A 56699-nucleotide genomic window follows, 5' to 3' on the forward strand; every position below is an offset into this window, starting at 1 on the left:
TGCTCCAACTCCTGGGCGATCCGTTTCGCATAGTCGGAGACGACGTCGGCGTCCTGGGTGGCGCTGATCGGGCAGCAGAGCTGCATGCCCTTCTTGCCGGAGGTCTTCGGGTACGCCGTCACCCCGTCGCGGGCGAGCCGGTCGCGCAGCAGGACCGCCACCCGGCAGCACTGCCGCAGGCTGGCTGGCGGCCCCGGGTCGAGGTCGACGACCATCAGGTCCGGGTGGGTGCCGATCCGCCACTGCGGGGTGTGCAGTTCGAGGGCGGCGAGGTTGGCCAGCCAGACCAGGGTGGGCAGGTCGTCGGCGACCACGTAGTCGATGGTCTCCCGACCCCTGCTCGACCCGGGTACCGGCAGCGTCTCGGTGCGTACCCAGGTGGGGGTGGCGGCGGGGGCGTTCTTCTCGAAGAACGAGCCGCCGGTGACGCCGTTGGGGAACCTGATCCGGGTCAGCGCCCGGTCGGCCAGGTGCGGCAGCAGCACCGGGGCGATCCGGGTGTAGTAGTCGATCACCTCGCCCTTGGTGAAGCCGGCCTCCGGATAGAGCACCTTGTCCAGGTTGGACAGCTCCACCGTCCGGCCGTCGACCTCGACCTTCACCCGCTCAGGCATCCTCCACCTCCCCGGGTGGCTTGTCGGGGCGCAGCCGCAGCACCCGGGGGAAGCGCAGCCGCCCGTCCGGGGTGCGCTGGCCGTACCTGACCTCCACCACGATCCGGGGGGTCACCCAGATCGCACCCCGGGCGTCCTCGCGCGGCACGTCACCGGCGAACGGCGACCCGTCGGCGCGCAGCGGTTCGAGTTCGCGCAGCAGCTCCCGTTCCAGGGCCGCGCCGATCCCACCGCCGACCCGCCCCCGGTAGGTGAGCCGCCCGTCCGGGCCGGGCACCCCGACCAGCAGCCCGCCGATCTTCCGGGCCCCGGGCCGCCAGCCGCCGATGACGAAGTCCCCGGTCACCTCCAGTTTGACCTTCACCCAGTCGGGTGAGCGCACCCCGGGCCGGTAGACCGAGTCGGCCCGCTTGGCCAGCACCCCTTCCAGGCCGTGTTCCCCGGCCGCCTGGTAGGTGGCGGCACCGTCGGTGAAGCAGGGGGGCACCGTCCACCGGGCCGCGCCGAGCCCCAGGCCGTCGAGCGCCGCCCGCCGTTCGTGGTACGGCCACCCGGTGAGGTCCTCGCCGCGCCACCGCAACAGGTCGAAGATCATGTACGTGACCGGGAGGGTCGCCGCCAGCCGGGCCGCCTTCGCCCCGTCCCGGACGTGCATCCGCTCGGCGAGGGCGGTGAACGAGGGCTGCCCGGCCGGGTCGAAGAGGACCACCTCACCGTCGAGCAGCGCGTCGTCGACCTGCTCGGCCAGCGTCACCAGCTCCGGGTACGCGGCGGTGATCTCCACGCCGGAGCGGGCGAACAGGTGCGGGTGACCCCCGGTCAGGTCGGCGAGCGCGCGGACCCCGTCCCACTTGAACTCGTACGCCCAGCCGGCACCCACCGGGAGCGGCCCGGTCGTCGCGAGCATCGGCTTCAACGGCGCGCCGGGCACCTGTCCGACTGTAGTTGCGCACCGAAGCACGTGCGGGGGCTTCGATCGTTTGCGATCCTGGTCAGGGCGGGAGAGGAGCATCGGGATGCGGGCGATCTGGAAGGGAGCCGTGTCGTTCGGGCTGGTCTCGATCGGGGTGAAGCTCTACTCGGCGACCGAGGAGAAGGACATCCGGTTCCACCAGGTGCACCGCGACGACGGCGGCCGGATCCGCTACAAGCGCACCTGCTCGGTCTGCGGCGAGGAGGTCAGCTACGACGACATCGCCAAGGGCTACGACCTGGGCGGCGGCGAGATGGTGATCCTCACCGACGCCGACTTCGCCGACCTGCCGCTGACCAGTTCCCGGGCGATCGACGTGCTGGAGTTCGTCCCCGCCGAGCAGGTCGACCCGATCCTCTACAACAAGGCGTACTTCCTGGAGCCGGAGGGGACCGCCACCAAGCCGTACGTGCTGCTGCGCGACGCGCTGGCCGACTCGGAGCGGGTGGCGATCGTCAAGGTGGCGCTGCGCCAGCGGGAACAGTTGGCCACCCTGCGGGTCCGCGACGGGGTGCTGCTGCTCAACACGATGCTCTGGCCCGACGAGGTGCGTACCCCCGACTTCGGTTTCCTCGACGAGGACCTGAAGGTCCGCCCGCCGGAGCTGGCGATGGCCGCCTCCCTGATCGACTCGATGGCCGGCGAATTCCAGCCGGACGCCTTCACCGACGACTACCGGGCGGCGTTGCAGGAGGTCATCGACGCCAAGGTGGAGGGCCGCGAGGTGGTCCAGCCGGCGGAGGAGGAGGCCGCGCCGGCCGCCGCGGTGGACCTGATGGCGGCGCTGAAGGCGTCCGTGGAGCGGGCCCGGGTGGCCCGGGGCGAGGCGCCCTCCGGCGGGGCCGGCGAGCCGACGCCGATCTCGTCGGCCCGGTCGGCCAAGCAGGCGGCGAAGACACCGGCGGCGAAGGCCGGACCGGCGAAGAAGACCACCGCCGGCAAGGCCACCGCGAAGAGGACCCCGGCGACGAAGGCGGAGCCGGCGAAGAAGACCGCCGCGAAGAAGACCACGGAGAAGAAGGCCACCAAGGCCCCGGCGAAGAAGACCGCCGAGAAGAAGGCCGCCCCGCGCCGCAGCGCCTGAGCGGCGGACCCGCGCCCCGTCCCCCGGCGCGACGGTGGGCCGTCCCGCCGGGGTCGTGCGTCGGTCAGCCCCGGCCGAGCTTCTCGGTGGGGGTGATCCGGACGATCACCCGCTCCTCGTCGGGCCGCCGGAACGGGTAGGTGTCCTGCCCGAGGTACTTCTTCGCCAGCCGGTCGATGTGCGCGTCGGCGCCCTCGGTGACGAACTCGGCGGTGCCCTTCACCCACAGGGTGCGGAAGTCGTCGGCCCGGTCGACCACGGAGACCGCGACCACCGGGTTGCGGGCGATGTTGTGGTACTTCTGCCGCCCCCTGGCGGTGTTGAACACGATGTGCTCGCCGTCGACGTCCACCCAGACCGGGGTGACGTGCGGGGTGCCGTCCGCCTCGATGGTCGCCACGTGGGCGAGCTGCGGCTCGGCGAGCAGGGCCTTGTCTTCGTCGGTGAGGATCGCCATGGTCGAGAACCTACCGCCGGACGGCCCCCGCCACCCGGGAAGACGGGCACGAACCGGGAGGCCCGACCCGATGACCGGACACGACTGGCGGGCGACGGCCCACCCTCGGCATCGATCCGGGTACCGTGTGCGCTGGCCACGGAACCGGTCGCCGGGCCGGCCACCCACATCAGCAGGGAGTCGAGGACGTGAGCGAGCGTACGGAGAACCGTTCGGCGGGCCAGGGTCAGGCCCCGGAGACGAAGGCACAGCGGCGACTCGCCGCCCAGTTGGCGGCCCAGAAGGCCGCCGAGAAGCGCAAGCGCCGGCAGGCGTGGCTGGGCGCCGTCGCCGGCGTGGCCGTCATCGCGGTGATCGTCGGGGTGTTCGTGGTGGTCCGCAACGGCGAGAAGGACGACCCGAAGCCGGCTGCGGCACCGGCCGGCTGCGCGGGTGACTTCCCCAAGCTGCCCGAGGGTGCCGACCAGGCGCTGTGCACCAAGCCGCAGGCTACCAAGGGCGAGGGCGAGCTGACCGGGCTCAAGGCCACCCCGCTGATCCGGGGCACCGGCCCGGCCGCCCAGGCCGGCCAGCAGATCACCGTGAACTACGTGGGTGTGTCGTACAAGACCGGTGAGGAGTTCGACGCCTCCTGGAAGCGGTCCGAGCCGTTCACCTTCGGCCTCGGCCAGGGCAACGTCATCCCCGGCTGGGACCAGGGCATGCAGGGTCAGACCGTGGGCAGCCGGGTCCAGCTCGACATCCCCGCCGACCTGGCGTACGGCGACAAGCCGCAGCGTCCCGGCGCGCCCGCCGGCCCGCTGCGGTTCATCGTCGACGTGCTGGCGGTGCAGTAGACCACACGGGTCTTCCGGCCGGCACCTACCGGCAGTAGGTTCGGGGTCACCGTGGGCGGCCGGTCCGCGCCACGGTGACCCCACCGACCCGGAGGTGCGCGTGCCGCCGCTGGACGATCCCGGGCGCACCGCCCGGTTGATGTGGACGCACGTCGAACCCCTGCACGCGATCACCTACTTCCATCCCCGGGCCCGCGCCGCCACCGAGGCGATCGGGCTGCGCGGCTACTGGCGGGGTTACTTCGCGGGTCGGGCCGCCCCGCTGGGGGCGGTCGACGCCGCCCCGGTGACCGCCGTCTTCTTCACCTTCGCCCCGCCGATGGTGGGCCGGGCGCTGCCGGCGGTGTGGCAGCTCGCCGCCCCCGAGGAGGCGTTGCGCGCCCGGCTCACCGGGGCTGTGCAGGCGCTCGCCGAACTCACCTACGAACTCCCCGAGGCGCACCTGGCCGAGGCGGCCGAGCTGCTGGAGGTCGCGGCGGTCGGGGCGGACACCGCCGGCCGGGTGCTCGGTGCGGCCAACGCCGCCCTGCCACGCGGCGACTACCCGCTGGCCCGGCTCTGGCAGGCGGCCACCACGCTGCGCGAGCACCGCGGTGACGGGCACGTGGCGGCCCTGGTCGCCGCCGGCCTCGACCCGGTCGAGACGTTGGCGTTCCGGGTCGCCCAGGACCGGCCGGAGGAGCACCTGCTCGGCCGGGGCTGGACCGGGCACGAGTGGGCGCAGGCGCGGGCCCGGCTGGTCGACCGGGGTTGGCTGACCGGCGAGGGCACCCCCACCGAGGTGGGGCACGCCGGGCTGCGGGCCGTGGAGGACGCGACCGACCGGGCGGCCGCCCGTCCCTGGCTGGCCCTCGGCCCGGACGGCACGCGACGGCTCCGCGAGCTGCTGGTGCCGGTCGCCCGCGCCTGCCACACGGTCATCCCCGCGGACAGCCCGATCGGGCTCCCCGCGCTCTCCTCCTGACCACCCCCGGCCCGTCGCCCGGATCGGACCATCGGTGCCGTACCGGGTAGTCGCGTCGTAGCAGGTCGTCGGTGGCCGATACACGTTGTTGACACATGTTTCATCGTCGGCGAGACTTCGTGATCGGGAGCGCTCCCACACCGGGGTGGAGTGTCGTCTCCTTCTCGCCGTGGCACTGCCACGGGAGCCTTCCACCCTCCAGGTCGGCTGCCGGCCGCCGCATGCCCTGTCGTCACCGCACGGCGGTGGCCGTCGTCGTACGAGCCTCATCGTGCGAACGCCGCAGCCTGCCCTGGTCGAGAAAGGCGGGACCGTGCGACGTACGAAATTCGACCAGTGGAGCCAGGAACTGCGCGACGTGCGCGACCCTGTCGAACTGTTCGACAGCAGCGCCCAGACGGCCGTCCTGCGACTGCTCACCATGGCGGGCAAGGTGCCCTTCCGGTCCGCCTTCGACGGACTGACCCTGCGTGAGCAGGCGATCGTCCGGCACCTGCTCGGCCGGCAGCACCTCCGGCTCACCGCACCGGGCACCGACGCCACCGCCGGCCAGTTCGTGCTGGCCCACTCGGCGCTGGGCAAGCTGACCATCCACGAACCGGCGCGCGGCGACCTGCCGGCCGAAGAGGTGGTGGCCGAACTCGCCCTGCCCGGGTGGATGGTCGAGATGATCGACGAGGAGTGGCTGCCGGCCCAGGTCGAGGAGGAGCACCAGCGCCGCGAACTCGACCAGATGCTGCACACCTGGCACGCCGACGGCAGCCTGCCGGAACGGCTGGAGGAGGTCATCGACTGGGTCGAACGGGTCGAGACCGTCCTGATCTTCGTCGAGCGCCGGGTGTTCTCCCGCTCCGACTCCGGCTCCAGCACGCTCATCCGCGACGGCGTGCTGCCCGCGTTGCGGGGCCGTCCACCGGCCGACTGGAGCCCGGAGGAGCGGCTCTTCGTCGCGTCCATCCAGTTGCTGTTCCGCACCGGCCGGGCGGTCCGGTTCGAGGAGTTCAACGGCCGCCAGCTCAACGCGGTCAGCCTCCGCAAGGTGCTGACCACCCGCTGCGCGACGTACCTGCGCGCGCTCGACGGGCAGGTCACCCGGGAGCTGAGCACCGCGACCCTGGCCGAGTTGGCCACGCTCGCCGGTGAGCTGGTCGAACTCGTCGACGGCAGCGGTCACATCCGCTACCGGCGGATCAACGGGCTGACCTACGCCAAGGACGAGTACCTGCTGCCGTGGGAGGGTGAGCAGCGCAGTCAGGTCGAGCTGCCGCCGACCCTGCGGACGTCGACCGGCGTCCGGTCAGAGCCGGTCGACGGCGAGGACGCCGCCTCCTGGGTGCGTCACGCCACCACGGCCGCCCTGCGCAACGTGCACGCGGGTGGCGACGAGCGCGAGCTGACCGGCATCCTGGAGGGCATCGTGCTGGGCGCGGTCGTCGACAGTCACGCCGACTACGGCATGTCCAGCGGCATCCGCGACCTGTCCCGCCTCGACGGTCCCGCCGGGCGGTACGACGAGGAGGTGGCGGGGCTGAAGAAACCCGACTTCTTCTGCTGCGTGCTGCCCAGCCCCCGGATGGCCGCCGACCTGCCCGCCCCCGCCGTCACCGACATCCTGTGGCAGGTGGCGCAGCGGATGATGTACAACCGCTGGCACTTCGTGCCCGGTAACTTCGACCGGGTCGAGGTGCCCCGCCAGCGGCACTACTTCTTCCCGCCGCTGGTGCCCGACATCGCCGAGTGGGGCGACCTGCGCCACGGTGGGCACAGCACCTCCCGCGTCCGCTACACCCTGCGGGCCCCCGGGGCGGCGATGTGGAAGCAGCCGTTCACGGTCGGTGGCCGGCAGTACCGGGGCGCGTTCGACATCCGGCTGGTCCGCATGGACGGGCCACCGTTCACCCTGACCGACCTGCGGACCGCCTGCCGGTACTCGGCGCTGGTGGACGTGTTCTGGCGCGAGATCGCCGGCTACGCCGACGCGCACGACGGCTGGGCCCCGGCGATCACCGCGTTCAGCGGCGACTGGTACACCAAGGAGTCGTGGCGGGACGCCGTCGAGCGGCTCGACGCGGCACAGCAGGCGGTCGGAGGGCTCGCGTGAGCGTCGACCCGCAGCAGGTCGTCGTCAACGGCGAGGACCAGTACTCCCTGTGGCCGGCGGACCGGCCGCTGCCGGGCGGCTGGACGACGGTGTTCACCGGGCCCGTCGAGGCGTGCCTGGAGCACGTCGCGGCACACTGGACCGACCTGCGGCCGGCCTCGCTGCGTACCGCCGGGGGTGCCGGCACCGGCCCCGCCATCCGGCCGGAACCGGCCACGGTGGACGCCACGTCGTCGGTCGCCACCGGCCCCCGCCGCCCGTTCGGGGACACCCCGCTGCACGTCCTCGTCGACCGGGCGCTGGCGGCCGACCCGGGGCGCGTCGCGGTGCGCTGCGCCGGGGTCGCGGTCACCGCCGGGGAGCTGCGGGACCGGGTCCGGCACGCCGCCCGCGTGCTGCGGGGCCACGGCGCCGGGCCGGAGACCCCGGTCGCGGTGCTGCTCCCCCGCTCGGTGGACGCGGTGGTGGCGATCCTCGCGGTGCTGGCGGCCGGGTCGGCGTACCTGCCGCTGTCGGTGCACGACCCGGCGGACCGGCGGGCCCGGATCCTGGCCGACGCGGGCGATCCGGTGCTGCTGACCGGCCCGGAGCACCGGGGCCTCGTGGACGCCGGCTACCCGTCGACCGTGCTCGACGTGACCGACCTGCCGGAGCCGGTCGGCGACGACGGTGACGGCGGCTGCCGGGTCGAGAACCTGGCGTTCATCATGTACACCTCCGGCACCAGCGGCGCTCCCAAGGGGGTGCTCGGCACCCACCGCCAGCTCGTCAACTACGTGCACTGGTGCGCCGAGGAGTTCGCGTTCCAGCCCGGGGAGCGGGCGGTGCTGCACGCCCCGCTGTACTTCGTCGGGTCGGTGATGACGCTGTTCACGGCGCTGGTCGCGGACTGGGAGCTGGAGGTCGCGCCCGAGCCGGTCGCGTTCGACGACCTGATCGCGTTGACCGCCGCCGCCCCGTGCGGGTTCCTGAAGCTCACCCCGTCGCACGTGCGGGCGATGACCGCCCTCGGTGGCGTCGACGACGTCGCCCGTCAGGTCATGATCGGCAGCGAGCCGCTGTACCTGACCCCCGAGTTCGACGCGTGGATCAGCGGCAGCCCCAAGTCGGGCTTCGGCAACCACTACGGCATGAGCGAGACCGTCGGCGCGACCTGGTACTGGATCGGCGCGGACCGGACGGTCGGGCGACGGCTGCCGGTCGGTGCCCCCATCCCCAACGCCGAGGTGCACATCCTCGACGAGCAGGGCCGGCCCGCGCCGCCGGGGCAGACCGGCGAGATCTGCCTGGGCGGGGCGGTGATCGGCCGGGGTTACCACGGCCAGCCGGTGCTGACCGCCCAGCGGTGGATCCCGCACCCCGGTGGCGACGGGAGGCGGCTGCTGCGCACCGGGGACCTGGGCCGGCTGGGCCCGGACGGGGTGCTTGACGTGCTCGGCCGCGCCGACCGGCAGGTGAAGATCCGGGGCCAGCGTGTCGAGCCGCCCGCCGTCGAGGACGCGCTGCGCCGCTGCCCCGGCGTCGCCGAGGCGGTGGTGATCGCCGAACCCGACGGCCACGACCTGCACCTGGTCGCCTACCTGCGGTCCGAGGACGAGCCCCGGCCGACCGAGGCACAGTTGCGCGCCCACGCCGCCGGTCTGCTGCCGGAGGCGTCCGTCCCGAGCCGGTTCCTGTACGTGGCGCAGTACCCGCTCACCCCGAACGGCAAGGTCGACACCCGCCGGCTGCCCACCACGCCGGTGGTGAGGCCCGCGCTGAGCACCGCGTACGTCGCGCCCTCGGGTGACCTGGAGACGGCGGTGGCCGGGGTGGTCGGCGCGGTGCTGCGGGTGGACCGCCTCGGTGTCGACGACGACTTCTTCGAACTCGGCGGCGACTCCTTGCAGGTGGTCGAGGTCGTCACCCGGTTGGACGAGGAGCTGGGCCTGCCGGTGGGCATCGCCGACCTGTTCGACAGGCGTACGGTGCGTGCCCTGGCCGCCGGGATGCCCGACCACCGGCCGCCGGCCCCCGTGGTCGCGGCGACGCCCACCGGTGAGCAGCCGGACCGGTCGCTGCGGGCGGACGCCGGCCAGCCGGCGGTCGGGGACGCGGCGGTGCAGGCCCGGTTCTCCGGGGCGTCCGCCGGTTCCGCGCCGCTGACCTGGGGGCAGCTGGCCATGTACCGGCCGATGCAGTGGTTCGGCGAGGCCAGCCGGGACTTCAACATCCGGCGGGTGCTGCGGCTGGCCGCCCCGGTCACCACGGAGCGGGTCACCACGGCCTGGTCGGAGCTGGTGCTGCGGCACCAGGTGCTGCGCACCCTGATGACCGAGGACGTCGACGGACCCTGCCAGCACCTGCTCGCCGACGGGTCGTACGCGCCACTGGTGCGGGACACCACCGCCGCCGAACTGCCGGCGGCGGCGGACGCCGCCGCCGCCGAACTGGCCGGCACCGCGTTCCGGCTGGACCGGGACTGGCCGGTCCGGTGGGCGCTGCTGCGCGTCGACGGCCAGGTCGAGGCCGTGGCCGTGGCCGCCTCGCACGTGTCGCTGGACGGCTGGTCGCTGGAGCTGCTGCTGGCGGAGCTGCGCACCCTGATCGAGGGCGAGCGGACCCTGCCCGCGCCGGGTTGGCAGCCGTTGGACCAGGCCGGCTACGAGGCGTCGCCGGCCGGGCAGCGCCGGGCCGACCGGTCCCTGGCGTACTGGCGGGAGCGGCTGCCCCTGGTACCGCAGCGGATCTTCGACGGGCCGGAGCAGGACGCGGGTCCGCTGCCGGTCGTCACCTGGCGGATGGAGTCCACCGCCGTGGCGGCGGCGGCCGGCGCGCTGGCCGAGCGGACGGGGGCGTCGTCGTCCACCGTGGTGCTGACCGCCGCGCTGCTGGTCCAGGCGGCGTTGACCGGTCGCGACCGGGCCGTGGTGAAGCTGATCGCGGGCAACCGGAACACCCCCCGCCAGCGGCAACTGGCCACGGGTATCGCCCAGAACGCACTGCTGGTCTTCGAGATCGGCGACGGTGACGTCGACGACGCCGTGCGGCGCTGCTACCGCGACTCGACGGAGTCCTACTTCCACGCCACCTATCCGCCGGACGCCCTGGACGAGCTGATCGCGGCCGAGGGCGCGCAGGCCGACCTGTCGGTGTACTTCAACGACGCCCGGCTGGGTCGCGACTTCGACGTGCCGGCGGAACCGCCCGACCGGGCCGCGCTGACCGCCCTGGCGGCGCAGACCACCGTGCGGCAGGTCACCGCCGTGGCCCGGCACGACATGACCTTCTTCCTGGCCATGCCCTACCTGGCCGGTGGCTGCGCGCTGCAGTTGCTGGCCGACACCCGGCGGGTGCCCGGCGCCGTCGGCGAGCGGGTGCTGCGGGGCGTCGAGTCGCTGCTGTGCGAGGCCGCGCTGCGCCCGGTGGCCCTGCGGGACGTCACCGCGCTGCTCGACCTCGGCCGCACCCGCCCCTCCGACCACCAGGAGTCCCGATGACCGACCCCTATCCGCTGCTGCACCGGCTGGCCGCCGCCGGCGACGACGCCCTCACCACCGTCGCGCTGCCGCCCGACGGCCGCTACCAGGTCGTCACCACCACCGTCGACGAGGTCACCGCCCAGATCGTGGATACCCTGCGCGACGGCTTCGCCGGCCGGGGCCCGGACGACTACCCGCTGCTGGTGCTCGGCTGGGGGCGCTGCCGGGTCGGCTCGACCGCCGTGACCAACCTGTTCGGCATGGCGCGGGCAGCGGCCTACTACCAGCCGGTCAAGACCATCGGTCGGTTCGCGCTGACCGGTGGCGAGGGTTCGCCGTGGAAGCTGCCCGACGGCGAGCCGGTGTTGTTCGCCAAGGAGATGGCCGGGCCGTACGTGCCGTTCGAGGCGCTGTTCAACCCGGCCCGCTGCCTCGTCGAGGCCGGCTGGCCGGTCGACCGGCTGCGCCTGCTGGTGCTGGACCGGCAGCCGCGCGCCTCGCTCGACTCGTGGATGGCCAAGTGGGAGGGCAAGATCGGGCGCGAGCGGGTGGTGGAGAACTTCGTGCTCAGCACGCTCAACTACGCGCGGATGCGCGCCTGGGCCGGGGCCGAGGGGCTGGCGGTGACGCACTTCCCGTACGAGTGCAGTCGCGCCCCGCAGGAGACCGTGTCCCGGTTGTTCGACCGCCTCGGCATCGGCCACCTGTACCAGCCGGAGATGCTCACCGGTTGGGGTGCCGCCGGCGACCTCAACTCCGACCAGTCGAAGATCCACAACCCGGTGGAGCCGGAGCCCTACGTCGTACCCGGTCTGCACGGCAACGCCGACGAGTACCGCTTCCGGCCCCGGTCGGTCACGGTGCTGACCGACGCGGAGCTGGCCGTGGCCGACAGCCCCGAGGTGGTGGAGTCCTACGAGGTCTCGGTGCGCTCCTGCGCGCAGGAGCTGGACCTGCCCGCGCCCCTGCGGGACGAGATCTTCGGCTGACCGCGATGACCGCCTCCCCCTCCGGCGTCGGGCAGTGGCGTGAGGCCGCCGCCGCCCGGCTGCGCATCGCCCGGCAGTGGCCCGCCGCCGGAGCCGGTTGGAGTGCCGTCGCGCTGGCGCTCAGCGTGTCCCGGGGGGTGCTGCCGGTCGTCTTCGCGATCGCCGTCAGCACCACCGTCGGCCGGATCGGCCCGGTGCTGCACGGCACCGCCCGACCGGCCGGGGTGTGGTGGCCGCTGGCCGTCGCCGGGGCGGCGCTGATCGCGGCGCAACTCGCGGAGGCGGCGCAGAAGGCCGTCGCCGAGCAGCTCAGCCGCCGCGTCGACGGGCACATGTACCGGCGGCTCATCCAGGCGTCGCTGTCGACCCGGGAGATCACCCCGCTGGAGGACCCGGCGGTGCTGGACGAGCTGGGCGAGGCCGGGCACGAGCTGCGGTTCGCGTTCCGCACCCCGGGCGCGGCCTACGCCGGGCTGATCGCGCTCGTCGGGCCGTACACCCAGGTCGCCGGGTTCACGGTGGTGGTGGCGGTGGTGCTGGGGCCGTGGGCGGCGCTGGTCATGCTGGCGGTGGTGCTGCTGTTCCGGCACGGCCAGCGTGGCGGGTTGCGCCGCTACGCCCGGGTCATCCGGGACGTGGCGGCCCTGCGCCGGGAGAGCCGCTACCTGCGGGGGCTGGCGATGGGCCCGGCCGCCGCGAAGGAGCTGCGGGTCTTCGGGCTCACCGGCTGGCTGACCGAGCGCTACCGGCAGGTCTACCGCCGGGCCCTGGCCCCCGTCTGGGCCGAGCGCCGCCGGATCTACCTGCGGCCCTACCTGGCGTACACGGCGGTGGGGCTGGTCGGTGTGGCGGCCGTGCTGGCGCTGGCCGGGGTCCGCGCCGCCGACGGGGCGTACGACCTGGCCGCGCTGGCGCTGGTGTTGCAGGCGGTGCTGGCGCTGATCCGGCTGGGCGAGTTCTACCCGGACTCCGACACCCAGACCCAGTACGGCATGAACGCCGAGACCGCCATCACCGCGTTCGAGCAGGCCATGGCCCGCTACCCGGAACCCGCCGACCGGGGCGGTGCCGGGCCGCCCCCCACCGCCGCCCCGGCCATCGACTTCACCGGGGTGCGCTTCGGCTACCCGGGCGCGGCCGCGCCGGTGGTCGACGGCCTGGACCTGCACATCCCCGCCGGACGCTGCACGGCCCTGGTCGGGGTGAACGGCGCGGGCAAGACGACCCTGGTGAAACTGCTGGCCCGGCTCTACTCGCCGGATGCCGGTGCGGTGCGCGCCGACGGCGTCGACCTCGCCGACCTGCCGGCCCGGGACTGGCAGCGGCGGATCGCCGTGGTGTTCCAGGACTTCGTCCGTTACGAGCTGTCGGTGGCCGCCAACATCGGGTTCGGCGCGGTGGAACAGCTCGACGACCGGGCCGGGATCCGCCGCGCGGCGGAGGCGGCCGGGCTGCTCGACACCCTCGACGCGTTGCCGGACGGCCTGGACACGTTGCTGTCGCGCGCGTACGACGGCGGGGTCGACCTGTCCGGTGGGCAGTGGCAGCGCATCGCCATCGCCCGTGCCCTGTTCGCGCTCTACCACGGGAGCACGGTGCTGGTGTTGGACGAGCCCACGGCGGCGCTGGACGTGCGGGCCGAGGCCGAGTTCTTCGCCCGGTTCGCCGAGCTGACCCGGGGTCGCACGACGGTGCTCATCTCGCACCGGCTGTCCAGCGTTCGGCTGGCCGACCGGATCGTCCTGCTCGACGGTGGGCGGGTCGTCGAGCAGGGCAGCCACGACGAACTGATGGCGGCGGGCGGCCGGTACGCGGCAATGTTCACCCTCCAGGCGGAGCGGTTCGCCGACGACGGGGACGACCGGGACACCGACGAGGGCGCCGGTCCGCTGGCGCAGCGGGTGGGCTGAGGCGATGATGCGGGCGATCACCGGGCTGCTGCGGCTGTCGTGGCGGCAGGACCGGCGCAAGATGGCCGTGGCGCTGGCGTTGATGCTGGGCAACGCGGTGGCGGTGCCGGCGAGCGCGGTGGCGCTCAAACACCTCACGAACGCGGCGGCGGCCGGCCGGGCCGGGGCGGCGGCCTGGGCGGGGCTGGCCGTCGCGGTGGCCGCGATCGCTGCGCTGACCTGCGCACACTTCGCGCACATCGGGTACTTCGAGGTGTCCGAGCTCAACGTGCTCAGCACCGACGAGCAGCTCATCGAGATCAGCAACGGCACCCCGTACCTGGACCACCACGAGCGGCCCGAGCACGCCGACCGGATGGCGTTGGCCCAGGACGAGCTGCAACGCATCGGCGAGGGTCTCCAGGCGCTGCTGACCGGCGGCTCGCTGGCGGTCGGCCTGCTGCTGACCACCGTGCTGCTCACCCTGACCCATCCGGCGCTGGTGCTGCTGCCGCTGCTGGCCGCGCTGCCGGTGCTGGCCGGTCGCCGGGCCCAGGCCGCCGCCGACCGGGCCCGTACGGACAGCGTCGTCGACACCCGGCAGGCCCGGCACCTGTTCGAGCTGACCACCACGGCGGCCTCGGCCAAGGAGCTGCGCCTGTTGGGCCTGGAGGGGCACCTCCAGCAGCGCTACGCCACGCACTGGCAGCGCGCCACCGCCCGCCTCTGGCGCGGCGAGCTGGCCGCCGGCCTGTGGCGCGCCGCCGGGCAGGCCGTGTTCGCCCTCGGCTACGTCGCCGCCCTGGTCCTGGTGGTCCGTGACGCCGTACGCGGCCGGGCGGACGTCGGCGACGTGGTGTTGGCGATCATGCTCGCCTCGCAGCTCAACCACCAGGTCGCCGCAGCGGTGACGATCACCCAGCAGTTGGCGCGCAGCGGCCGGTCCCTGCGCCGCCTGGACGAGGTGCGTGACCTGGTGCCCCCACCGGTCGTCGCGCCCGACGCGCCCGCCACGCCACTGCAACCACCCGCGCGCCTGCTGGAGGGCATCCGGCTGCGGCAGGTGAGCTTCACCTATCCGGGCGCGGCGAAGCCGGTGCTGCGTGACGTCGACCTGCTGCTGCCCGCCGGCAGCACGGTGGCGGTCGTGGGCGAGAACGGCGCGGGCAAGACCACGCTGGTCAAGCTGCTCAACCGGTTCTACGAACCCGACCGGGGGGCGATCCTGGTCGACGGGGTCGACCTGCGTCATCTCGACCTGGCCGCCTGGCGGGCGCGGACCACCGCCGCGTTCCAGGACTACGCGCGGCCGGAGCTGACCGCCCGGCTGGCGGTCGGCATCGGGGACCTGCCCCGGGCCACCGACGACGACGCGGTCCGCACCGGCCTGGCCCGCGCGCACAGCGACGTCGCCGACAAGCTGCCGTACGGGCTGGACACCCGGCTGGGGCGCAGTCACGCCGACGGCGGGGTGGACGCCTCCGGCGGGCAGTGGCAGCAGTTGGCGCTCGGCCGGGCGATGATGCGCGACGCCCCGCTGCTGATGGTGCTGGACGAGCCGGCGTCGGCGCTGGACGCCGAGGCCGAGCACCGGTTGTTCGCCAGGTACGCCGACGGGGCGGCCCGGGTCGCCGCCGACAGCGGCGGGGTGACGGTTTTCGTGTCGCACCGCTTCTCGACGGTCCGCACCGCCGATTTGATCATCGTGATCGGCGAGGGCGGGGTACGCGAGGTGGGCACCCACGACGAGCTGATCCGCCTCGGCGGCGTGTACGCCACCCTCTACGGCACCCAGGCCGCCGCCTACCGCTGACCGCTCTGCGCCTGTTCAGGGCCGCACGTCCGATCCGGACCGCCGCGCTGTCGCCCGACCGGTACGGTGGCGGTCCGTCGGTGGACGACCAACCCCGCCGGCCGTACGAAGATCGACCGTCGGGCGACGGCCTCCCCCTTGTCGTCCAGTTGGTAGACGTCGAGCCAGCACCAACCGTCGTAGGTGATCCAGTCCAGCACCCGGATGACCCGGCACCGGATGGGCTTGACGAACTGGACGCTGGCAGCCCGGGTCACCTCAATCAGGTCACCCGCTCGGAGTGTGGTCATCGCAGGTCCCTTACCTGCCGCCAGGCGAGAATCCGAGCACGCGAGATCGCCACACGTGGGCACCAGCCGTCCGGGCGGCAGTGACGGCAACGCTGGACAGCGTGGTCGTCAATAACGACCCAGGCCGCTTGGATCAAGAACGGCACCTCGGGCTCGGTCACGACCCACCGCCCGGCCATGGCCTTTGGTTGATCACGAGTCGGCGGGCCGACCGGTTGGGCCCGGGCAGCCAACCGAGGAATCTGCGGTGGAGGGTGCCAGCCGGAGCCCAGCCCATGTCCTGCATGGCTGACACCAGATACGCGCCCATATAGACGGCGAGGGACACCGGAGCGCGGTCGTACTCCGCGATCAACTCCCTGCGGCGGGTGGGACATGGCCAGGGCGATTCACACCCGGCACATGTCCAGACAGGCGGAACAGGTCCGTGGCTTGTCATCGGTCCACCACATCACACGATATTGTACGAGGGCAACCCCAAAGGACGTTGCACTTCCCGCTACCACCTTATGCAAGTGCGCCAGACCATAGCGTCAGCCTGTGGAGTTGCTCGGGTTGGATGAGATCCGCGACCTGCTGGGCGGGATCAGCAAGCAGCGCGCCACGATCATCGTGGGCCGCAAGGGATTCCCCGACCCCTTCGTCACCCTGAAGATGGGCCGCGTCTGGGATGGCAAGGCCGTCCGGGCGTGGATCGCCACGAACCGCCCCGGCCCCGCCGACGAGGACTGACCCCGGGGCTACGTTCGGGACATGGACCGAGGGCCAGGCGACCTGATGGGGCCCTACGAGATCGCCCAACGCCTGGGCGTCTCCCGGTCGCGGTTTCAGCAGATCGCGAACCGACGCACCTTCCCGAGGCCGTACCGGGAGCTGCGTGGCATGAAGGTGTGGTTGACCGAGGACGTCGAAGAGTGGATCAGGGAACACCGCCGCCCCACGCCGCCGGCGGACGAGGACGACCAGAGCTGACTCGCGAGGTGCCACCTCACAACGGCGAGCACTGCCGACGCCGGGCGACCAGGGTCGGGTGGCGTCGGGGAGGATGGGGCGGTGACGGTGGATGCGGTGGTGTTCGACCTGGACGGCGTGATCGTGGACTCCGAGCCGGTCTGGGAGGAGGTGCGCCGGGCGTACGTGGCGGCGCGGGGCGGCACCTGGCAGCCCGACACCCAGCGGCGGCTGATGGGGATGAGCACCGGCGAGTGGGCCGAATACCTCAGCGGTGAGCTGGGCGTCGACCGGACCGCCGAGCAGGTCGCCGCCGAGGTGGTCGAGGAGATGGCCCGGCGGTACGCGGTGCGCGTACCGCTTATCGACGACGCCGACCTGGTGGTGCGCCGGTTGGCCGCGCGGTGGCCGCTGGGGTTGGCCAGTTCCTCGCCGACCCGGCTGATCGCCGCGGCACTGACCGCTGCGGACCTCACCGCCGAGTTCCGGGTGACCCTGTCGACCGAGCGGACCGCCCGGGGCAAGCCCGCGCCCGACGTCTACCTGGCCGTCGCCGAACGGCTCGGGGTCGACCCGGCCCGGTGTGCCGCCGTGGAGGACTCCTCCAACGGGGTCCGCTCGGCCGCCGCCGCCGGGATGCGGGTGGTCGCGGTGCCGCACGGGTCGTACCCGCTGGATCCGGACGCGGCGGAACTGGCTGCGGTGGTGCTCTCCTCGGTGCACGACCTCACCCCGGAGGTGGTGGACCGGCTCGGCTGAACCGCCTCCGCGACCCGGCCGGTCCGCCTAGCGTCGGGACCATGAGAGCTGTGGTGTACCAGGGGCCGCACGAGGTGACGGTCGACGACGTCGAGGACCCGCGCATCGAGCATCCGGACGACGTGGTCGTGCAGATCACCACGACCGCGATCTGCGGATCCGACCTGCACATGTACGAGGGGCGCACGCTCGCCGAGCCGGGCATCGTCTTCGGTCACGAGAACATGGGCACCGTGGTCGAGGCCGGCACCGGGGTACGCGGGATCAGGGTCGGTGACCGGGTGTCGATGCCGTTCAACGTGGCGTGCGGGTTCTGCCGCAACTGCCGGGAGCAGAAGACCGGTTTCTGCCTCACCGTCAATCCCGGCTTCGCCGGTGGCGCGTACGGCTATGTGGCGATGGGGCCGTACCGGGGTGGGCAGGCCGAGTACCTGCGGGTGCCGTTCGCCGACTTCAACTGCCTGAAGCTGCCGCCCGGCACCGAGCACGAGAACGACTACGCGATGCTCGCCGACATCTTCCCCACCGGCTACCACGGGGTGGCGATGACCGGGCTGCGGCCGGGCGAGAACATCACCGTGATGGGTGGCGGGCCGGTCGGGCTGATGGCCGCGTACTCGGCGGTCCTGATGGGTGCCGCCGAGGTGTTCCTGGTGGACCGGGTGCCGGACCGGCTGCGGCTGGCCGAGTCGATCGGGGCGACCCCGATCGACTTCTCGGCCGGCGACCCGGTCGCCCAGATCCTCGACCGGACCGACGGGGTGGGCACCGACCACGGGGTGGACGCGGTCGGCTACCAGGCCACCGGGAAGGGCGGCGCGGAGCAGCCGGCGGCGGTGCTGAACAGCCTGGTCGAGGTGGTCCGGGCGACCGGCGCGATCGGCGTGGTCGGCCTCTACCTGGCCAACGACCCGGGTGCGCCGGACGAGCACTCCGGCAAGGGTGAGCTGCTGTTCAAGATGGGCAAGCTCTTCGAGAAGGGCCTGCGGATGGGCACCGGGCAGGCCAACGTGAAGACCTACAACGAGTACCTGCGAAATCTGATCATGGCGGGGCGGGCCACGCCGAGTTTCGTGGTGAGCAAGGAGTTGCCGTTGGACGCGGCGCCGGACGCGTACCAGCGTTTCGACCGCCGCGAGGCGGGCTACTCGAAGGTGGTGCTCAAACCGGCGGCCTGAGGAGACGGCATGCAGACGATCGTGTACGAACGCACCGGTGACCCGTCGGTGCTCCGGCTGGTCGACCGGCCGGTGCCCGAGCCGGGCCCGGGGGAGGTGCTGGTCCGGCTGGCGGTGGCCGGGGTGAACCCGACCGACTGGAAGAGCCGGCGACAGCAGCCGCTACCGGTCGGCTGGCAGACCCCGGGGCAGGACGGGGCAGGCGTGGTGGAGTCGGTCGGCGCGGGGGTCGACCAGGGTCTGACCGGGGAACGGGTGTGGGTCTGGGAGGCCGCCTGGCAGCGCCCCTGGGGTACGGCCGCCGAGTACACGGTGGTGCCGGTCCGGCAGGTGGTGCCGCTCGGGGACGCCTCCTTCGACCTCGGCGCGTGCCTGGGCATTCCGTTCCTCACCGCGCACCGCTGCCTGACCGTCGGGGAGTACATGCCGGACACCCTGCACGCCGGGGCGCTCAGTGACCACGTGGTGCTGGTGCAGGGTGGGGCGGGTGCGGTGGGCAACGCGGCGATCCAGTTGGCCCGCTGGGCCGACGCCTGCGTCATCGCGACGGTCAGCAGTCCGGAGAAGGCACAGTTGGCGGCGGCGGCCGGGGCGTCCTTCGTCATCGACTACCGGGAACAGGACGTGGTCGACGAGGTCCGCAAGATCGCCCCCGACGGGGTGCACACCATCGTCGAGGTCTCCGCCGCCCGCAACGCGGGCACCGACGTGCAGGTGCTGCGGCCCGGCGGGGCGGTCTGCGTCTACGCCGACGACGGTGGCGGCGAGGTGACCCTGCCGATCCGGCCGTTGATGGCCCCGAACGCCCGCTGGCAGTTCGTGCTGGTCTACACCGCGCCGAAGGCGGCCAAGGCGCAGGCGGTGACCGACGTGGCGGCGGCGGTCGCCCAGGGGGCGGTACGGGTGGGCGCGGAGGCCGGCCTGCCGCTGCACCGCTTTCCGTTGGCGCAGGCCGCCGACGCGCACCGGGCGGTGGAGGACGCGGTGGTGGGAAAGGTGCTGATCGACACCGCCGGGCAGTAGTTCCGAGGACATTTCGCAATCGCCCGGACAGACGCGAGTAATTCTCGCAACAATGACATGGCGGGTCACCCCGCAAGGAAGGGCGGCCCCGGCGCGGTGCGAACGCCGGGGCCGCCCCTGGGGAGGGATGTTTCAGGAGTGACGTCCCTACCCCATCGGCGACGAGTCGCCGAAAAGTGTTACGGCCCCGCCAGCTCCCGTACCTCCAGGTCGCCGGCGGCGTACCGCGAACGCACCACCTTCTTGTCGAACTTGCCGACGCTGGTCTTCGGCACCGCGTCGATGACCGCCCAGCGTTCCGGCAGCTGCCAGTGTGCCACCGAACCGGCGAGGAACGCACGGAGCTGCTCCACACTGGTCGACGCGCCCTCCCGGACCACGACGGTGGCCAGTGGACGCTCACCCCACCGCTGGTCGGGCACCCCCACCACGCAGGCCTCCTGCACGTCCGGGTGGGCCATCAACGCGTTCTCCAGCTCCACCGAGGAGATCCACTCCCCACCGGATTTGATCACGTCCTTGGCCCGGTCGGTGAGGGTGATGAACCCGTCCGGCGAGAGCGTGCCGACGTCACCCGTACGCAGCCAGCCGTCGCGGAACTTCTCGGGATCGGGGGCGTCGTCGCCGACGTACCTGGCGGTCACCCACGGCCCGCGCACCTCCAGCTCCCCCACGGACGTCCCGTCGGCGGGCAGCGGCTCGCCCAGCGGGCCGACGATCCGGGCCGCCACCCCCGCCGGCACCCGCCCCTGCGTGTAGCGGTACCGCCAGGCGTCGTCGCCGGTCACCCCGGCCGGCGCCCGGGACACCGATCCCAGCGGGGACATCTCGGTCATCCCCCAGGCGTGGATCACCTCGATGCCGTGTCGTTCGGCGAACGCGTGCATCAGCGCGGGCGGGCACGCCGAGCCGCCGACGATCACCTCCTTGAGCGACGAGGTGTCCACGTCGTTGGCGTCCAGGTGGGCCAGCAGGTCGTTCCAGATGGTCGGCACCGCACCGGCCAGGGTGGGCCGCTCGGCGGCGATCATCTCGGCGATCGGCGCGGCCTGGAGGAACCGGTCCGGCATGATCAGTGACGCGCCGGAGAGGAACGCCGCGTACGGCAGTCCCCAGGACATCGCGTGGAACATCGGCACGATGGCCAACTCCCGGTCACCCGGACCGAGCCCGAACCCCTCCGGCAGGCACACCTGCAACGAGTGCAGGTAGATCGACCGGTGCGAGTAGGCGACGCCCTTGGGGTGGCCGGTGGTGCCGGAGGTGTAGCAGAGCGCGGCGGCGTCCCGCTCGTCGACCTCGGGCCAGTCGTAGTGCTCGGGCCGGCCGGCCAGCAGCTCGTCCCAGTGGTGGAAGGTGACCCGGTCACCGGCGACCGCCCGCAGCGGCCCGGGGTCGCCCCCGCCGACCACCACCACGTGCCGCACCGTGGTCAACTCGCCGAGCACCCGGGCCAGCAGCGGGATCAACGTCGAGTCGACGAGCACCACCCGGTCCTGCGCGTGGTTGGCGATGTAGGCGACCTGGTCGGGGAAGAGCCGGATGTTCAGGGTGTGCAGCACCGCGCCCATGCTCGGCACGGCGAAGTACGCCACCAGGTGCTCGGTGTTGTTCCACATGAAGGTGGCGACCCGCTCGTCGCCGGTCACCCCGCACTCGTCGCGCAGCGCGTGGGCCAGCCGGGCCGCCGTCCACCCCACCTCGGCGTACGACATCCGGCGCGGCTCGGCCCCCGTCCAGGTGACCACCTCGGCCGTGCCGTGCACGGTGACACCGTGTTCGAGGATCCGGGCGACCTGCAGCGGGGCGTCCATCATCGTGCTACGCATGGGTGACAAGCTAGTGTCGCCGGTCACACGTTGGGAACCCCCGGAACGTCGAACCGTCCCCGGGATGCTGCGTAGATTGTCCGGGTGAGTATCTCCTGGGCCGACTCGTACGTGGGACAGCTACGCGCCCTGGCCGGTGACCGGACGCTGATGTTCGTCGGCGCCCGGGCCGTGGTGCGCGACGACGCCGGGCGGGTGCTGCTGATCCGCCGCTCGGACAACGGCCAGTGGGCGCTGCCGGCGGGCGCGATGGAACTCGGCGAGTCGATCGCCGACTGCGCGGTGCGGGAGGTACGCGAGGAGACCGGCCTGCGCGCCCTGCGGGTCAGCGCCTTCGCGCTCTACACCGGCCCGGACCGCACCCACACCAACATGTACGGCCACACCTACCAGATCTTCACCGCCGCGTTCCGGGTCGACGAGTGGGACGGCGAGCTGGCCCGGGTCACCGACGAGACGACCGACGCCGCCTTCCTGCACCCGCACGAGTTCCCCGCCCCGCTCTCCCTGTCGGTCCCGGAAACCCTCGCCGACCTCGACGTCTTCACCCAGACCAACCGCCTCATCCTCAAGTAGCACCCGGCCCCGCTGCCCCGCACCGGTTCCCCCGCTTGCCCCGGGGCCGGAGCAGAGCCGGAGCAGGGCGGGGCCGGCGGGGTTAGAGCATGGTTTGGGATTTGGCGTTGAGGTCGGCGGCGGCTTCCTCCTTGGACTCCCGGGTCAGGGGTTTGCCGCCGGGGGCGGGGGCCGTTCCGCCGAGCGGGTCGGCGCCACCGGTCGCGCCCTGCGGGCCGGCGCCCCGGAGCTGGTCGTTCGGCAGGGCCAGGGTGACCAGCACGGCCACCAGCGCGATCAGGCCGGTGGTCAGGAACACCAGGTGCAGCGCGTCGACGAAGGACGCCTGGATGGCCGCCCGGACCGGACCGGGCAGGGCCAGGATCGTCGCCGGGTCGTTGATCGAGATGTTCGTGCCGCTGCCCGCCACCGCCGCCCGCTGCTCGGGCGGGAGCTGGGCGATCGCGCCGGGCAGCCGGTCGGCCAGGCCACCGGCGAGCCGGGAGGAGAGCACCGCGCCCAGGATGGCCACCCCGAACGAGCCGCCCAGCGACCGGAAGAACGTCGCCGAGGAGGTCGCCGCGCCCAGGTTCCGTACGTCCACCGCGTTCTGCACGCCGAGGATGAGCGACTGCATGCACAGGCCCAGCCCGACGCCGATGACCACCATGTAGCCGAACGCCGCCCAGAGCGAGCTGTCCACCTGGAGCCGGGTGAACAGCAGCATGCCGGCGACCAGCACCACCGAGCCGGCCACCGGGAACCACTTGTACCTGCCGATCCGGCTCATCGCCCGGCCGGTCACGATCGAGGTGACGATGATGCCGGCCATCATCGGCAGCATCAGCAGGCCGCTGCGGGTGGGCGAGGCGCCCTTGACGATCTGCAGGTAGAGCGGGATGAAGATGATCGACCCGAACATCACCAGACCGAGCACGAAGCCGGCCGAGTTGGCCAGCGCGAACGTCGCCGAGCGGAACAGCCCGAGCGGCAGGATCGGCTCGCCGACCCGGGCCTCCTGGAGCACGAACGCCACCCCGAGCACCGCGCCCGCCACGAACAGCCCGATGATCGTCGCCGAACCCCAGGCGTACGAGTTGCCACCCCAGCTCAGCGCCAGCAGCAGCGCGCTCACCCCGGCGACCAGCAGCGCCGCGCCCAGCCAGTCCACGGTGTGCTCCCGCCGCTCGAACGGGATCAACCGCAGCACGTGGTAGCAGACCACGATCGCCAACAGCGCCAGCGGCACGTTCAGGTAGAAGATCCACCGCCAGCTCGTCTCGGCGAAGTAGCCGCCGACCAGCGGCCCGGCCACCGAGGAGACACCGAAGACCGCCCCGAACAGTCCCTGGTAGCGACCACGCTCCCGGGGCGACACCACGTCCGAGATGATGGTGAACGCCAACGTCATCAGGCCACCCGCGCCGATGCCCTGCACGCCCCGCGTGACGATCAGCTGGGTCATGTCCTGCGACAGGCCGGCCAGCAGCGAGCCGAGCAGGAACGTGCCGATCGAGAAGAGGAAGACCGGGCGGCGGCCGTACAGGTCGGCCATCTTGCCGTAGAGCGGGGTGGAGGCGGTCGAGGCGAGCAGGTAGGCGGTCACCACCCACGAGTAGTGGTCGATCCCGCCCAGCTCGCCGACGATGGTGGGCAACGCCGTACCGACGATGGTCTGGTCCAGCGCGGCCAGCAGCATGCCGGTCATCAGGCCGAACATCAACAGACGGAGCTGGCGGGCCTGGAGCACCGGCTGGCCGTGGGTCTGGGCGGTCATCCCGCCTTCTTTCCCGCTCCCCCGCGAACATGCCTACGCACCGGAGGAAACCTGCCCGGCACCCGACGGGCACGCGGGCCACCAGGGACCCGCATGCCCGTCGGGGGTACGCCTCAGCCGGCGAACCGGTCGACGATCGCGGCGCAGAACGCCGGCAGGTCGTCGGGGTTGCGGCTGCTGACCAGGTTGCCGTCGGTCACCACCTGCTCGTCGACCCAGGTCGCGCCGGCGTTGGTCAGGTCGGTACGCAGGCTCGGCCAGCTGGTGATCCGGCGGCCCGCCACCACACCCGCCTCGACCAGGGTCCACGGGCCGTGGCAGATCACCCCGACCGGCTTCCCGGCGGTGAAGAACGCCTGCACGAACCGGACCGCGTCCGGGTCGGTCCGCAGGAAGTCCGGGTTGGCCACCCCGCCGGGCAGCACCAGCGCGTCGTAGCCGTCGGCGTCCGCGTCGGCCGCCGTCACCGCCACGTCATACGTCTTGGCCTGGTCCAGGTGGTTGAAGGCCTGGATGGTGCCGGGCTTGAGCGACACCAGCTCGGCGGTCGCGCCCGCCTTCTCGACCGCCTCCCGCGGCTGCACGTACTCGACCTCCTCCACGCCGTCGGTGGCGAGGAACGCGATCCGCTTGCCCTGCAATGTCGTGGCTGCCATGTCGGTTTTCCCCTCTCCGGATACCTCTGGTCGGTTCCCGGGGCGTAGGGCCCGAAACGTGACCCTGGTCGCCGGTCGCGGCGGAGGGTTTGGCCTGGTCGGGGCGGGGGACCCCGGTGGGCATGGCAGGAGCAGCAGCGGAACAGCGCCGGCTCGCCACCGTCGTGGAGAGCTGGCGGGAACGCGCCGTCCTCGTCGTCGGCGACGCCATGCTCGACGAGTGGCGCTTCGCCGAGTCGGAGCGGCTGTGCCGGGAGGCCCCCGCGCCGATCCTCACCCTGCGCCGACGGATCACCGCCGCCGGTGGGGCCGCGAACACCGCGGTCAACATCGCCACCCTCGGCGGGCGGGCCCTGCTCGTCGCCCCGGTCGGCGCGGACGTGGCCGGCGACGAGCTGCACGACTGCCTGGACCGGGCCGGCGTCTGGGACCGTACGGTCAGTGAACCGCACCGGCCGACGCCGGTGAAACGCCGGATGCTCGCCGGCAACCAGATCCTGCTCCGCGAGGACTCCGGCGACCCGGACGACCCGCTCGACGACGACGGGGTCGGTCGGCTGCTCACCGCCCTGAGCTGCGCCACCGAGGAGCTGCGGGCGGTGGCCGGTGGGGTCGCGCCCACCCTGGTGGTCTGCGACTACGGCCTCGGCGCGCTGCCCGCCCCGGTACGCGCCTGGCTGGTCGCCCACCGGCACCGGTACGCCACCGTCGCCCTGGACGCCCACGACCTCGCCGACTGGCGGGGGCTGAACCCGACGGTGGTCACCCCCAGTTTCGCCGAGGCGACCCGGCTGCTGGCCCGCGCCGCCGCCGGCTTCGGCGCGCCGCCCGCCCCGGCCCGTACCGGCGGCACCGGCCTGCACCTGGACCACCCGCCCAACGATCCGGCGGACGGGCCGTCGGAGCTGGTCGTGGGCACCGCCCCGGGCGGCGTCGGCCGGGCACCGACGGGCCCGACCGGGGAGCCGACCCCGGGCGAGGGGCGGGTCGCGATGACCGGGGACGGGCTGAGCGTGACCGGGGCCGGGGTGACCGTCAACGCCACCGTCGGCGAGGGGGTCGACCGGGCCGGGCTGGCCCGGGCGCGGCTGGCCGAGCTGCGGGCGCACACCGGCGCGGACGTGGTCGCGGTGACCCTGGACACCGAGGGTGCCATCGTCGGCGGCCCGGACGGTGCACCCCGGCGCAGCCACAGCACCCCCGTCCCGGCCAGTCACGCCGTCGGCGCGGGGGACGCGTACCTGGCGGCGATGACCCTCGCCCTGGCCACCGGGGCACCGCTGCCGACCGCCGCCCAGCTGGCCCAGCTCGCCGCCACCATCACCGTCTCCGACACCGGCACCTGCGTGTGCCGCCGGGAGGACCTGCTCGACGCGCTCGGCGGCGCAGCCGGCGGCGGCACCCATCCGACGCTCGTCGGCACCGGGGAGCTGGACGCGATCGTCGCCGACCACCGGCGAACCGGCCGGTCCGTGGTGTTCACCAACGGCTGCTTCGACGTGCTGCACCCGGGGCACGTGCGCTACCTGGAACAGGCCCGCGCGCTCGGCGACCTGCTGGTGGTGGCGGTCAACTCCGACTCCAGCGTCCGCCGGCTCAAGGGGGCCGACCGGCCGGTCAACCCGGTGGAGGACCGGATCGCCCTGCTCGCCGCGCTGTCCTGCGTGGACCACGTGGTGGTCTTCGAGGAGGACTCGCCGGCCGACCTGATCGAGGCGGTCCGCCCCGACGTGTACGTCAAGGGCGGCGACTACCCGCCGGAGATGGTCCCCGAGGCACCCCTGGTACGCCGCCTCGGCGGTCAGGTACGCACCCTCGGCTACGTGCCGGACCGGTCCACCTCGGCGATCATCGACCGGATCCGCGCCCAGGCCGCCACCGGCCTGGCCACCACCGGCGACCCACCGGCCGACCGGCTGCGACCCGCCGCCGGAATGCCCACGGCACCCGGCCCGGAGCCGACCCCGGCCACCCCGACCCCGACCGCCGAACACCTGGGCAGGATCACGTGAACCGACCGCTGGACCTCGGCTCGGCCGGGGAGTTCCGCCGACCCCGTCGGCTCGACGTGCTGATCCCCACCCGCAACCGGCCGGCCGAACTGGCGGTCACCCTGGCCGGGCTGGCCGCCCAGGTCGAGGTCCCCGACTTCGGGGTGGTGGTCAGCGACCAGTCCGACCACGACCCGGCGTACGCGCACCCGGCGGCGGCCACCATGGTCCGGGCGTTGCGCCACCGGGGGCACCCGGTGCTGCTCACCCGGCGACTGCCCCGGCGCGGACTGGCCGAACACCGGGCGTACCTGCTGGACCGGTCGGTGGCCCGCTACGTGCTCTGCCTCGACGACGACGTCTGGCTCGAACCGGGCACCCTGGACCGGCTGGTCACCGCGATCGGGGAACTGGGCTGCGGGTTCGTCGGCAACGCGGTGCACGGCCTGTCGTACGCCGACGACGTCCGCCCCGAGACGCACCGGCACTACGAGGAGTGGGACGGCCCGGTGGTGCCGGAACGGGTCCGCCCCGACACCCCGCAGTGGCAGCGGGCCGCCATCCACCCGGCCGCGAACCTGCTGCACGTCCAGCAGAAGCTGGGGCTGCCGGCGGGGGCGTGGCGGGCGTACAAGGTCTCCTGGATCGGCGGTTGCGTGCTCTACGACCGGGCGGCGCTGGTCGACGCGGGCGGCTTCGAGTTCTGGCGGCGGGTGCCGGAGAACCACCAGGGCGAGGACGTCGCCGCCCAGCTCGCGGTGCTGGCCCGGTACGGCGGCGCGGGCGTGCTGCCCAGCGGCGCGTACCACCTGGAGTCGCCGACCACCGTGACCGACCGTGACGTCGAGGCGTGGGAGGTCGTCGCCGCCGAGACCCCGCAGCCGGCCTGAGCCCGGCCGGCCGCCGATCCACCGGGGTCGTCCCGGCCCGGGGCCCGTCGGCCGGCGGTGCGGACGACCCGGGACTGTCAGCCGGCGGCGCTGCCCGGTTCGGGGCGGAGCAGGTCGGCGGCGGCTTCGAGCACCTCGGCCACCGGCACGTCGGCGACGAACGAGTCCCGGTGCGGGCAGTTGCCGTCGCCGGGCCGGTGCGGATAGATCCCGGGCGTGCAGTCGACCCCGCAGACCGGGCAGCGCGTCGTCCAGGCGGCGATCGGGCGGTGCCGGGCGCGCAACGGCGTCGCCCCGTTGATCATGTTGCCGACCCAGTAGACGCCCACCGTCGGGGCCCCCACCGCGCCGGCCAGGTGCAACGGGCCGGTGTCGTTGGAGACCACCAGCCCGCATTCGGCGTACGCGGCGGCCAACCCGCCGAGGCTGAGCGTGCCGACCTGGGGACGGACCGGCACCCCGGCCGCCGCGACCACCTCGTCCACCACCGCCCGCTCGGTGGGGGTGCCGGTGACCAGCACCTCGTACCCGTCGTCGTGCAGCACCCGGGCCACCTCGGCGAACCGCCGCGCCGGCCAGCGCCGCCGGGTGTCGCTCGCCCCCGGGTGCAGCGCCACCCGGGGCCGCTCCGGCTCGCCCAGCACCGCCCGCGCCTGCGCCCGGTCCGCGTCGGTCACCGTGAGCGTCGGTACGACGGTGACCGCGTCCGCCCCGACCAGGCCTACCACCTCCAGGTAGCGGGTCACCTCGGGCTGGTAGTAGACGTAGCGCAGCCAGCGGTCCAGCGGTGGGGCGTCCTCGGCGCGCAACCCGGCGGTGACCCGGGCCCCCAACCGGCTCATGATCGGATTGGAGTTGGCCCCGCCGCCGTGCACCTGCAACGCCAGGTCGTAGCCCTCCCGGGCGGCGTCGGCCAGGAAGTCGTCGAGCGATCCGGGCGGTTCGTCGGGGCCGGGCTCGCGGATGCCGGGGGCCGGCGGGACGACCAGCACCCGGTCGACCGGGCCGGGCCGGTCCCGCCAGAACGCCGCGTGCCACGGCGCGCCGAACAGCACGATCTCCGCCGCCGGGTACGCGGCCCGCAGCGAGTCCAGGGCGGGCAGCAGGAAGATGAGGTCGCCGAGCGCGTTGGCCCGCAGCACGGCGATCCGGGTCACGTCGGGCACCCGCTCCCCCAGCGGGCCACCCAGGGCGGGGCTGGTCACCGGGGGCCTACGGCCGGTCGAGGGGGTCGACGGCGGTGTCCGGGTGGTGCAGTTCCCGGTCCGCCGCCGGGTCCACGCCGGTGGGCGTACCGGTGCGGGTGGGACCGGGCGGGTAGCCGGCGCGGCCGACCGTGATGGTGCGCGGCGCGGGCCGGGCCGCCCGGGGCAGGTGCACCCGGAGCAGGCCGTGGTCCATCACCGCGTCGATGGCGTCGGGGTCGACCCGGGACGGCAGGTCCACCCGGTATTCGAAGCCCCGGGTCTCGAACCCGCCGGGGATGCCCTGGTCGGCGTTGACCTCGGCCTCGGACCGGGCCCGGACGCAGAGTTCCCGGTCGTCGAGTTCGACGGCGACCTCCTCCGGCGCCACCCCGGGCAGCCGGACGACCACCTGCCAGCCGTCGGCGACCTCGGTCAGCTCGACGTCGGGCGACGCACCCCGGCCGCCGACCAGCCGGCTCAGCTCGGCGCGCAACGCCTGGAGCTCGCCCATCGGGTCCCAGCCCTGCTGGCGGCCACGCCAGCCCCGGCCCGGCTGCTCGCTCACCGCACCTCCCCCACCGGTCGGCCGGTCGCGGCGGGCCGCAGCGAGCTGGGGGCGTCCAGGCCGGCGTCGGAGTCGACACCCACCCCCAACCGGTCGACCAGTTCCCCGCCGAGCCAGGCGCTGACGCCGAGGATGGCCAGGCCGACCACCTCGATGGCGATCAGCGCGCCGCCGGCCGCCCGGGATTCGGCGTTCAACCGGACCGCCCAGACGGCGGCGAAGAGCAGGATCACCGCGACGTTCGCCGCCGCGTGGGTGAGCGCCACCCGCTTGGCCCGGGTGCCGGCCGGGATGGCCAGCAGGTCGAACGTGCCGGCCCCCGCGGCCAGCAGGCCACCGACCAGGCCGACGGTGATGTTCCAGTACGCGACCTCGGCGAGGAAGTCGGGCCCGCCGACCGTGTCCACGATGTCGAAGAGGGTGCCGGTGACCAGCAGCGCCACCGGGAACATCACCAGCATCGGGTGCACCGGGTGCCCGAGCACCTTCAGTCGGCTCTCCATGGCGGCCCTTCCACTGCGTTGTCGCGGGCGGGGGAGCCGGTACCCGCCGTCCGGGGCGGCCCCGCTCGCCACGCCCGCCTAGGCTGACGTACGGCGGCCGGTGTGCCACCGCCCGCCACCGGGACCAACGGACGGGGGAGGCGGACGTGACGGCAGAGATCACCTCGCACGAGGAGTTACGCGCGCTGCTGGGGGCACCGATGCCCCGCGCGGCGGCCAAGGAACGCACCGTGCTGCACGAGCGGGACCGGCAGTGGCTGGCCGCGTCGCCGTTCTGCCTGGTCGCCACGGCCGGCGCGGACGGCAGCTGCGACGTCTCCCCCAAGGGCGACCCGGCCGGCTTCGCGCTGGTGCTCGACGACCGGACGATCGCCCTTCCGGAGCGGCCGGGCAACCGGCGGGCCGACGGCTACCGCAACATCCTCGACAACCCGCACGTCGGGCTGATCTTCCTGATCCCCGGCCGGACGGACACCCTGCGGATCAACGGCCGGGCGAAGCTGGTGAGCGACGCGCCCTACTTCGACGACATGCTGGTCAAGGGGCACCGGCCGGTGCTCGCCGTCGAGGTGGCCGTCGAGCAGATCTTCTACCACTGCGGGAAGGCGTTCATGCGCTCCGCGCTGTGGCAGCCGGAAACCTGGCAGCCGGATGCGCTGCCGTCGCGGGCCCGGCTGGCCAAGGAGGTGGAGACGCTGACCGAGAGCCTGGCCGACCTGGAGCACTACTACGGCCCGACGTACGCGGAGAAGCTCTACCGGGGGTGACGGCCCCCGCTCGGGCGGGGGTTCAGCGTTGCCAGGGCGGCGGGACCCGGACCGAGGCCATGCCCGCCGCCGTCGCCGCCGCGACCCCCAGGTCGGTGTCCTCGAACACCAGGCACTGCTCCGGCGGTACGTCGAGCAGCCGCGCCGCCATCAGGTAGCACTCCGGGTCCGGCTTGGCCCGCGCGTAGTCCTCCGCGCAGACCAGCACGTCGAACCGGTCGAGCAGGCCGAGCGCGGTCAGCGAGGCGGTCACCGATTCCCGGGTGCTGCCGGACACCACCGCGAACGGCACCTGCCGGTGTGCCCGTTCGATGTGCGCCAGCACGCCCGGCACGGCGGTGAGCTGCGGCAGGAAGCTCTGGTAGGCGTCCTCCCGGCGACGGGCCACCACGTCGACAGGCATCGCCAGCCCGTGCCGCGCGTTGAGGTCGACGACGATGTCGGCCACCGGCCGGCCGCCCCAGGCGTAGAACAGGTCCTCCGGCAGGTCGCAGCCCCACTCGTCGAGCGCCGCCCGCCAGGCCAGGTGGTGCACCGGCATGGAGTCGACGATGGTGCCGTCGCAGTCGAACAGGTAGGCCCGGAAGTCGCCGGGCGGCAGGGGCAGCACGGGCCCAGGATAGCCACGGCGGGACCTGCCCCTTCGCCCGCGCCGGCTCCCGTCGGGCGGCGCGGTGGCCGGTCAGCGGTCCGGGTCGGTGCGGGTGATGTCACGCAGCGCGTCCTGCGGGGCGGCGCGGCGCAGGTAGTCGCGGCGCATCCGGCGACGCTCACGCCGGCACCGGCCGCACGCCCAGGGCAGCGGCCACCACCGGCCACAGAAGGCACATCTCATCGAGGGGTCCCATCCTCGTATGCGTACGGTAGCCGACTGCTGACCTTAGCCGTACCGGACAACGGGCATCGACCGGTGCCGTTGCGGTGTTGGTGCCGCGTCCCGACCCGGCGGCCAACGGCGGTGGTGGCGTGCCCCGTCCCCGGTGCTCAGCGGCAGAGGAGGTCGTCGATCTCGTCGTCGAACAGCAGTGCCGGGTCGAACCCCATGCCGGCGAAGTGGCCGGCGAGTTCGAGCGACAGGACGCCGTGCACCCGCGTCCAGAAGGCCAGCGCCTGCCGCAGCGTCGCGGCCGGTACGGTCGGGTCCGCGATCCAGCCGCGATGGTCGTCGAGGTGGGCCTCGATCCGTCGCCCCGAGGGCGGGACGTCGCGGCTGCGGTAGGCGTCGACGACGGTCGCCATGATCTCGGCCGAGATCGCGGTGGTGTCGTCGGGGGCGTGGTAGCCGGGTACGGGCGTACCCCAGATCAGCAGGTAGCGCTGCGGATCGCCGAGGGCCCAGGCGCGCACGGCACGGGCCAGCCCGGCGACGTCCGCCCCGGCGTCGGCGGCGGCCCGGAGCGTGTCGGCGAGGCTGCGGTACGCGTCGCGGATCAGTGCGGTGATCAGCTCGTCCCGGCTGGCGAAGTACCGGTAGAGCGCCGGGCCGCTCATGCCCAGGTGCTCGGCGATCGCCTTGAGCGACAGCGCCGACACCCCGGTCGTGGCGAGCTGTTCCCAGGCCCGCTGCTTGATCTCCGCCCGCACCTGGGCGCGGTACCGCTCGCGCGGACCGGTCACGTCGGCACCCATGGACCGTCCCTCCACCATCACTCTCACGTTAGTTACAGGCTATCACCATGACCATTGACCGAAACTTGCATTGGTTATAGCTTGTAACCAGAGCGACAGCAGATCGCAGAAGTGAGAGAGGTGGAGACAGATGGCATCGACCACGCACCAGCCGGTGATCGCCTGCGACGGGCAGGGTGTCGACCCGGCGGCCCGGATCCGCTACCGCGCCGAGACGCTGATCGACGCGTCGCTGCACACCGTCTGGCAGCTCCAGACCGACGTCGGGAACTGGCCCTCCTGGCAGGCGCCGGTCACCACCGTCATCCGCCTCGACGACGGCGAACTGCGCGCGGGGTCGGCGTTCCGGTGGACCACGCCCGTCCCCGAGACCCCGATGACCCCGGCCACGACCCTGACCATCACCTCGACCGTCGCGCACCTGACGCCCTACCGGTGCCTCCGCTGGGCCGGCCCGGGAGTCGGCGACGGCCTGCACATCGACAACGGCGTCCACGTCTGGACCTTCACCGAGGTCACCGGCGGGGTGCTGGTCCGCACCGAGGAGACCTGGACCGGAGCCCAGGTCGAGGCCGACGTGGCGACCTCCACCACCTACCTCGGCTACGGGTTGGATGCCTGGCTGGCCGATCTCAAGGCCGCCGCCGAACGCACCGACCGGGCCGTCCGACCCTGAACCCCGGTGGGACCACCCGCCGCCCGCCCCTCGTACCGGAAGGAACCCGCCATGCCCCCCGCACCGACGACGGTCAGCCCCCCGGGCATGCTGACCCGCTCACGCCCCCTCGTCATCAGCGCCTGGGCGACCGCCGCCCTCGTCGCCGTCCAGTTCTCCATGGTGGCCGTCATCCCGGTGGCGATCACGCTGGTCACCGTGTTCCGCCACGATGCCCTGCGCCCGCTGCGGTGGTGGGCCGGCGCGCTCGGCGCGGCCTACGGGACGGGACTGGCGCTCTGGGTGATCGGCCCGGACCGCGCCCCCAGCCTGTCGAAGAACCTCCACCCGGCGCACGAGGTCGTCATCGTCGTCCTCGGCATCGCCCTCGCAGTCGCCTACCACGCGCTACGCGGACGCCGCAGCACCCGCGAACCTGGCTACCCGGCGTGACGGACAGGATCATTGCGGGCGCTCAGAGTTCGGGGATGGTTCCGCTGCGACGGTGGACCCGGCACCCGCGCACCGCCGCTACCTAGACTGGCCGGATGAGGCAGGCGCTGAAGGATCTGACCTACTCCGAGCACTCCGAGTGGTTCGGCCTGGGCCCGCTGGCGTTCGCCGTCCTGGCGGGCATCCGCGCCATGATGGCCGACGAGCCCTTCGCCCGCTGGGCATGGATCACCATCGCCGTCCTCATGCTGATCCTCTGCGCCGTCTACGTCATCTGGACGAAGAAGAAGCGCTCCTGAGACCTGCGTGGAGGGCAGCTACAACCGTGGCCGGCCTGCGCTCATGGACGGCAACCTCGCGCCCTGCCGCAACGGGACGGAGCGCCGGGCAAGCTGATCCTGGCGGCAACGCGAAAAGGCCCCGCGACCTTGGCATTCAGCCTGGTCACGGGGCCTTTCGGTTACCCGAGCCGCCTGACGGAATCGAACCGTCGACCTACGCATTACGAGTGCGTCGCTCTAGCCGACTGAGCTAAGGCGGCAACGACCGCCAAGTGTACGGTACGACCCCCGGCGTGACCGAGGGGGTTCCCCGCCGGAGGACCCGGACATCAAGGGACATCCGTGTCGGGCGGGACGGCTAGGCTGCCCGGGTGAGCGACGACCCCGCCACCCCCGAGCGCCCCGCCACCTCCGGACGTCCCGCCGATCCGGTCGGCCCCGGAACGGACCCGGACGCCGAGCACGCCCCCGGCGAGCGGGCCGTCCGCAGACCACGCGGCACCGATCCGGTGGAGCTGGGTTTCACGCCCCGCAAACCGGTCCCCTGGCTGGCGCCGTTCCTGCTGATCAGCACCGGCATCCGTACCCTGCTGGCGATGCTGTTCGGGGCGTACCTGGACAAGCGGGAGCTGCAGAACGCGCTCGACGCCAGGATCGGCACGCAGGTCGGCCCGGACGGGGGCCTCTGGCTCGACTACGTGGCCGACCTGGGCGACGGCTTCGACGCCACGTACTCGGTGGCGTACCTGCTGGCCCAGCCGGAGCTGACCGTGGACGGGCACCGGCTGCCCCGGGCACAGACCCTGGTGATGGGCGGCGACCAGGTCTACCCCTCGGCGGCCTACGAGGCGTACGAGGACCGGTGCAAGGGGCCGTACCAGGCGGCGCTGCCGGTGGCTCCGCCGCAGCGGCCGATGCTGTTCGCCGTGCCCGGCAACCACGACTGGTACGACGGGCTGACCGCGTTCCTGCGGCTGTTCGTCCGCTCCCGGGACCGCAACTTCGGCGGCTGGGGCACGGGCCAGTCCCGGTCGTACTTCGCGGTCGAACTGCCGGCCGGATGGTGGCTGCTCGGCCTGGACGACCAGTCGGGGTCCTACCTGGACGATCCGCAGTTGTCGTACTTCGACGAGGTGGCCCGCCGGCTCGGCCCGGAATCCCGGGTGATCCTGGCGGTGCCGGCGCCGACCTGGGTGAAGTCCGTCGACCATCCCACCGCGTACGACTCGATCGACTACTTCGTCCGGACGATCATCGCGCCCACGGGCGCGCACGTGCGACTGCTGGTCTCCGGCGACCTGCACCACTACGCCCGGTACGCCGGCCCGGAACGGCAGTTGATCACCTGTGGCGGGGGTGGCGCGTACCTGTATCCGACGCACACCCTGCCCGAGCGGATCGAGGTGCCACCGAAGGACACCCTGTCCCGCCGTGCCAGCCGCACCCGGTCGTACGACCTGGTGGCCCGGTTCCCGGACGCGGCCCGCTCCCGCCGTTACGGCTGGGGGATCTTCCACCGGCTGCCCCGGCGCAACCCGGGTTTCGGGACCCTGCTCGGCACCCTGCACACGCTGCTGATGCTCGCCATGGCCGGGGTCGCGGCCAACCGGACCGGCACCGAGCAGCGACTGTTCAGCGTCCCGCTGGTGATCATGTTGGGGGTGACGCTGCTCGGCGCGGCGTTCTTCGCCCAGCCGCCCAGCGCCGGCGGGAAACGGCACGTCCGGCACTGGCTGCTCGGTATCGGTCACGGCCTGGCGCACGTGGCACTCGCGGTCGCCGGCACCTGGGCGTGGCTGCACCTGCCGTTCTACCACTGGCCGTGGCCGCTGCCGGCGGTCGCCGCCGCAGTGGTCTACGGCCCGGTGATCGGCTTGGTCGCCACCCAACTGGTAGCCGCATATCTGCTGGTGGCGGGCGCCTTCGGGGTCAACGTCAATGAACTGTTCGCCGGGCAGGGCATCGAGGATTCGAAGTCGTTCCTGCGGATGCGCATCGACCCGGACGGCACGCTTACCGTCTATCCGATCGCCGTCGACCGGGTCTGCCACGACTGGCAGCTCAACCCCGACCAGTCCCCGACGGCCTCCTGGCTGACCCCCCGCACCCCGCTGACCCCCCGCCTCGCCGAACCCCCGGTAACCCTCACCTGACTTCCCGTCCACACCCGGACCACACCCCGCCGCGCCACCACCCACACCCCGCCGCGCCGTCGCCCGTCGCCCGTCGAAGTTGACCAAGAAGTTTGCGTCACCCGCCGTGCCCACCCTGACGCAAACCTCTTGATCAACCCCGGTCGTCGGCGGGGGGCGGCGGCGCGGGCGGGGAGGTCAGGGAGTGGATCATCGATTTGAGGGCGTGGAAGGCGGCTGAGCGCTCGGGGCCGGTCATACCGGAGAGCATTCTGACCTCGACGGAACGGACCGCCGCGCTCGCCCGCTCCAGGCTGCGTCGACCGCTCGGCGTGAGTCGCGTGGGCAGCGCCTTGCCGACGGGTGCCGCCGCCGGCCTTACCACGTAGCCCTCCCGTTCCAGATTCTGGAGCAGCACGTTCATCGTCTGCCGGGTCACGAACGCGCCCCGCGCGAGTTCGGAGTTCGACATGCCCGGACGCTGCGCCAGCAGTTCGAGGCAGGCGTAGTGCGTCACACCCATCCCGAGTGGTCGCAGCACCTCCTCCATGGCCGCCCGCAGGGCGCTCGACGCCTCCTTCAGCAGGTAGCCCAGGGACGTCTCCAGGTCGATGCCGGAATCAACTTGACTCATGTCAGTATTCTGACATAGCTTGTGCATGTCAGGAACCTGACATGACCGAAGGAGCATCGCATGCCCGTCACCGGCCCCGACTTCATCTCGTTCCAGGCGCGCGACCTCGCCGCCTCGCAGGCGTTCTACGAGCGCTACCTCGGCCTCGTCCGCTCGCCGGCCGGGCCGCCGCACGCCGTCGTCTTCGCCACCACACCGATCGCGTTCGCCCTGCGCGACGTCGTCCCCGGCACCGATCTCGCCTCCGCCGCCCGGCCCGGCATCGGTGCCGCGATCTGGCTCCACACCACGGACGTACAGGCCATCCACGACGCGCTCGTCACCGACGGGCACACCATCGTCTCCGCGCCGGTCGACGGGCCCTTCGGCCGGACGTTCACCTTCGCCGACCCCGACGGCTACCAGGTCACCCTGCACGACCGCGCCTGACGGGCCGTGCCCGACACCCGTGAACCGTCGGTCAGCGCGCGGCCCCTCCGGGGCCGGCCGGGTCACGGCTCTCGTAGGCGCTCCGGGAGCCACAGACGTCCGCGCGGGAGCACATGGAGCGCGAGCCGTCAGCGTCCAGGCGGACGGTCACCGCATCCCTCGGGACGCTGTGGCCGACCACCCGGCCGTCCCCCTCGGGCGTGCTGACCCGGCTGCCGATCGCCGGGGCGGACTCGGTGAACGTGGTGTACAGCGGGTGCTCGTACTTCAGGCAGCACATCAGCCGGCCGCAGGCGCCCGAGATCCGCAGCGGGTTCAGCGGGAGGTCCTGGTCCTTGGCCATCCGGATGGTGACCGGCTCGAAGTCGTTGAGGAAGGTGGCGCAGCACAGGTCCCGGCCGCAGGAACCGATGCCACCCTGCACCCGGGCCGAATCACGGGCGGAGAGCTGCCGCAGCTCCACCCGGCAGTGCAGGGTCGCACCCAGGTCCCGGACCAGCGAGCGGAAGTCCACCCGGTGCGGGGCGGTGAAGTAGACGGTCGTCCGGTCCCCGGCCCCCTCGGCTGCGGCGAGGACGTGATCCACCGCGACCACCTTCATCGGCAGGCCGTGCTCCCGGATCAGCCGCTTCGCCGCCACCTTCGCCTCGGCCTTGCGCCGCCGCAGCAGCTCGTCGCGGCGCAGGTCGTCGTCGCCGGCCAACCCGGCAAGCTTCGGGAAGCCGTCGGTCTCCTCCGAGACCCACTGCGCCGCCCAGACGCACTCCGCCACCTCGGGACCGTCGTCGGTGGGGACGAGCACCCGGTCACCGACCTGCGGGCTGAACTCCCCCGGGTCGAGGTAGTAGAGCCGCCCGTACCGGTTGAAGCTGACCGCGCAGAGCATGCCCATGCGTTCAGCCTACGACGGATCGACGGAACCGGTCCCGGTGCGGCGGGCGGGCCCCCCGCCGGGTCGGTCGGCCCATCAGCCGATCCGCACCGGGCCGCCGTGGTACGACGGCCCGCCGGTCGGCCGCCAGGTCGACTCGGCGAGGCTGGGCGACCACTGGCGCAGCAACGTCTCCGCCCCGTCGTAGGCCACCCCGAGCACCGCGAGCACCCGGGTGGCGATCTCGGCCGCCGCAGCCGCCCCGGCGGGCCCGGCACCCGCCCCGGCGGCCACCCGGACCCGGACCGCCTCGGTGGAGCCGAGCACCTCGGCCAGCACCCGGGCCACCGCCAACCGGCTGCCCTCCACCCAGTCGGCGAGCGCGTCGGCGTAACCGGCGGTGGACTCCAGCCGGCCCACCAGGCTCTCCGGGCCCTCGTCCAGATGGCGCAGCAGGGCGGTACGGGCCTCGTCGTAGGACGCCCCGGCCGGGCCCGACCAGATGCCCGGATCGGTGAGGGCGGCGCACGCGTCGTCGTACCCCCGCACGAGACGGCGCACGGCGTGGCCGGCGGTCGCCAGCGGCGCGGGATGCAGGTCGAGGAACGCGCGCAGGGCCTCCCCCGGCAGCAGCTGCATCCGGCGCAGCAGCGGCCAGACCGGGTGCGCCTCGGGCGCGCCGGCGGCGAGCAGCGTGTCGACCCGGGCGAGCAGGTCCAGGCCGGGCTCGGCGAGCCGGTCCAGCGGGTCCATCACGCCTCCCCGGCCAGCCGGCGGCGGGCGGCCTCGTCGCTGGACGTGTAGCGGTCGGCGGCGCTGCGGACGGCCGACGCGGCGGCGGCCAGCCGGGCGGCGGCGGCACCCGCCTCGCGGGCCCGGCCGTCGGTGGCGGTCGTCCACTGCCGGTGCAGGGCCCGGCCGACCTCGCCGGGACGGCCGGCGGCGTGCGCGCCGAACGCCGGGTGCGGCGGGTCGGTGGCGGTGACCGTCCGGGACAGCGCGGCGAGGGTGGCGCTCGCCTCGTCGAGGCGGTCGGCGAGGGTACGCAGGGCGTCCATCTCACGCCCCCGCGAGCGGACGGTAGGCGGTGAACGTCTCGTTGTGCAGCTTCTCCCGGGCCCACTGGGCGGCGTCGGCGGCGGCCGTGACGGCGGCCTGCACCGAGCCGGCCACGTCCCGGGGGTGGCGGTTGTGCAGCGGCCCGAGGAAGCGCACGTCGGTGATCCGCCCACCGGCGGTCACCACCACCTCGACCAGCCCGTCGGGCGAGCGGACGGTCACCTCGACGGTCTCCACCGCCCGGTCGAACTCGGCCTGGAGGGACTCGATCCGGCGGTACCGCCGCACCGCCTCCTCGATCCACGCCTCGTCGATCTCGCCGCGCGGCATCCGATCTCCCCCCAGGTCGACCTCACCCTGCGTGCCACCACGATCACCGCGGCCCACCGGGACCGTACCGCACCCCGTCAACACGTGTCGATGGGCGGGAACCGGGGGTCAGCCGCGCCAGAGCGAGAGCATCATCGCCTCCACGGCGATGCGGGGTTTGACGTTCGCCTCGATCGCGGCCCGGCACTCCAGGACCGCCTCCAGCCGGCGCAGCGCACCCTCCGGGGCCCACTTCTGCCCGCCCGCCTCGGCCAGCGCGGCGGTGTCGGTGTGCACCGGGGCGACCGGCGCGCGCAGCGCCGAGGTGAGCGCGTCCCGGTAGAAGCCGGCCAGGTCCACCAGGGCCCGGTCCAGGGCGTCGCGCTGGGCCCGGGTGGCCCGCGACTTCTGCCGTTTCTCCAGGTCCTTGAGCTGGCCGGCGGAGCCGCGCGTCGCGCCCGCCGCGCCCCGGCCGGTGCCGCCCGCGCCCAGCGCGGTCTGCAACGCGGCCCGCTCGGTCGCGTCGGACTCCGCCACCGAGGCCGCCGCCTCGGCCTCGGCCGCCTCGATCAGCGCCGACGCCGCGTCCAGCGCGGTGCCCACCCCGGTCAGCCGGCGCGGCACCGCCAGCACCGCGTCCCGGCGCTGACGCGCCTCGGGGTCGCGGGCCAGCCGCCGGGCCCGCCCCACGTGCCCCTGCGCGGCGGCGGCCACCCACTGCGCCACGTCGGGCGCGATGCCGTCCCGCCGGACCAGCACCTCGGCGACCGCCGCCGCCGAGGGCTGCCGCAGCGGTACGACCCGACACCGCGACCGGATCGTCACCGACACGTCCTCCGGGTGGGTGGACGGGGCGCAGAGCAGGAAGACCGTCCGCGGTGGCGGCTCCTCGACCGCCTTGAGCAGCGCGTTGCCGGCCGCCTCGGTGAGCCGGTCGGCGTCCTCGATGATCACCACCTGCCAGCGCCCGCCGGACGGGGTGCTCGCCGCCCGCAGCACCAGGGCGCGCATCTCGCCGACGCCGATGGAGAGCCCCTCGGGGGCCACCAGCCGGACGTCGGCGTGCGTGCCGGTGAGCGTGGTGTGGCAGCCGGGGCAGCTACCGCAGCCGGTGCCGTGCACGCACTGGAGGGCGGCGGCGAAGGCGCGGGCGGCCACCGAACGGCCGGAACCGGGCGGGCCGGTGAAGATCCAGGCGTGGGTCATCCCGGCCCCCGGGTCGACGGCCGTGGCGGTCGACCCGGCGGCGGCATCCTCGTCGGCCTCGGCCAGGGCGGCCAGGTCGTCGTCCGGGTCGTCGGCGGTGGCGGAGGGTGCCGGGAGGTGGGCGGCGCGCAGCACGGCGGCGGCCGACGCGGCGGCCCGGCGCAGGGTGTCGACCGCGTCGTCCTGGCCGACCAGCTCGGCGAAGACGTCCGGCATCAGGTCCGGTGCTCCATCCCCACCAGCTCCGTGTCGGATAACTCGGGCTGGACCGAGGTGTCCGGCCCGTGCGCGGGGCGCGGGTGCACGATGCCGGCCGGGTCCACCAGGAACTCCTGCACCCGGCGGCCGACCTGGCCGGCGATCTCGTCTACCGGGCGGGCCGCGTCGAGCACCAGGTAACGCTTCGGGTCGTTGGCGGCGAGGTCGAGGAAGGCGTAGCGGACCCGCTCGTGGAAGGCCACGGACTCGGCCTCCAGCCGGTCGGCCCCCTGGTTGCGGGCGGCGGCCCGGGACAGGCCGGTGCGCGGATCGACGTCGAGCAGCACCACCAGGTCGGGCTTGAGCCCGCCGGTGGCCCAGGAGGAGAGCCAGGAGACCTCGTCGACCGGCAGCGTACGACCCGCGCCCTGGTAGGCCAGGGACGAGTCGACGTACCGGTCGCTGATCACCACCGCGCCCCGGATCAGGGCGGGGCGGACCACGGTGGCGACGTGGTGGGCCCGGTCGGCGGCGTACAGCAGCGCCTCGGCGCGTGGGGAGGGGGCGTCCGCGCCGGAATCCTCAAGCACCAGGGCCCGGATCCGCTCACCCACGGCCGTGGCACCCGGCTCCCGGGTCACCACGACGTCCCGGCCCTGCTCGCGCAGGCGGGCGGCGAGCTGCTCCAACTGGGTGGACTTGCCGGCCCCCTCACCGCCCTCGAAGACCACGAAGAGACCGTTGGAGACGAACGGCTCGGCCGGCATCAGCGGCCGACCGCGCATCGAGCCCCACAGGTCGGCCAGGACCGGCACGCCCTTCTTGTCGTCCATCTGCCCGAACGCGCTGATCCCGGCGAAGATGCCGGCCAGGCCGGCGGCGAGCAGCAGCAGCCGGGTGGAGGAGACCGAGATGCCGAGGTCGGCGATGGTGAGCTGACGCGAGCCGCCGACCCCGACCAGCAGGCTGCTCAGTGCGATCGCCAGGATCAGCACCAGCCGGGTGCCGATCTGCACCACGGCGAAGACCCGGCCGCGTACCTCGTCGGCGACCTCGCCGCCGAGCAGCGTGGTGCCGGCGAGGAAGGCCATGCCGGCGCCCGCGCCGACCATGATCGCACCGAGGATGGCCATCGACAGGTGGATGGCGAAGGCCAGCACCAGCACGGACGCGCTGGCCAGCACGATGCTCATGCCGAACCAGCGGCGGCGGGACATGTCCCGGACGATCATCGGGCCGAGCCCGATGCCGACCGCCAGCCCGATGAAGATCGCGCCGAAAAGCATGTAGAACGCGGCGTCGCCGGCACCGAGCGAGGCGGCGAAGAACTTGGCGGTGCCGATCACGATGCCGCCACCGGCGAACGCGCCGAAGATGCCGAGCACCAGGCCCCGGACCAGCGGGGTCTGGCCGATGAACTTCCAGCCCTCGGTGAACTGGCTGAACATGCCCTGCTCGGCGCGCTCACCCCGTTCCCGGGCCTGGGCCTGGCTGATCTCCTTGATGCCGAAGGCCACCACCAGCGCGGTGGCGAGCCGGGAGAGGGCGTTGAACCAGAGGGCGAGCTGGGCGGGCTCGGCCCAGCTCGGCATCTCGCCGCCGGTGACCCCGCGCACGCTGCGGTCCAGCACCGCCAGGGCGATCGCGGCGGCGACCGGGGTCAGGCCGTACGTGGTGATCAGGGTGAGCTGGTTGGCGGTCTCCAGCCGGGCGCGCGGGATGAGGTTGGGGACCGCGGCCTCCTTGGCCGGGATCCAGAGCAGGGTGATCGACTCGATCAGGAAGGTGGCGATCGCCGCCCAGGTGACCACCACGCCGCCCCGGACGCCGAGCAGCGCGACCAGCGGGATCGAGGCGAACAGCAGGAAGCGCAGCAGGTCGCAGATGACCATCGTCCAGCGCCTGTCGAACCGGTCGGCGAGCACGCCGGCCACCGGCCCCAGCACCAGTGCCGGGAGCAGCCGGATTGCGATCACGCCACCGAACACCGCCCCCTGGGCGGTGCTGCCGGAGACCTGCGCGGCGGCGAAGACGGAGGTGGCGAGCAGGCCGAGCCAGTCACCGAAGGAGGCTGCGCCGAGGACGATCCAGAGCCGCCGGAACGGTCGGATGCGCAGCACGGACCGGATCGCCGCCGCCCCGGACCGGTCGGTCTGGGCGGCGGCTCCGGCGGGCCCGGACGACGACGCACCGGACGACTCGCCGTTCTGCTGGCTTTCGATGGCCGTACCTCCACGCGCCGGCCCAACACTGGGCAGTCCCGGTGCAACACTCTAGACCCGGTGGGGGCCTCCCCACCGGCGACATTCTCCTGCTCGCCGAGCCTAGGCCGCTGACGCCACCGTCCGCAGCCCGGTAGGACGTGAGGGTATTTCGCATTGCCGTCCGGACAGTTAGCGTGCATTCGTGGCCATCGACAGCGACACCCTGCGCGAACGCCTCGACAAGGCGACCGCCCACCTCGACCCGCCCTACGCCGTGGTGGACCTCACCGCCTTCGACGCCAACGCCGCCGCACTGGCCGCGCGCAGCGCCGGTAAGCCGGTCCGCGCCGCCAGCAAGTCGATCCGGTCCCGCGACCTGCTCGACCGGGCGCTCGGCCGGGCCGGCTGGGCCGGCGTGATGGCGTTCACCCTGGCCGAGGCGAACTGGCTGGTCCGCTCCGGCGCGACCGGCGACGCGCTCGTGGCGTACCCCACCGCCGACCGGGGGGCGCTCGCCGCCCTGGCCGGTGATCCGCAGCTCGCCGCGGCGGTCACCCTCATGATCGACAGCACCGAGCAGCTCGACCTGATCGACACGGTGTGCGCCCCGGGCCGCCGACCCGAGGTCCGGGTCTGCCTCGACCTCGACGCCTCCTGGCGACCCCTGCGCGGCCGGGTGCACGTCGGGGTCCGCCGCTCGCCGGTGCACAGCGCCCGGGCGGCCGGCGCGCTCGCCGCCGCCGTCGCCCGTCGGGCCGGCTTCCGGCTGGTCGGCCTGATGTCGTACGAGGCACAGATCGCCGGACTCGGGGACGCCCCGCCCGGACAGGCCGCGCTCAGCGCCGCGATCCGGATCGCCCAGCGCGGGTCGTACCGGGAGCTGCTGGCCCGACGGGGTGCGGCGGTCGCCGCCGTCCGCGAACACGCCGACCTGGAATTCGTCAACGGCGGTGGCACCGGCAGCGTGGCCGCCACCAGCGCCGACCCCTCGGTCACCGAGGTCACCGCCGGCTCGGGGCTGTACGGCCCGACGCTGTTCGACGCCTACCGCGCCTGGCGGCCGACCCCGGCGGCGTTCTTCGCCTGCTCGGTGGTCCGCCGCCCGACGCCGGAGATCGCCACCGTGCTCGGCGGCGGTTGGATCGCCTCCGGACCGGCGGCGACGAGCCGGCTGCCGCGGCCGTGGCTGCCGGCCGGGCTGGAACTCGTCGGCACCGAGGGCGCGGGCGAGGTGCAGACCCCGCTCACCGGCGCCGCCGCAGCCGCCCTGCGGATCGGCGACCGGGTGTGGTTCCGGCACGCCAAGGCCGGCGAACTCTGCGAACGGGTCAACGACCTGCACCTGGTCGACGGGGACAGCGTGGTCGCCACGGTGCCCACCTACCGGGGTGAGGGCCACGCCTTCCTCTGATCCGCCCCTCGCGGTGCCGGTTGCGGGCCGGCCGTCGACGGCACAGAACCGACTACGGCCGACCCCGGGGCGGCTTCGCGGGCCGGCCGGGGCGGTCGGTCAGGGCCGGTCGGTCAGGGCTGGGCGGCGGGTTCGGTCGGGGCCTCGACGTGCCGGTGCAGGTACTCCCGGATGAGCGCCTTGGCCTCGGCGAGGACCCGTTCGTCGCCCTCCTGCTTGCGGCGGAACGCCAGCTTGATCAGGGCGTCGGCGGCCTCGACGGCGATCTCCAGGCAGAACCGCAGCCGCGGCTCGTCGACCATGCCGAACCGCTCGGTGAGCACCCGGGCCAACTGGTCGGCGATCACCCCGTTGTTGTCCCGCTGCTCGTCGAGCAGGTGCAGGTCGACGACGTCACCGAAGTGCAGGGTCCGGAAGCCCGGGACCGTCCGGTGCATCGAGATGTACTCGTCGATGCCCGCGTCGACGCCGTCCCACCAGTGGGTCAGGTCGTCGGAGGCGAAGCGCTCGTCGAGCCGCTGGAGGTAGGACTCCATCGTGCGCAGCGTCAACGCCTGGACTATCGCCCGCTTGTCCGGGAAGAACTGGTAGACCGACCCGATCGCCACCTCGGCCCGCTCGGCGAGCAACGTGGTGGTCAACCCCTCGTACCCCACCTCGTCGACGAGCTCGGCACAGGCGTCCAACATCCGTTGGACGCGCGCGACACTTCGACCCTGCACCGGAACGCGGCGCAGCGGCCCGGTCGTGGCGGCTGGTGTGGACACTCGACGCCACCCCCCTTCGACGGAAGAACATATCCACATGTCACGAGGCCGTGACTACCGGTACAACGAGCGGACCTCGATTGCGGTATTTACCAGGCACAACGTTCCTGATATGAAGGCAGTTCACGTTCATGTCGAGGAGCGCCGATGGCCGGTACCACCACCGCTTGGTCCAACTGGGCGGGCAACCAACGCAGCGTCGCCACCGCCATCCTGCGCCCTACCACCGTCGAGGACACAGCCGAGGCGGTCCTGGACGCGGCGGGCGCGGGCGAGCGGATCAGGGTGGTCGGCAGCGGTCACTCGTTCACCCCCATCGCCCTGACCGACGGCCGGCGGATGGAATTGTCCGCCCTCGACACCGGCGTCCGGGTCGACCGGGACGCCCGGCTGGTCACCGTGCCCGCCGGGACGACCCTGCGGGCGCTCAACGCGCTGCTCGCCGGGCACGGCCTGGCCATGCCCAACCTTGGCGACATCGACGCGCAGACCATCGCCGGGGCGATCTCCACCGGCACCCACGGCACCGGCGCCGCGTACGGCTGCCTGTCCACCTTCGTCGAGGCGCTCACCCTGGTCACCGGCACCGGCGAGGTGCTGCACTGCTCGGCCGAGGAACACCCGGACATCTTCGCCGCCGCCCGGGTCGGCCTGGGGGCGCTCGGCGTGCTCGTCGAGGTCACCCTGCGCTGCGTCGACGCGTTCACCCTGCGCGCACACGAACGCCCCGCCCCGCTCGACGAGGTGCTGGGCGACCTGTCCGGTCTCATCGGCCGGCACGACCACGTCGAGTTCTACTGGTTCCCGTACACCGACCGGGTGCAGCTCAAGACCAACGACCGGGTGCCCGCCGACGACCGGCCGCTGCCCCGCTGGCGGGGCTGGCTGGACGACGACTTCCTCGCCAACACCGTCTTCGCCGGGGCCTGCCGGCTGGGTCGGGCCGTCCCGACGCTGGTGCCCACGATCAGCGCGGTCTCCGCCCGCGCGCTCACCGAACGCACCTACACCGGCCGCTCCGACACGGTCTTCTGCACCCCGCGCCGGGTCCGTTTCGTGGAGATGGAGTACGGCATCCCGCGCGCCGCCCTGCCGCAGGCGCTTGCGGAACTGCGCCGCCTCGTCGACCGGCTGCCCTTCAAGGTGCTCTTCCCCGTCGAGGTGCGGTTCACCGCCGCCGACGACATCTGGCTGTCCCACGGCTACGGCCGCGACTCCGCCTACCTCGCCGTCCACCAGTACGTCGGCATGCCCTACGAGCCGTACTTCCGGGCCTTCGAGGAGGTCGCAGCGGGGCTGGGCGGCCGACCCCACTGGGGCAAGCTGCACTACCGGGACGCGGCCTCCCTAGCGACCGTGTACCCGAAGTTCGCCGACTTCCAGGATCTGCGGGCCCGCCTCGACCCCGGCCGGGTCCTCACCAACCCCCACCTCGACCACATCCTCGGCCCCTGACCCGCCCCCACGACGATCTTGGAGAGAAACGGCCCCTGCGGGGGCACTTTCCCTCCAAGATCTGGTGGACGCACGGGGCGGGGTCGGTCAGCCGGGCCAGCCGGCCGCGCGCAGGGCGGCACGGAGTTGGGCGACGACCTCGTCGGGGCGGGCCCGCAACGCCCAGGCCGGAAAGCGGAGCACCCGGTCTCCCTCGATCCAGAGAGAGTTCTGCCGTCGCATGTCCGCCCAGGCGTGGGCCGGGTCGAGATGCTGTCCTCCGTCTATCTCCACGTGCACCCGCCACTGGGCGAAGTACGCGTCGAGGTAGCGGCGTCGGCCGGCCGGGTCGTACCGGACCTGTTGCCGGGTCGGAGCCGGCAGGCCGGCCCGGCGGGTCAGGTCGAGGAAGTCCAGCTCACCGAGGGAGTGGGAGCCGCCTGCGGCATCGGTGACGATCGCGGTCACCAGTGCCCGGCGGCGCAGGCGCGGCAGCCGGGCCAGCACCTCGTGTACCTCCCCGCCCGTCACCAGGCGCTGCTGGAAGGCCGCCGCGACGATGGCGCGCGCCTCGTCGTCACCTGCCGCCCACTGGGCCGCGTCGACGACCGACCGCGCCGGCCTGGTACGGGGAGGCTGCCCGACGGTGAGCACGTCCTGCGGGGGTAGGAGGGTGGTCCGGTGCACGCGTACCCCCGGCGGCAGCACGTCGCGGCGGGACGATGCGGGGAGCAACAGGTCGACCGGGCGGGCCCGGAAGCCGCGCAGACCGCCGGCCTGGGCCGCGCTGAGGCCACCCAGCACGGCGTGCGGCCCGGCAGCCAGCACGGCGATCCAACGGAACTGTCCGGCGTCTACGGGACCGTTGTACGTCACGAACACCGCCCGGTGGACCTGCCGCCACCGTCCCGCCTCCACCCGGTGCCGGATCGCCTTGCGGGACAGGTACCGGGATGCCTGGGCCAGGCTGATCACGTCCTCCTGTCGGAAGCGCAGCCAGGTCAACTCGTCCGCGTCGTCGGCGGGAAGCGCCCGCCGGAGCCCCGCACCCGCCCGTACCCGTGGACCGGACCCCGTACCCCTTCGAACCGTCACCCCCGCACACTGCCCACCAGCACCCGTCACGCGCAGCCCCTGTGGACAACGGGTGGATCTTGGAGAGAATCGGCCCCCGGAGGGGCCGTTTGCCTCCAAGATCCACCGCGTCGGCGAGCGACCGGGGTGGCTGGGGGACGGGTGGGTTACTCGGCGGCGGTGGTGGCCTTGCGGGGGGCGGCCTTCCTGGCCGGGGTCTTCTTCGCCGTCGTGGTGGTGGCGGTGGTCGTCTTCTTGGCGGCCGTGGACTTCGCGGCGGCGGCGGTCTTCTTCGCCGTCGTCGCCTTGGTCGCCGTGGCCTTCTTGGCCGCCGCCTTCTTGGCGGGGGCCTTCTTCGCCGCCGCCTTCTTCGGGGCCGGGCCCTTCGCCCGCTTCTCGGCCAGCATCTCCGACGCCTGCTCGATGGTCAGCTCCTCCGGGGTCTGCCCGCGCCGCAGCGACGCGTTGAACTCCCCGTCGGTGACGTACGGCCCGAACCGGCCGTCCTTGATCACCAGTGGCTTCTCGGTCAGCGGGTCGACGCCCATCTCGCGCAGCGGGGGCGCGGCGGCCCGACGCTGGCGGGTCTTCGGGGCGGCCAGCAGGGCCAGCGCCTCGTCGAGGGTGACGGTGAACATCTTGTCTTCCGAGTCCAGCGAGCGGAACTCGTCACCGCGCTTGACGTACGGGCCGTAGCGGCCGTTGTTGGCGACGACCTCCGCGCCGTCCGGGGCGACCCCGATCACCCGGGGCAGGCTGAGCAGCTTCAACGCCTCGTCGAGGGTGAGCGAGTCCGGGGTCTGCGTGCGCAGCAGCGACGACTTGCGCTCGCCGCTGGCGACGTACGGGCCGAACCGGCCGGACTTGAGCACGATCGGCTCCCCGGTGGCCGGGTCGTCGCCGAGCTTGCGTTCGCCGCCCCCGCCGAGGAACAGCTCGTGCACCTTCTCCGGGGTCAATTCGTCGGGGGCCAACCCCTCCGGGATCGGCGCCCGGTCGCCCTGGCTGCCGCCCTCCTCGCCGTCGGCCTTCGGTGCCGGCTGCTCGCCGGGCAGGGCCCGCTGGAGGTACGGCCCGAACCGGCCGACCCGGACGACGACCTCGCGCCCCTCGTCGTCGGTGTGCAGCGGGATCGAGTTGACGCTACGCGCGTCGATCTCGCTGAGGTTCTCGGTGACCAGCTTCTTCAACCCGCCCGCGTGGGCGATGGCCTGGTCCCCGGTGCCGTTGCTGCTGCCGAAGTAGAACGCGGTGAGGAAGTCGACGGCGGCGTGGTCGCCCCCGGCGATCTCGTCCAGCTCGTTCTCCATGCTGGCGGTGAAGTCGTAGTCGATCAGGCGCGGGTAGTGCCGTTCCATCAGCCCGATCACCGCGAACGCCAGGAACGTCGGGATCATCGCCTGGCCGCGCTTGGTGACGTAGCCCCGGTCCTGGATCGTCTGCATGATCGACGCGTACGTCGACGGGCGGCCGATGCCCAGCTCCTCCAGTGCCTTGACCAGCGACGCCTCGGTGTAGCGCGACGGCGGCTGGGTGTGGTGGCCCTGCGCGGCCAGCTCGTCGGCGGTCAACGGCTGGTCCTTGACCAGGGTGGGCAGCCGACGCTCGGCGTCCTCGGCCTCGGCGTTCTCGTCGTCGCTGGACTCGACGTACGCCCGCAGGAAGCCCGGGTCGGTGATGGTCTTGCCGGTGGCGCCGAAGTCCGCCTCCTCCTGCGCGGCGGAGACCGCCCGGATGCGCACCGAGACGCTGGAGCCGACCGCGTCGGTCATCTGCGAGGCGATGGTCCGCCGCCAGATCAGCTCGTAGAGCTTGAACTCCTCGCCGGACAGCTCCTTGGCCACGTCGCCGGGGGTGCGGAAGTTGTCACCCGCCGGGCGGATCGCCTCGTGCGCCTCCTGGGCGTTCTTCACCTTGCCGGTGTAGCGGCGCGGCTCCGGCGGCACGCTGCGCTCGCCGTACAGCTCGACGATCTGCCGGCGGGCCGCCGCGATGGCGGTCTCCGACAGGTTCACCGAGTCGGTACGCATGTAGGTGATGTAGCCGTTCTCGTAGAGCCGCTGCGCGGTGCGCATCGTCTGCTGCGACGAGAACCGCATCTTGCGGGCTGCCTCCTGCTGGAGGGTCGAGGTGATGAACGGCGCGTACGGGCGACGGCGGTAGGGCTTCTCCTCGACCCGGGTGACGGTGAACGGCCGCCCGTCGAGGCGGGCCGCCAGGCCCCGCGCCCCGCTCTCGTCGAGGTGCACCACGCCCGCGCCGGGCCGCACCCGGCCGGTGGTCGGCTCGAAGTCCTTGCCGGTGGCGATCCGGTCACCGTTGAGCGCGACCAGGGTGGCGTTGAAGGTACGCGGGCCCTCGCCCGGGTTCGCCACCGCGAGGGTGGCGAGGATGTCCCAGTACTCCGCGGTGCGGAAGGCCATCCGCTGGCGCTCCCGCTCGACCACGATCCGGGTCGCCACGGACTGCACCCGGCCCGCCGAGAGCCTCGGCATGACCTTCTTCCACAGCACCGGGGAGACCTCGTAGCCGTAGAGCCGGTCGAGGATGCGCCGGGCCTCCTGGGCGTCGACCAGGTCGCGGTCGATCTCGCGGGGGTTCGCCACCGCCGCCTGGATGGCCGGCTTGGTGATCTCGTGGAAGACCATCCGCTTGACCGGCACCTTGGGCTTGAGGGTCTCCACCAGGTGCCAGGCGATCGCCTCGCCCTCGCGGTCCTCGTCCGTGGCCAGGAAGATCTCGTCGACCTCCTTGGCCAGCTTCACCAGCTTGCTGATCTGCTGCTTACGGTCGGCCGAGACCACGTAGAGGGCGTGGAAGCCGTTGTCGACGTCCACCCCCAGCCGGGCCCACGACTCACCCTTGTACTTGGCCGGCACGTCGGCGGCGTTGCGGGGCAGGTCCCGGACGTGGCCGAAGCTGGCCTCCACGACGTACCCCGGGCCGAGGTAGCCCGAGATCGTCTTGGCCTTCGCCGGTGACTCGACGATGACCAGACGGGTGGTTCCAGCTCTGCTCGGCACGTCTCTCCCCGACCTCGCTCCTGCTCCAGGCCCGTTTCGGGCCGTGTTGCGCCCGCCGGACCACCGTCGGTCCGGATGTCCAACGTAACGCGCCGCCCCGGCTCCGGGTCCCGGGGGCGGCAAACAGCGTCCGCGCGGCGGCACCGCCGGCGCCGCGCGGCCTCAGTGACCGGACGGCGCCACCGTACACCGTGGGTAGGCCCCGAAGTGGGCCACGGTGACGACGCCGGCCCTCCGACCTGGGCGAACCCAGGTGTTCACAGAGTGAGACGACTAGCATACTCTCCGCGATACCGTCCATGATCGGACGCCCGGCCGGTCTCGGCTGATCGACTCCAGTGGGCCGAAGTGGCGGCATCCGGTCGCTCCGATACCGCAACACAGCCCCCGTAGAGCCGATCACCACCCGACCCACGGGCGGCGGCGGGCGGCGGCGGGCCCGGGCGGGCGGTCACGGCCAGAGGTCGGCGGGGGCGGCCGGCGGGCGGTCGCCGACCAGTTCGGCCAGCCGGGCCAGCCGCCGCCCACCGATCCGGTACGCCGGGCCGCCCGCCTCCACCTCCAGCAGCGCCGCCGGCAGGCCCACCACCGCGAGCGCCGCCCGCACCACCGGCCACCACGGCTCGTCGCGCCGGTCGAGGCGCAGCAGCAGCCCGGCGTCGTCGGCCGCCCCGGCGGCGGCCAGCCACAGCCGCAGCCGCCGACCGTGCAGGTGGAACCGGGGCGGCGGCCGCTTCACCCCACCGGCCAGCCAGGCCGTCGCCAACGGCGCCAGCGTGGTCAGGTACGGGGTCCGCACGACGTAACGCTGCTCCCCGGTCGACTCCCAGCCCGCCGCGAGCCCCCGCCGGGCCAACTCGTCGACGAGCACGTGCACCCGCCAGGCCGCGTCCACCCCGACGGACAACCGGGCGGTACGGCCCATCCGGTGCACCTCCCCCGGGCCGGCGAGCAGCCCGGCCAGGTCGGCGACGGACGGATCGGCCGCCTCGGTGCCGAACAGCGACAGCTGACGCCCCGGTTCCCCGGGCGGGTCGGCACGCCTCAGCGACACTCCGGAACCTCGTCGAAGGCCTGCTTGAGTTCTGTCGAGTTGAGCCGCCCGGTGTCCAGCGCGCTCGCGTCGTACTCCTGGTTGAGCGTGTCCACCGCGGCCTGGACGCCGTCGTAGAAGGCGGCGGCCCGCGTGGTGTCCAGGGCGTCGATGGTGTCCCCGGCGCGGCCGTAGGCGTCCCTGATCTTCGCCAGGGAGGTGCGGAACCCCTTCGACACCTCGTCGCCGTGGTCCGTCTCCGGGATGCCCGCGTCGGCGATCCGGCGGCGGGCCGTCTCGCTCGCCTGTTCGGCGCCGCCGAAGAGCCGCACCAGGTTCTCCTTCGCCTGCGCCGGGGTGGTCTGCGCGGTCATCTGCTGGTGGGTGCTGCTGGTGAGCTTGCTGATCTCGGCCCGCCACGGGGTGAGCGCCTCGCAGACCGACGCCGCCCAGACCCGGGGGCTGGGCCCGCCACCGCACCCGGCCACGACGAGTACGACCGTGACGAGGACCGCCGTGAGCTTCCCGGCGTCACCCGCCCGACACGTACGCATGCGTTGCAGCGTACGGCCTCCGGGCGATTGCGCCAGCGGTCAGGTTTCGGGTGCACCGCCCGACGCGGCGGGCCCCCGTGGGACCGGGGACCCGCCGCGTCGTGACTCAGGCGTTGGCGGCTTCGACCCGCTTCGGGTCGTTGCCCGTGCCGGTGCCGCCACCGTCCGGGGTGGAGTCCATGGCGACGCCCTTGCGCTTGCTGAACACCACCGCCGCGACCACGATCAGGGTGGCGACCACCGCGACCGTCAGGCGCAGCGGGGTGTTCCGGTCGTCGCCGACGCTCCAGGCCACCACGGCCGGCGCGATCAGCAGCGAGACCAGGTTCATCACCTTGAGCAGCGGGTTGATCGCCGGGCCGGCGGTGTCCTTGAACGGGTCGCCGACGGTGTCGCCGATGACCGTCGCCGAGTGCGACTCGGAGCCCTTGCCGCCGTAGGAACCGTCCTCGACGAGCTTCTTGGCGTTGTCCCACGCGCCACCGGAGTTGGACAGGAAGACCGCCATCAGGGTGCCCGCCCCGATCGCCCCGGCCAGGTAGGAGGCCAGCGCGCCGGGACCGAGGCCGAAGCCGACCGCGATCGGGGCGAGGATGGCCAGCAGGCCGGGGGTCATCAGCTCGCGCTGCGCGTCGCGGGTGCAGATGTCGACGACCTTGCCGTACTCGGGGCGCTGGGTGCGGTCCATGATGCCGGGCAGCTCACGGAACTGCCGGCGGACCTCCATCACCACCGCGCCGGCCGAGCGGGACACCGCGTTGATGGCCAGCCCGGAGAAGAGGAAGACCACCGCCGCGCCGATGATCAGACCGACCAGGTTGCGCGGGTTGGCGACGTTGAGCGCGTTGAGGATCTCGCTGCCGACGTCCCCGACGCCCGCGTCGGAGTACGCGGTGCGCAGCGTGTCGGTGTACGAGCCGAACAGCGCGGTGGCCGCGAGCACGGCGGTGGCGATCGCGATGCCCTTGGTGATCGCCTTGGTGGTGTTGCCGACCGCGTCCAGTTCGGTGAGGATCCGCGCGCCGTTCTCGTCGATGTCGCCGGACATCTCGGCCACGCCCTGCGCGTTGTCGGAGATCGGGCCGAAGGTGTCCATCGCGACGATCACGCCGACGGTGGTGAGCAGGCCGGTGCCGGCCAGCGCGACCGCGAACAGCGACAGGGTGATGGAGCTGCCGCCGAGCAGGAACGCGCCGAAGACCCCGGCGCCGATCAGCAGCGCCGAGTAGACCGCCGACTCCAGGCCGACGCTGATGCCGGCGAGGATGACGGTGGCCGGGCCGGTCTGCGAGCTCTTGCCGATGTCCTGCACCGGACGCCTGTTGGTCTCGGTGAAGTAGCCGGTCAGCGCCTGGATGGCGGCGGCCAGCACGATGCCGATGACGACCGCGCCGATGGCGACCACGCGGGGGTTCTGGTCGACGCCGGTGAGCCCGCCCTCCAGCTCGCCGAAGCTGGCCGGCAGGTAGAGGAAGGCGGCGACCGCGACCAGCACCGCGGAGAGCACGGCGGAAAGGTAGAAGGCCCGGTTGATGGCGGTCAGGCCGTTGCGGTCGGAGGGGCGCAGCCGGGTGATGAAGACCCCGACGATGGCGATCAGGACCCCGATGGTGGAGATGATCAGCGGGAAGACCAGACCGTCCTCGCCGAACGCGGCGCGGCCGAGGATCAGCGCGGCGACCAGCGTCACCGCGTACGACTCGAAGAGGTCGGCGGCCATACCGGCGCAGTCGCCGACATTGTCACCCACGTTGTCGGCGATGGTGGCGGCGTTGCGCGGGTCGTCCTCGGGGATGCCCTGCTCGACCTTGCCGACCAGGTCGGCGCCGACGTCGGCGGCCTTGGTGAAGATGCCGCCGCCGACCCGCATGAACATGGCGAGCAGGGCGGCACCGAAGCCGAAGCCCTCCAGCACGGTCGGCGCGTCGCCCTTGAACAGCATGACCACGAGCGCCGCGCCGAACAGGCCGAGGCCGACGGTGAGGAAGCCGACCACGCCGCCGGTCCGGAAGGCGATCTTCATGGCGGCCTCCCGGCCGCCGGCCGCCTCCCGGGCCGCGGCGGCGACCCGCAGGTTGGCGCGGGTGGCCAGCCACATCCCGGCACCGCCGATGAACGCGCTGAACAGGGCGCCGACCACGAAGAACGCGGACCGGCCGATCTTCACCGCCAGTTCGCTGCCGTCGGTGTCGTGCACCGGCAGCAGGAAGAGCAGCACGACGGCGACGACCACGAAGATCGCCAACGTCCTGAACTGCCGGAGCAGATAGGCGGAGGCGCCCTCCTGCACCGCGCCGGAGATCTCCTGCATGTTGGTGGTGCCCTTACCGGCTGCCAGCACGGCCTTGGTCAAGGCGGCGGCGAAGACGAGTGCCACCAGCGCGATGACCGCGGCGATGACGACGTACGTCACGTTCTCTCCGGTGAGGGACAGCGCGCCGCCTTCGGCGGCCAAGGTCCCGGACATCTATGTCCTCCTGTACCGAACACTGTCGCGCCGGCCAGTGGACGTATGGCCGACGCCTGGATGCGGTGGCGCACGTGCTCCGAACCCGCCGCCACGGAAGATGATCAACATCCATATCCGCTGGCTGCGGGAACGATCACGTACTGACAACTCACAGACTGTAGCCCTGCCCAGTGTTGGAGGTCACACCTGGGGGACGCCGTGTTCGGATGATCTCTGTAACTGTGTTATGAGGTAAAATCTGATATAGGAGGCCATCAACACTGCGAGGCCGCGACCCACCAAGGGTCACGACCTCGCATACGTACAGTGACAATCAGCGACCGACCGGCCACACCATCCGGACCTCGGTCCCGATGCCCTCGGCCACCGGCCGCACCTGGAGGTCCTCCACGAAACCGGCGAGCAGCGCGAAGCCCACCCCGGTGGTCAGCGCCTCGTCGGTCAACGCCTCGTTGGCCAACTCGTCGGCGTTCAACGCGGCCAGACCCAGCCCCGCCTCGATCGGCGCCCGGTCCACCACCCGCACCGAATACGCTCCGGAGTCGGACATCTCCACGAGCACCGGGTCGGCCAACCCGTACTGGTGGTGCAGGGCGACCGCCCGGGTGCACGCCTCACCGATCGCCAGACGTACCTCGTCGAGCAGATCCTCCCGGACCCCGGCCCGACGGGCCACCGCCACACCGACCAGGCGGGCGGTGCGCACGTGCACCGGCGCCGGCGAGAAGGAGAGCCGGACCGTCGCCATCACGCGCCGGGGACGGTGGGGTCGGCGGCGATCGCCGCGTCCACCGTCGGGTGCAGGGGGAAGACCTGGTCCAGGGCGGTGATCCGGAAGATCTTCAGCAGCGGCTCCTTGTCGCAGACCAGGGCGAACGACCCCCCGGCCGACCGCAGCCGCTTCAGGGCACCGACCAGCACACCCAGGCCCGTGGAGTCGAGGAAGTCCACCCGCCCCAGGTCGACGACCACCCGCCGGGCACCGCCGTCGATCAACTCCAGGAGCCGTTCGCGCAGTCGGGGTGCGGTGTAGACGTCCACCTCACCGCCGACCTCGAGCACCGTGTGTTCCCCCACGGTGCGGGTCGCCAGCGACAGCTCCATCAGTCCTCCTCCGAGAGCCGTAAACTCTCCTGGGCATCTAACCATCCCCGCCGGACGGCCTGACGAGGTCACCGGCGGCGACTCCTCCATACCCACCGGCCCGGTTGTTCAGCACCGAACACCAGTGCGAGAGTGCAGGACGTGAACCCCGCAGCCACCGCCACCGCAGGCCCCGGCACCGGGCGAGGCCCGGCCGAGCTGCTGCACCGGCTGCGCACCCGCCACCCGGTCGACCCGGTCACCCACGTCGAGCGGGTGCCGGCCCGCGCCGGGCAGCAGGCGCCGTGGCCGCAGTGGGCCCCCGAGGAGCTACGGGCGGCGTTCGCCCGACGCGGCGTCACCGCCCCCTGGCGGCACCAGGCCGAGGCCGCCGAGCTGGCGTACGCCGGGCAGCACGTCGTGGTGGCCACCGGCACCGCGTCCGGCAAGTCCCTGGCGTACCAGCTCCCGACGCTGGCCACGCTGCTGGCCGATCCCCGGGCCACGGTGCTCTACCTGGCCCCCACCAAGGCCCTCGCCGCCGACCAGCTCCGCGCCGTCGCCGGCCTCGACCTCGACGGGGTACGCCCCGCCACCTACGACGGGGACACCCCGCGCACCGAACGGGAGTGGATCCGCCGGCACTCCCGGTTCGTGCTGACCAACCCGGACATGCTGCACCACGGCCTGCTACCCGGACACACCCACTGGTCGGGGTTCCTGCGCCGGCTGACGTACGTGGTCGTCGACGAGTGCCACACCTACCGGGGCGTGTTCGGCTCGCACGTGGCGCACGTGCTGCGCCGGCTGCGCCGCCGGTGCGCGCAGTTCGGCCGTACCCCCGTGTTCCTGCTCGCGTCGGCGACGTCGGGTGACCCGGCGGCGACCGCCGGACGGCTCACCGGCGTGCCCGTCACCGCCGTCACCGAGGACACCTCGCCGCGCGGCGGGGTCACCTTCGCGCTCTGGGAACCGCCGCTGCTGCCGCCACCCGCCGACGTGGGGGCCATCGCCGGCGTCGGGGCCCCCGCCGACGACCTGACCCAGGTCCGTCGGTCGGCGCTGCGGGAGACCGCCGACCTGCTCGCCGACACCGTCGCCGAGGGGGTACGCACGCTCGCCTTCGTCCGGTCCCGGCGCGGCGCGGAGGTGGTCGCCGCGAACGCCCGCCGGGCACTGGACGAGGCGGTGCCCGGCCTCGGCGAGCGGGTCGCCGCCTACCGGGCCGGGTACCTGAAGGAGGAACGCCGGAAACTGGAGCGGGCCCTGCTCCACGGCGACCTGCTCGGGCTGGCCTCCACCAACGCGCTGGAACTCGGCGTCGACCTGGTCGGGCTGGACGCGGTGCTGATCTGCGGCTGGCCGGGCACCCGGGCGTCGCTGTGGCAGCAGGCCGGCCGGGCCGGGCGCTCCGGGGACGAGGCACTCGCCGTGCTGGTGGCCCGGGACGACCCGCTCGACACCTACCTGGTGCACCATCCGGAGGCGCTGTTCGGCCGCCCGGTCGAGGCGACGGTGCTCGACCCGGCCAACCCGTACGTGCTCACCCCGCAGCTCGCCTGCGCCGCCGCCGAGTCCCCGCTCACCCCGGCCGACCTGGAACTGTTCGGTGACGGGGCGAAGGAGGCCGTCGACGAGCTGGTGCAGGCCGGTGACCTGCGGCAGCGGCCCACCGGCTGGTACTGGCG

Annotated in this window: 53 protein-coding genes and 1 tRNA gene (2 of these 54 cut by a window edge); 25 read left to right on the forward strand and 29 right to left on the reverse strand. The window is 73.2% G+C overall.

The window, feature by feature from the left end:
- Positions 1–614 carry the 5' portion of a non-homologous end-joining DNA ligase gene (gene ligD / locus ACN265_RS28825; RefSeq protein WP_421410674.1) on the reverse strand. It extends 298 nt beyond the left edge of the window, so only the first 614 of its 912 coding nucleotides appear in the window; its start codon is at positions 612–614; the stop codon falls past the left edge of the window.
- Positions 607–1545 carry a non-homologous end-joining DNA ligase gene (gene ligD, locus ACN265_RS28830; protein ID WP_204925842.1) on the reverse strand — a complete coding sequence of 313 codons (939 nt, stop codon included), beginning with the start codon at positions 1543–1545 and terminating at the stop codon, positions 607–609. Before ligD (ACN265_RS28830) ends, ligD (ACN265_RS28825) begins: the two co-directional genes overlap by 8 nt.
- An 85-nt stretch (positions 1546–1630) precedes the next feature.
- Here ligD (ACN265_RS28830) and ACN265_RS28835 point away from each other — a divergent pair, with 85 nt between their 5' ends.
- Entirely contained in the window at positions 1631–2671 is a 1041-nt protein-coding gene (locus ACN265_RS28835) for a Ku protein (protein WP_420118378.1), read from the forward strand.
- 64 nt (positions 2672–2735) lie between these two features.
- Here the strand turns inward: ACN265_RS28835 and ACN265_RS28840 are convergent, their stop codons facing one another.
- Positions 2736–3128 carry a PPOX class F420-dependent oxidoreductase gene (locus ACN265_RS28840; protein WP_377684845.1) on the reverse strand — a complete coding sequence of 131 codons (393 nt, stop codon included), beginning with the start codon at positions 3126–3128 and terminating at the stop codon, positions 2736–2738.
- Between the two features lie 188 nt (positions 3129–3316).
- Here ACN265_RS28840 and ACN265_RS28845 point away from each other — a divergent pair, with 188 nt between their 5' ends.
- The 7 genes from ACN265_RS28845 to ACN265_RS28875 all read left to right on the forward strand — a co-directional run bounded on the left by ACN265_RS28845 (position 3317) and on the right by ACN265_RS28875 (position 15181).
- Positions 3317–3964, forward strand: coding sequence for an FKBP-type peptidyl-prolyl cis-trans isomerase (locus ACN265_RS28845; protein WP_420118380.1), 648 nt, complete (start codon positions 3317–3319; stop codon positions 3962–3964).
- 139 nt (positions 3965–4103) lie between these two features.
- On the forward strand, positions 4104–4928 hold the full coding sequence (locus ACN265_RS28850) for an SCO6745 family protein (RefSeq protein ID WP_420118408.1): 825 nt from the start codon (positions 4104–4106) through the stop codon (positions 4926–4928).
- A gap of 313 nt (positions 4929–5241) precedes the next feature.
- Positions 5242–7029: a hypothetical protein gene (locus ACN265_RS28855; RefSeq protein ID WP_421410675.1), complete on the forward strand. Its 1788-nt coding sequence runs from the start codon at positions 5242–5244 to the stop codon at positions 7027–7029.
- Entirely contained in the window at positions 7026–10508 is a 3483-nt protein-coding gene (locus tag ACN265_RS28860; RefSeq protein ID WP_421410676.1) for an AMP-binding protein, read from the forward strand. The genes ACN265_RS28855 and ACN265_RS28860 overlap by 4 nt, the downstream gene beginning before the upstream one ends.
- Positions 10505–11479, forward strand: coding sequence for a hypothetical protein (locus ACN265_RS28865; protein ID WP_421410677.1), 975 nt, complete (start codon positions 10505–10507; stop codon positions 11477–11479). The genes ACN265_RS28860 and ACN265_RS28865 overlap by 4 nt, the downstream gene beginning before the upstream one ends.
- A gap of 5 nt (positions 11480–11484) precedes the next feature.
- Complete coding sequence (locus ACN265_RS28870) at positions 11485–13389, forward strand: ABC transporter ATP-binding protein (RefSeq protein WP_421410678.1); 1905 nt, start codon at positions 11485–11487, stop codon at positions 13387–13389.
- 4 nt (positions 13390–13393) lie between these two features.
- Positions 13394–15181, forward strand: coding sequence for an ABC transporter ATP-binding protein (locus ACN265_RS28875; protein ID WP_421410679.1), 1788 nt, complete (start codon positions 13394–13396; stop codon positions 15179–15181).
- On the opposite strand, the gene ACN265_RS28880 is transcribed toward ACN265_RS28875, so the two are convergent.
- Complete coding sequence (locus ACN265_RS28880) at positions 15172–15471, reverse strand: hypothetical protein (RefSeq protein ID WP_421410680.1); 300 nt, start codon at positions 15469–15471, stop codon at positions 15172–15174. The two genes, ACN265_RS28875 and ACN265_RS28880, sit on opposite strands and share 10 nt — an antisense overlap.
- Positions 15472–16011: 540 nt before the next feature.
- Here ACN265_RS28880 and ACN265_RS28885 point away from each other — a divergent pair.
- The 5 genes from ACN265_RS28885 to ACN265_RS28905 all read left to right on the forward strand — a co-directional run bounded on the left by ACN265_RS28885 (position 16012) and on the right by ACN265_RS28905 (position 19382).
- Positions 16012–16203, forward strand: a complete 192-nt coding sequence (locus ACN265_RS28885) for a hypothetical protein (protein ID WP_420118387.1) — start codon at positions 16012–16014, stop codon at positions 16201–16203.
- Between the two features lie 21 nt (positions 16204–16224).
- Positions 16225–16443, forward strand: coding sequence for a helix-turn-helix transcriptional regulator (locus ACN265_RS28890; RefSeq protein ID WP_420118388.1), 219 nt, complete (start codon positions 16225–16227; stop codon positions 16441–16443).
- An 81-nt stretch (positions 16444–16524) separates the two neighbouring features.
- Entirely contained in the window at positions 16525–17181 is a 657-nt protein-coding gene (locus ACN265_RS28895; RefSeq protein WP_420118389.1) for an HAD family hydrolase, read from the forward strand.
- A 41-nt stretch (positions 17182–17222) separates the two neighbouring features.
- Complete coding sequence (locus ACN265_RS28900; protein WP_421410681.1) at positions 17223–18359, forward strand: glutathione-independent formaldehyde dehydrogenase; 1137 nt, start codon at positions 17223–17225, stop codon at positions 18357–18359.
- A gap of 9 nt (positions 18360–18368) precedes the next feature.
- Positions 18369–19382 (forward strand): NADPH:quinone reductase, encoded by a 1014-nt coding sequence (locus ACN265_RS28905; RefSeq protein ID WP_421410682.1) that lies wholly within the window; start codon positions 18369–18371, stop codon positions 19380–19382.
- A 179-nt stretch (positions 19383–19561) separates the two neighbouring features.
- Here ACN265_RS28905 and ACN265_RS28910 read toward each other — a convergent pair whose 3' ends face one another.
- A complete protein-coding gene (locus ACN265_RS28910; RefSeq protein ID WP_421410683.1) occupies positions 19562–21211 on the reverse strand; it encodes a fatty acid--CoA ligase in 1650 nt (549 codons plus the stop codon).
- 84 nt (positions 21212–21295) lie between these two features.
- Here ACN265_RS28910 and ACN265_RS28915 point away from each other — a divergent pair, with 84 nt between their 5' ends.
- Positions 21296–21787: an NUDIX domain-containing protein gene (locus tag ACN265_RS28915; RefSeq protein WP_357925609.1), complete on the forward strand. Its 492-nt coding sequence runs from the start codon at positions 21296–21298 to the stop codon at positions 21785–21787.
- An 82-nt stretch (positions 21788–21869) separates the two neighbouring features.
- On the opposite strand, the gene ACN265_RS28920 is transcribed toward ACN265_RS28915, so the two are convergent.
- Both ACN265_RS28920 and ACN265_RS28925 read right to left on the reverse strand, forming a co-directional pair.
- The gene (locus tag ACN265_RS28920; RefSeq protein WP_421410684.1) at positions 21870–23543 is read right to left on the reverse strand and encodes an MDR family MFS transporter; all 1674 of its coding nucleotides are present in this window, start codon (positions 23541–23543) and stop codon (positions 21870–21872) included.
- Positions 23544–23656: 113 nt separating this feature from the next.
- Positions 23657–24199 carry a type 1 glutamine amidotransferase domain-containing protein gene (locus ACN265_RS28925; RefSeq protein WP_421410685.1) on the reverse strand — a complete coding sequence of 181 codons (543 nt, stop codon included), beginning with the start codon at positions 24197–24199 and terminating at the stop codon, positions 23657–23659.
- Positions 24200–24321: 122 nt separating this feature from the next.
- Between ACN265_RS28925 and rfaE2 the strand changes: the two genes are divergently transcribed.
- Positions 24322–26211, forward strand: coding sequence for a D-glycero-beta-D-manno-heptose 1-phosphate adenylyltransferase (gene rfaE2 / locus ACN265_RS28930; RefSeq protein WP_421410686.1), 1890 nt, complete (start codon positions 24322–24324; stop codon positions 26209–26211).
- Entirely contained in the window at positions 26208–27080 is an 873-nt protein-coding gene (locus tag ACN265_RS28935) for a glycosyltransferase family 2 protein (RefSeq protein WP_357925600.1), read from the forward strand. Before rfaE2 ends, ACN265_RS28935 begins: the two co-directional genes overlap by 4 nt.
- 77 nt (positions 27081–27157) lie before the next feature.
- Here the strand turns inward: ACN265_RS28935 and ACN265_RS28940 are convergent, their stop codons facing one another.
- Genes ACN265_RS28940 through ACN265_RS28950 form a run of 3 tightly spaced genes read right to left on the reverse strand, consistent with a single transcriptional unit; the run spans position 27158 to position 29335 of the window.
- A complete protein-coding gene (locus tag ACN265_RS28940; RefSeq protein ID WP_420118396.1) occupies positions 27158–28285 on the reverse strand; it encodes a glycosyltransferase family 9 protein in 1128 nt (375 codons plus the stop codon).
- Positions 28286–28292: 7 nt separating this feature from the next.
- Positions 28293–28778, reverse strand: a complete 486-nt coding sequence (locus ACN265_RS28945) for an Hsp20/alpha crystallin family protein (protein WP_421411678.1) — start codon at positions 28776–28778, stop codon at positions 28293–28295.
- 50 nt (positions 28779–28828) lie between these two features.
- Positions 28829–29335, reverse strand: a complete 507-nt coding sequence (locus ACN265_RS28950; RefSeq protein ID WP_420118397.1) for a DUF2231 domain-containing protein — start codon at positions 29333–29335, stop codon at positions 28829–28831.
- A gap of 146 nt (positions 29336–29481) precedes the next feature.
- Between ACN265_RS28950 and ACN265_RS28955 the strand changes: the two genes are divergently transcribed.
- A complete protein-coding gene (locus ACN265_RS28955; RefSeq protein ID WP_421410687.1) occupies positions 29482–30102 on the forward strand; it encodes a pyridoxamine 5'-phosphate oxidase family protein in 621 nt (206 codons plus the stop codon).
- A gap of 22 nt (positions 30103–30124) precedes the next feature.
- On the opposite strand, the gene ACN265_RS28960 is transcribed toward ACN265_RS28955, so the two are convergent.
- From ACN265_RS28960 to ACN265_RS28970, 3 genes are all read right to left on the reverse strand, one after another.
- Positions 30125–30712, reverse strand: coding sequence for an HAD family phosphatase (locus ACN265_RS28960; RefSeq protein WP_307826212.1), 588 nt, complete (start codon positions 30710–30712; stop codon positions 30125–30127).
- A gap of 72 nt (positions 30713–30784) precedes the next feature.
- Positions 30785–30937, reverse strand: a complete 153-nt coding sequence (locus tag ACN265_RS28965; RefSeq protein WP_421410688.1) for a hypothetical protein — start codon at positions 30935–30937, stop codon at positions 30785–30787.
- Between the two features lie 149 nt (positions 30938–31086).
- Positions 31087–31749 carry a TetR/AcrR family transcriptional regulator gene (locus ACN265_RS28970; protein ID WP_421410689.1) on the reverse strand — a complete coding sequence of 221 codons (663 nt, stop codon included), beginning with the start codon at positions 31747–31749 and terminating at the stop codon, positions 31087–31089.
- Between the two features lie 112 nt (positions 31750–31861).
- Between ACN265_RS28970 and ACN265_RS28975 the strand changes: the two genes are divergently transcribed.
- The 3 genes from ACN265_RS28975 to ACN265_RS28985 all read left to right on the forward strand — a co-directional run bounded on the left by ACN265_RS28975 (position 31862) and on the right by ACN265_RS28985 (position 33138).
- Entirely contained in the window at positions 31862–32407 is a 546-nt protein-coding gene (locus tag ACN265_RS28975; RefSeq protein WP_421410690.1) for an SRPBCC family protein, read from the forward strand.
- Positions 32408–32458: 51 nt separating this feature from the next.
- Positions 32459–32839 (forward strand): hypothetical protein, encoded by a 381-nt coding sequence (locus ACN265_RS28980; RefSeq protein ID WP_421410691.1) that lies wholly within the window; start codon positions 32459–32461, stop codon positions 32837–32839.
- Positions 32840–32934: 95 nt separating this feature from the next.
- On the forward strand, positions 32935–33138 hold the full coding sequence (locus ACN265_RS28985) for a hypothetical protein (protein WP_204925817.1): 204 nt from the start codon (positions 32935–32937) through the stop codon (positions 33136–33138).
- Positions 33139–33306: 168 nt separating this feature from the next.
- On the opposite strand, the gene ACN265_RS28990 is transcribed toward ACN265_RS28985, so the two are convergent.
- Positions 33307–33380 (reverse strand) — tRNA-Thr (locus tag ACN265_RS28990).
- 111 nt (positions 33381–33491) lie between these two features.
- On the opposite strand from ACN265_RS28990, the gene ACN265_RS28995 reads away from it, so the two are divergent.
- Positions 33492–35273: a metallophosphoesterase family protein gene (locus ACN265_RS28995; protein WP_421410692.1), complete on the forward strand. Its 1782-nt coding sequence runs from the start codon at positions 33492–33494 to the stop codon at positions 35271–35273.
- Between the two features lie 133 nt (positions 35274–35406).
- Here the strand turns inward: ACN265_RS28995 and ACN265_RS29000 are convergent, their stop codons facing one another.
- Entirely contained in the window at positions 35407–35886 is a 480-nt protein-coding gene (locus tag ACN265_RS29000; RefSeq protein ID WP_421410693.1) for a MarR family winged helix-turn-helix transcriptional regulator, read from the reverse strand.
- A 60-nt stretch (positions 35887–35946) separates the two neighbouring features.
- Here ACN265_RS29000 and ACN265_RS29005 point away from each other — a divergent pair, with 60 nt between their 5' ends.
- A complete protein-coding gene (locus tag ACN265_RS29005) occupies positions 35947–36315 on the forward strand; it encodes a VOC family protein (RefSeq protein WP_421410694.1) in 369 nt (122 codons plus the stop codon).
- Between the two features lie 31 nt (positions 36316–36346).
- Here ACN265_RS29005 and ACN265_RS29010 read toward each other — a convergent pair whose 3' ends face one another.
- From ACN265_RS29010 to tmk, 6 genes are all read right to left on the reverse strand, one after another.
- Complete coding sequence (locus tag ACN265_RS29010) at positions 36347–37207, reverse strand: PSP1 domain-containing protein (protein ID WP_204925814.1); 861 nt, start codon at positions 37205–37207, stop codon at positions 36347–36349.
- Between the two features lie 75 nt (positions 37208–37282).
- Positions 37283–37939, reverse strand: a complete 657-nt coding sequence (locus tag ACN265_RS29015) for a hypothetical protein (protein WP_204925813.1) — start codon at positions 37937–37939, stop codon at positions 37283–37285.
- Positions 37939–38244: a hypothetical protein gene (locus ACN265_RS29020; protein ID WP_204925812.1), complete on the reverse strand. Its 306-nt coding sequence runs from the start codon at positions 38242–38244 to the stop codon at positions 37939–37941. Before ACN265_RS29020 ends, ACN265_RS29015 begins: the two co-directional genes overlap by 1 nt.
- 1 nt (position 38245) lies before the next feature.
- Positions 38246–38575 carry a YbaB/EbfC family nucleoid-associated protein gene (locus tag ACN265_RS29025; RefSeq protein ID WP_088643476.1) on the reverse strand — a complete coding sequence of 110 codons (330 nt, stop codon included), beginning with the start codon at positions 38573–38575 and terminating at the stop codon, positions 38246–38248.
- Between the two features lie 108 nt (positions 38576–38683).
- On the reverse strand, positions 38684–39976 hold the full coding sequence (locus tag ACN265_RS29030) for a DNA polymerase III subunit delta' (protein ID WP_421410695.1): 1293 nt from the start codon (positions 39974–39976) through the stop codon (positions 38684–38686).
- Positions 39976–42087 carry a dTMP kinase gene (gene tmk, locus ACN265_RS29035; protein WP_421411680.1) on the reverse strand — a complete coding sequence of 704 codons (2112 nt, stop codon included), beginning with the start codon at positions 42085–42087 and terminating at the stop codon, positions 39976–39978. Before tmk ends, ACN265_RS29030 begins: the two co-directional genes overlap by 1 nt.
- Before the next feature lie 277 nt (positions 42088–42364).
- On the opposite strand from tmk, the gene ACN265_RS29040 reads away from it, so the two are divergent.
- Positions 42365–43573: an amino acid deaminase/aldolase gene (locus ACN265_RS29040; RefSeq protein WP_421410696.1), complete on the forward strand. Its 1209-nt coding sequence runs from the start codon at positions 42365–42367 to the stop codon at positions 43571–43573.
- Positions 43574–43686: 113 nt separating this feature from the next.
- On the opposite strand, the gene ACN265_RS29045 is transcribed toward ACN265_RS29040, so the two are convergent.
- Positions 43687–44262 carry a TetR/AcrR family transcriptional regulator gene (locus ACN265_RS29045; protein ID WP_204925808.1) on the reverse strand — a complete coding sequence of 192 codons (576 nt, stop codon included), beginning with the start codon at positions 44260–44262 and terminating at the stop codon, positions 43687–43689.
- Between the two features lie 225 nt (positions 44263–44487).
- On the opposite strand from ACN265_RS29045, the gene ACN265_RS29050 reads away from it, so the two are divergent.
- A complete protein-coding gene (locus tag ACN265_RS29050; protein ID WP_377682277.1) occupies positions 44488–45795 on the forward strand; it encodes a D-arabinono-1,4-lactone oxidase in 1308 nt (435 codons plus the stop codon).
- A gap of 87 nt (positions 45796–45882) precedes the next feature.
- Here the strand turns inward: ACN265_RS29050 and ACN265_RS29055 are convergent, their stop codons facing one another.
- From ACN265_RS29055 to ACN265_RS29085, 7 genes are all read right to left on the reverse strand, one after another.
- Positions 45883–46869 (reverse strand): DUF559 domain-containing protein, encoded by a 987-nt coding sequence (locus ACN265_RS29055; protein WP_421410697.1) that lies wholly within the window; start codon positions 46867–46869, stop codon positions 45883–45885.
- A 146-nt stretch (positions 46870–47015) separates the two neighbouring features.
- Positions 47016–49871, reverse strand: a complete 2856-nt coding sequence (gene topA, locus ACN265_RS29060; protein WP_421410698.1) for a type I DNA topoisomerase — start codon at positions 49869–49871, stop codon at positions 47016–47018.
- Positions 49872–50322: 451 nt separating this feature from the next.
- Positions 50323–50925, reverse strand: coding sequence for a hypothetical protein (locus tag ACN265_RS29065; RefSeq protein WP_372444598.1), 603 nt, complete (start codon positions 50923–50925; stop codon positions 50323–50325).
- Positions 50916–51458, reverse strand: coding sequence for a hypothetical protein (locus tag ACN265_RS29070; RefSeq protein ID WP_204925805.1), 543 nt, complete (start codon positions 51456–51458; stop codon positions 50916–50918). Before ACN265_RS29070 ends, ACN265_RS29065 begins: the two co-directional genes overlap by 10 nt.
- Before the next feature lie 106 nt (positions 51459–51564).
- The gene (locus tag ACN265_RS29075) at positions 51565–53925 is read right to left on the reverse strand and encodes a sodium-translocating pyrophosphatase (RefSeq protein ID WP_420115504.1); all 2361 of its coding nucleotides are present in this window, start codon (positions 53923–53925) and stop codon (positions 51565–51567) included.
- A 316-nt stretch (positions 53926–54241) separates the two neighbouring features.
- Positions 54242–54676, reverse strand: coding sequence for an ATP-binding protein (locus tag ACN265_RS29080; RefSeq protein ID WP_204925977.1), 435 nt, complete (start codon positions 54674–54676; stop codon positions 54242–54244).
- Complete coding sequence (locus ACN265_RS29085; protein WP_204925803.1) at positions 54676–55032, reverse strand: STAS domain-containing protein; 357 nt, start codon at positions 55030–55032, stop codon at positions 54676–54678. Before ACN265_RS29085 ends, ACN265_RS29080 begins: the two co-directional genes overlap by 1 nt.
- Positions 55033–55164: 132 nt before the next feature.
- Between ACN265_RS29085 and ACN265_RS29090 the strand changes: the two genes are divergently transcribed.
- A protein-coding gene (locus tag ACN265_RS29090; protein WP_377682919.1) for a DEAD/DEAH box helicase crosses the window boundary here: on the forward strand, positions 55165–56699 show its 5' portion. Its footprint extends 871 nt past the window's final position; only the first 1535 of its 2406 coding nucleotides appear in the window; the start codon lies at positions 55165–55167; its stop codon lies beyond the right edge, outside the window.

The sequence above is a fragment of the Micromonospora sp. WMMD730 genome, from assembly GCF_049178955.1.
Lineage (GTDB): Bacteria > Actinomycetota > Actinomycetes > Mycobacteriales > Micromonosporaceae > Micromonospora > Micromonospora wenchangensis.

Bases quoted from the DNA above. Each gene is read 5' to 3' on its own strand.
- ACN265_RS28835 (WP_420118378.1), top strand. From the start codon at position 1,631: ATGCGGGCGATCTGGAAGGGAGCCGTGTCGTTCGGGCTGGTCTCGATC.
- ACN265_RS28840 (WP_377684845.1), bottom strand. From the start codon at position 3,128: ATGGCGATCCTCACCGACGAAGACAAGGCCCTGCTCGCCGAGCCGCAG.
- ACN265_RS28850 (WP_420118408.1), top strand. From the start codon at position 4,104: ATGTGGACGCACGTCGAACCCCTGCACGCGATCACCTACTTCCATCCC.
- ACN265_RS28865 (WP_421410677.1), top strand. From the start codon at position 10,505: ATGACCGACCCCTATCCGCTGCTGCACCGGCTGGCCGCCGCCGGCGAC.
- ACN265_RS28870 (WP_421410678.1), top strand. From the start codon at position 11,485: ATGACCGCCTCCCCCTCCGGCGTCGGGCAGTGGCGTGAGGCCGCCGCC.
- ACN265_RS28875 (WP_421410679.1), top strand. From the start codon at position 13,394: ATGATGCGGGCGATCACCGGGCTGCTGCGGCTGTCGTGGCGGCAGGAC.
- ACN265_RS28880 (WP_421410680.1), bottom strand. From the start codon at position 15,471: ATGACCACACTCCGAGCGGGTGACCTGATTGAGGTGACCCGGGCTGCC.
- ACN265_RS28890 (WP_420118388.1), top strand. From the start codon at position 16,225: ATGGACCGAGGGCCAGGCGACCTGATGGGGCCCTACGAGATCGCCCAA.
- ACN265_RS28900 (WP_421410681.1), top strand. From the start codon at position 17,223: ATGAGAGCTGTGGTGTACCAGGGGCCGCACGAGGTGACGGTCGACGAC.
- ACN265_RS28905 (WP_421410682.1), top strand. From the start codon at position 18,369: ATGCAGACGATCGTGTACGAACGCACCGGTGACCCGTCGGTGCTCCGG.
- ACN265_RS28910 (WP_421410683.1), bottom strand. From the start codon at position 21,211: ATGCGTAGCACGATGATGGACGCCCCGCTGCAGGTCGCCCGGATCCTC.
- ACN265_RS28920 (WP_421410684.1), bottom strand. From the start codon at position 23,543: ATGACCGCCCAGACCCACGGCCAGCCGGTGCTCCAGGCCCGCCAGCTC.
- ACN265_RS28925 (WP_421410685.1), bottom strand. From the start codon at position 24,199: ATGGCAGCCACGACATTGCAGGGCAAGCGGATCGCGTTCCTCGCCACC.
- rfaE2 (WP_421410686.1), top strand. From the start codon at position 24,322: ATGGCAGGAGCAGCAGCGGAACAGCGCCGGCTCGCCACCGTCGTGGAG.
- ACN265_RS28945 (WP_421411678.1), bottom strand. From the start codon at position 28,778: ATGGGCGAGCTCCAGGCGTTGCGCGCCGAGCTGAGCCGGCTGGTCGGC.
- ACN265_RS28950 (WP_420118397.1), bottom strand. From the start codon at position 29,335: ATGGAGAGCCGACTGAAGGTGCTCGGGCACCCGGTGCACCCGATGCTG.
- ACN265_RS28965 (WP_421410688.1), bottom strand. From the start codon at position 30,937: ATGAGATGTGCCTTCTGTGGCCGGTGGTGGCCGCTGCCCTGGGCGTGC.
- ACN265_RS28970 (WP_421410689.1), bottom strand. From the start codon at position 31,749: ATGGTGGAGGGACGGTCCATGGGTGCCGACGTGACCGGTCCGCGCGAG.
- ACN265_RS28975 (WP_421410690.1), top strand. From the start codon at position 31,862: ATGGCATCGACCACGCACCAGCCGGTGATCGCCTGCGACGGGCAGGGT.
- ACN265_RS28980 (WP_421410691.1), top strand. From the start codon at position 32,459: ATGCCCCCCGCACCGACGACGGTCAGCCCCCCGGGCATGCTGACCCGC.
- ACN265_RS28985 (WP_204925817.1), top strand. From the start codon at position 32,935: ATGAGGCAGGCGCTGAAGGATCTGACCTACTCCGAGCACTCCGAGTGG.
- ACN265_RS29000 (WP_421410693.1), bottom strand. From the start codon at position 35,886: ATGAGTCAAGTTGATTCCGGCATCGACCTGGAGACGTCCCTGGGCTAC.
- ACN265_RS29005 (WP_421410694.1), top strand. From the start codon at position 35,947: ATGCCCGTCACCGGCCCCGACTTCATCTCGTTCCAGGCGCGCGACCTC.
- ACN265_RS29010 (WP_204925814.1), bottom strand. From the start codon at position 37,207: ATGGGCATGCTCTGCGCGGTCAGCTTCAACCGGTACGGGCGGCTCTAC.
- ACN265_RS29015 (WP_204925813.1), bottom strand. From the start codon at position 37,939: ATGGACCCGCTGGACCGGCTCGCCGAGCCCGGCCTGGACCTGCTCGCC.
- ACN265_RS29020 (WP_204925812.1), bottom strand. From the start codon at position 38,244: ATGGACGCCCTGCGTACCCTCGCCGACCGCCTCGACGAGGCGAGCGCC.
- ACN265_RS29025 (WP_088643476.1), bottom strand. From the start codon at position 38,575: ATGCCGCGCGGCGAGATCGACGAGGCGTGGATCGAGGAGGCGGTGCGG.
- ACN265_RS29030 (WP_421410695.1), bottom strand. From the start codon at position 39,976: ATGCCGGACGTCTTCGCCGAGCTGGTCGGCCAGGACGACGCGGTCGAC.
- ACN265_RS29045 (WP_204925808.1), bottom strand. From the start codon at position 44,262: ATGTTGGACGCCTGTGCCGAGCTCGTCGACGAGGTGGGGTACGAGGGG.
- ACN265_RS29050 (WP_377682277.1), top strand. From the start codon at position 44,488: ATGGCCGGTACCACCACCGCTTGGTCCAACTGGGCGGGCAACCAACGC.
- ACN265_RS29070 (WP_204925805.1), bottom strand. From the start codon at position 51,458: ATGCGTACGTGTCGGGCGGGTGACGCCGGGAAGCTCACGGCGGTCCTC.
- ACN265_RS29075 (WP_420115504.1), bottom strand. From the start codon at position 53,925: ATGTCCGGGACCTTGGCCGCCGAAGGCGGCGCGCTGTCCCTCACCGGA.
- ACN265_RS29080 (WP_204925977.1), bottom strand. From the start codon at position 54,676: ATGGCGACGGTCCGGCTCTCCTTCTCGCCGGCGCCGGTGCACGTGCGC.
- ACN265_RS29085 (WP_204925803.1), bottom strand. From the start codon at position 55,032: ATGGAGCTGTCGCTGGCGACCCGCACCGTGGGGGAACACACGGTGCTC.